This is a genomic window from Prosthecobacter sp. (genome assembly GCF_020439865.1).
In the GTDB taxonomy this organism is placed as follows: domain Bacteria; phylum Verrucomicrobiota; class Verrucomicrobiia; order Verrucomicrobiales; family Verrucomicrobiaceae; genus Prosthecobacter.
Window position 1 is genome coordinate 57,672 of the sequence record NZ_JAGRPF010000006.1, and the last position, 43,481, is coordinate 101,152.

Below are 43,481 nucleotides of genomic sequence, written 5' to 3' on the forward strand. Positions count from 1 at the left end.
CTACTTCAAGCTCATGGGGTTCAGTGACACAGTGGGCGGCATCTCCGACTACACGGCGAGCGGGGTCATCGAAAACACCGAGGGTGAAAACCTGCGGTCCGACAGCACGCTGACTCTCAACTCTGCGGCTGGGACGACGAACTTCTTCAACGGCTTCCTTCGTGACCGTGCCAACAACACCGGCTCCGGCGTTCTAAATCTGGTGATCGCCGGCTCCGGCACCCAGGTGCTGGCCCTCGGCAACATTTCCTACAGCGGTACCACCACGATCAACAGTGGCGCCAATCTTGTGCTGCAGAGCACCACCAACTTTGGCAACGGGGTCGGCAGCGCCGCCGCAGCCCAACTGGGCCCACGAACCATCTCCAACAGCGGCACGCTCACCATGCGCATCAACAATGGTGTCACTTGGAATTTCTCCAGGGCGGTGGCTGGCAGCGGTTCCTTCTTCCGCGACGGGGGCAACGGCACGCTCAATCTCAACTTTGCCTCGTCGGCGCTGAACTCGACCTACGCTTCTGGCAATACCACAGTGACCGTTGCAAGCACCGCAGGATTGGTTCCGGGCATGCTGGTGAGCGGTGCCAATATCCCGGCTGGAGCCTACGTCGTGCAGGTTTTGAGCGGCACGACCTACCAGATTTCCGCCGCACCTACCTCGAATGGGACCAATGCGAGCCTGACCTATCGTTCAGGCAATTTCGGAGGGAGTATCGCGATCAGCGAAGGTGGTGCCACGAATTTCAATTCTGCCACTGACGCCGCTGGTTCCTTCACGATCACCGGACGCACTGCGCTGACCACGGCAACTTGGAACCAGGCACTCAAGGTCGGCGGCGGCCTGTCGATAATCGGAACCGGGGACAACAACATCGACGGCGCTGTGCTGAACATCAATTCGGCGAGCACGGTCAATGGCGGTGCAATCAACATCAAGGAAGGGGACCTCAACCTTGCGGGGGGCAATGGATCGCTGCGGGCGTTTGCCGCGCCGATCAATGCCAGCACGGTGAACACCAGCACAACGGTCACCGTGGCAAGCACGGCCGGCATGTATGTGGGCATGGCATTGACCGGAAATGCCAACATCCCATCGGGCTCCAAGATCGTCAGCATCCTCAATGGAACCCAGATCGTGATCTCGGCCGCTGCTACAGCGACCGCAAACAATGTGGCCACCAGTTTTAACTCGGTGATCAATGTTTACGGCACCGGCAACGCCACCACCACAGGGACCAACCTTGTCGGTCTGAAACTGACCAACACTACCAGCGCCAACAATACAAACCGTCTGGATGATGGTGCTGTGATCAACCTGAACTCAGCCAGATTCCAGTTCACCGGCACCGGTTCGGGGGCGGACAATTTCACCGAGACCGTGGGGTCCCTGTCTTTGACTGGTGGTTCCAGCTACATCGGCAGCTTCAAGAACAATGCTTCCACCAACGTGCTGACCTTCTCGTCATTCGGCACTCGTGCGGCAGGTTCCACACTCGTCTTTGACAGCGTTTCTGGCACGACTGACACGGGTGGCACGATCAAAATTACCAGTGGGCTGACCAACAACAATGGCATCATCGGCGGTTGGGCGGTCCGCAACACCGTTGTGAGCAGTGTCTTGCTGCGTGAATGGGCCGTCGTCGGTGCAGGCGGTCAGATCGATGCCCTGGCCACCTACGATACCAGTGGGGCCAATGCCTGGACCACCACATCGAACGCCAAGTCCACCTCCAACCAGACCTTGAGCGTTAACAATACCATTCACTCGCTCAACATCCAGTCCACGGGCAGCACGACGTTGACGATCACACCCGGCGCGCTTCTCACCATCAACAGCGGGGGCATTCTTGCCACACGCAATACGCAGAACATCACCAACGGCAGCGTTACCGCCGGCACTCATGCAGGTTCGCTCAATCCCTATGAGTTGATCTTCCAACTGCCCACCAACACTCTGAACATGAACAGTGTTGTGGTGGACAATGTCGCTGCCACCCAGTCTGTCTCTTTGACCAAGACTGGAAACAGCACCTTGGTGCTCAATCCGAACATCGTCCGCTCCGGAACCGTTATTGCCGGCCAGACGACGGTCAGCATGAATGTGGCTGCCGGAGGTGTGAAAGACATGCAGGTGGGGGCTCCGGTGAGCGGACCGAGCATTCCGGCCGGCACCACCATTGTCGCCATCAACACCGTCAACAACACGATCGTGCTCTCCGATGCGCCAACCGGCAGTGCCACAGGCAACCTGACCGTGACTCTGAACAACCTGTACACTGGCAAGACTTTCATTGATGAAGGAACGCTGCAAATCAGTCACGAAGGGGCGCTTGGCACGGCTCCCAATTCGCTGGTGGCCGATCAGTTGACGTTCAATGGCGGCCGCCTGCTGGCCACGGCGGACTTTGCTCTGGATGATCCGAACCGGGGCATCACCATCAATGCAGGCGACGCCGTCTTCAGCGTCAGCAACAACCGGACTCTCACCATTGGCAGTTCAGCTCCGATCAATGGGGCTAACGGGCGTCTTATCTTTAACGCCGCAAATGGTACGTCCGGCGCCCTTGTGGTCGTTGGCAATCACAACCTCTCCGGTGGTGTTGAGACCTCGGGCGCTTTCTTCGGCACCTCGGGAAGCGTCAGTTCGACCTTTGTGAGCGGAAGCAATGTGGTTAAAGTGGCCACTACCGCCGGCCTGGAGGTAGGCACGGTGGTGACCGGCAACGACCTGAACGGCGACGGTGTGGCGGATGACATTCCTGCAGGGACAACAATTGTCCGCATCATCGATGCCACCACCTTCGAGATTTCCACAAACGCCATTGCCAACGCCACGCGCAATCTGGCCTACGACAGCTTCAACGCCTTGAAGCTGACTGGTGACAATACGATCGGTCTCATCAGGGTCATCGGCTCCAACCTCACTATCACGGGCAACAACACCATCACGGATGACATCCTGATTTCCACCGGGACGCTGAACATCGGCGGCATCAACACTTTCGGGGGCAAGGTTACTATCAACGGTGGCTTCCTTCGTCTGGGCAGTGACACAGCGCTCAGCACTCCGGCTGGGTATGAGTTGGCCCTCAACTCAGGCACGTTTGATCTCAGAGACCACAGCACGGAAGTTTCGCTGCTGAGCGGAACTGGCACGCTGACCAACAACGGCACCGCCACCGGCACCCTGGTGGTCAATCAAAATGCCTCCTCCATTTTCGGCGGAACCATTCGCGACGGCGCGGGTCTCATCGGTGTCACTTCCTTGGTAAAAACCGGCACGGGCACGCTGACGCTGTCCTCGACGCTCAGCAACTACTCCGGCCCCACGGTGATCAACGGCGGCATGATCAACGCGATCTCTCTTAATGTCGCAGGTTTCTCCAGCAGCATCGGTCGTGCATCCAACGCGGCTTCCAATCTGGTGCTCAATGGCGGCGGGCTGCGCTACATCGGCCCGATCAGGGCCTTCACAGACCGTTCCTTCACGCTGGGAACGGGCGAGGATGCGGGCATCCTCGTCGCCGACGGCACGTCCACCAATGACACGCTGCAGATCGGCTTCAGCGGACTGTCCCCGGCCGTGGCGTTCATCGGCGAGGGCTCCCGCACTCTGACGCTGGGTGGATCGAACCTTGGCGACAACAAGTTTAATCTGCAACTTGGGGATGGTGTGGGTGGTGCCACCTCACTCACCAAGATCGGCAATGGCACCTGGGTGCTGGGCCGGGCCAACAGCTATTCTGGAGAGACCTTGGTGCTCGCCGGCATTCTTGCCGCCACTGCAGATGGTGCCTTTGGCGAGCAGGGGGGCGCCGGAGTGGTGATTGGTGGCGGCACCAATGCAAGCAATACGCTCGGCTCCACAAACGCCTCGTTGGATCTCAGAAACGTCGCCTACAATCAAGTCGATCAAATGTTCCTTTCCGGCGGCACGCTTGCCACCACCACGGGCAACAGTTCCTGGGCCGGCTCGGTCTTTGTGACCGCCAACTCAGTCATCAATGTCGGCAAGGGAGCCACGCTCAATCTCAAGGGCTCGCTTGGTGGAGCCGGTGCGATTACTCAGTTCGGCGCTGGTACGCTGATTCTCAGTGGTCAGGCGGAGCCCACGACGCGCAATGTCCTCACCAGCACGGTCGCGCCCAACCACACCGTGCAGTCAGGCACCCTCAGGCTGGACTTCACAACCAGCGATCTCAGCAAGCTTTCCGACAGAGGCGTCCTGGTTCTGGGCGGCAGCCGCCTTGGGGGGGCTATTGAACTCGCAGGGAACGGGATTGTTGGTGTCTTTAACGGCGGCGGGGCCGGAGCGCCTGGCTACATTGCCCCTGAGCATATCGAAGAAGTCCTCAGCGTGACCTTGGGGGCTGGTGTCAACAACATCAGTCGCATCAGTGGCAACGCGATTCTGCGCATGAACGCCATCACCCCGCAGACGGGTGCCGTCATCAACTTTAGCGAAGATGACATTGCGAGCACGGACAGGACTAACAGCAATGGCATTCTCGGAGGCTGGGCCATCGTTGGCGGCACTTCGTGGGCCACCAAGAGCGCCATCAACGACACCAACGGTGCCGTTACCTCCAACCAGAACGGGCTGATCCGCGGTCTGGCATCCTCCTCCTACACCAAGAGCGGCGCGTTCAACACCACGCCGGCCAGTGACTGGACCACCAACGCCAACATGGACATCGTGGGAAACAGCACGCAGAACGGACGCACGACAAACACCATCCGCTTCAACAACACTTCCCCGGATGCAGATCACACGCCGGCGCTCAGCAACACGCCGTACAATGTCGTCCTGAGCGGCACCAATGTGATCCAGTCGGGGGGCATTCTCTTCACGTCCAACATGGCGTCTCACAGCGGCTTTATTTCCGGCCTTGGGACGCTGGCCACCGGAGCGGGAAGCGGCACGAATTTGTTGGTCATCCAGAACAACACTGGTGCCGGGCTGTTGAACATTTCCGCAGTCATCGCCAACGGTGCTGGATCCAACGGTCTCGACAAGCTCGGTGAGGGCTCTCTGGTTCTCTCGGGTCTCAACTCCTACACTGGCGTCACCACCGTCAATGCCGGGACGCTTACCATCAATTATGTCGCCATCGCCGGCAACACCGCCAACCTCGGGCTGAGCAGTCAGAATGTGTCCTTGGGACGTTCGGTCTCGGTGGCCAGCACGGACGGCCTTACCTTTGGTCAGAGTGTCAGCGGTCCGGGCTTCCTGGCGCCGGTTACCATCACCGCCATCAACAGCAACACCCAGTTCACCGTTTCCAATGGTGCAGTCATCACGGCCACCAACGATCTGACTTTTGGTTCAGTGGCTGCCCAATCCGGTTCCATCTCCTCCACCACCACCAATGGCAACGCCACCATCACTGTGGCTTCGACAGCGGGCCTCACTCCGGGGCAGACCGTCTCTGGCGCGAACATCGTGCCCGGTTCTGTCATTACCACGATCATTGACGGCACCCGGTTTACGATCTCACAGAACGCCCTTGGATCAGGCACCTTGAGTCTCACTTATGGTGCTTCGGGCATCACTACGGGCTCGCTTTCTGCAACCACTACAAGCGGCGCCCTTGTTCGTGTTGCCAGTACCTTGGGGTTGACGGTCGGTCAGACGATCAGCGGTGACGGCATCGTTGCCGGCAGCGTTGTTGTGAGCATTCTGGATGATCATCTGGTGGAGATTTCCAATCCGGTCACCAACACCAACACAGCCACCCGCACCTTTGGCCCGAGCGGAACCATCGGTGCCACACTCGCAGCCACCACGGTCAACGGCAGCACCGCGGTGACCGTCACATCCACCACCGGTTTGAGTGTTGGCGAGGCTGTCAGCGGAGTTGGCATTCCTGAAGGAGCGACCATCGCGGCGATCCTCAGCGGCACGGAGATCGTTCTCAGTGTTCCCGCTGTGGCCACGGGTGGCAGCACGCTCGTCTTTGCCAACAGCTTGAGCAATCTCGGGGCTCCGGCCAACATCGCCGCCAACCTCGTTTTCAACGGTGGCGTTCTGCAGTATAACGGGCTCTCCGCCCGGACTGACCGCGGTTATACCATCAACGAAGACGCCATCTGGGATGTGGGCAACGCCTTCACAAGACTGACCGTCGGGGGCACCTACCTGACTCCGAGCATCGAAGATACCTATGCCATCCGGAAGCTCGGCGCAGGCACACTGGAACTTCTTGGCACCAGTTCCGGCGGCTATGGCGTCGAAGTACTCAGCGTGGAAGATGGCACGCTTCGTCTCAAACCTGCTTTCAGCAATCAGTTTGTCCGCAGTGACACCGGTGCATTGGTGCTGGGCGGCGGAACTTTGGAACTCGTCGGCTCTGACAGAGTCAGCTTGGTGCAGAATTTGCCAGGCCAGTTTGTCGTTAATGAAGGTTCATCGGTGATTCGGGTCACCGCGACGAGCACCCTCAACAGCACTCTCAACCTTCACGACGCCAACGCACCGATGGCGGCGCAGTTCAACAAAGGTGGCACAGTACTCTTCTCGGAGAATTCGGTGTTCAATGGCGGGGCGGCGATCATCACCTTTGCCGGTCAGTTCAACGTTGATCAGCAGGTCATCATGCCCCGGGCCGTCTATCAGACTTCCATCGACATCCTGAATCCAGGGGTGAACTATTTTGCCTTCTCCTCGTACAATGGCATCACATTCGACATCGTCGCTTCTGACAACCCTGCCATCGGCGGCAGAACGGAACATTCCTTCCGTTCCGCCCCTTCCACTTGGGACTCCACCCTGCATGTCACGGACGGTGCCATCAGTGTGGATGCCTACTATGGTGCCACCACGGAGACCGCCTCGGTCAACACCATCCGGTTCTTCAACAGCAGCTCCTCCACCAGCGGGATCAGCGTTTTGGGCAGCAATGTCATCTCGGGCATCAATGTCACTCGTCTCGTGGTAGGCCAGGCTGTCCGCAGTGCGGTGCTTCCCGCAGGAACCACCATCACTGCTATTGATAGGCTGGCCGGCACCGTGACATTGAGCAATAATGCGACGCTAGATTCTTTCTCTGAGTTCTATGTGGACGCCCTGGCATCCAGCGTTGTCAATATTGGCGGCATCACCATTACAGGAAACAGCACGGCGAATGATGATGTGATCACCGGTGTGAATGTGACCGGTTTGGAGGTGAATCAAGTCATCCGCGGTTCTGGCATCCCCGATGGCACCACCATTGTCGCCGTGGACGCCGAAAATGGTTCCATCACCTTGAGCAACGCGGTTTCCATCACGGCGGTGGCCTCTTCGTTTGAAGTGATCACCAACAGCGGCACCCTGACTCTGGCCGGTGGCGCGATCCTGCAGACCACCCATGCCGGGAATCACTTCAATGCCATTCTGGGCGGGGTGCTTACCAGCGGCCTGCTCAATACAGATGGCACCAGCGCGGATCTCATCATCCACAACTGGAATCCGCTCAGGGCTCTGAGCATTGGCTCGATCATTGCAGACAATATTACCGCAGGCCGTGTCGTGAACCTTGTGCAGTCGGGGGATGGCACCACTGCGCTCTCTGGCAAGAATTCCTACACTGGTGACACTTTTGTTCAGGGAGGCGTGCTCCGGCTTGACTCTGCCGACGCATTGCCGACGGCCAGCCACCTGCGGTTGAATGGTGGCGTCCTGGGTCTGAATTCGGGCGACTTCACTCGTGCTCTTGGCACGGGGGCTGGCCAATTGGACTGGACCGGCAGCGGCGGCTTTGCCGCCTACACGCTCAACCGCTCGGTGACCATCAGCGGGGGCATGTTGACGTGGGGTTCGAATGGCTTTGTGCTGGACAATGACTCTCTGTTGCTCGGTGCTCCGGATTCGGACCGAACGATCACATTTGTCAACAGCATCGAACTGAGCGGCAAATCACGCATGGTTGAGGTTGCCAGCGGAAAAGGCACGGTGGCGGATGATGCGGTGTTCGCCGGGGTTCTCCAAGGCGAGGGCGGAACCCTCGTCAAAGCGGGGCATGGGGCGCTTCGTCTGGCCGGCAACAACACCTACACTGGCGGCACATCGCTGGCGGAAGGAACCCTCGTTGGAAGCACCAACTCGGCGTTCGGCACCGGAGTTGTTCAGGTCGGAGCCACCACGGACACGCGTTCACCGGGCGAGGCGCTGGTGTTGCAGTTCCTTGGCACCTCTCTCGCAAACAACCTTGAGTTCGGCAGTGTAAACCGCGAGGGCATTTCCGTCTTCCGCTCTTCCGCCAGCTCTGTTGCCGTCACCGGCCAGGTCAATATCAACCGGGGAGTGGAACGCAATGTGTTCTTCGACACCCCGTCCTCGACCACCGTCACCTACAGTGGTTCGATCGCCGGGCCCGGTGGCTTCACGCTTATTGGCGGAGGCACTGTCAATCTTACGGGCACCAACTCCTTTGGCAGCGGCACAGGCACCGCCGGCTCTGCCAGCAACGGTGGAATGGTCATTCGCAGCGGCACGGTGCAGCTGGGAAGCGCTTCTGCCATCAGCGGCAACCTTGCCACCATCGAGCTCGGGGACGTTACGCATGCGGTTGCCAACGTTGCCTATGTCACCAACGGTGCTTCGGTTCTCGGTGTGGAACGCACCATCGACTTTAACTCCGACAACCGCAATGCACTGGGCGGTGTCTTCGTGGGCAACGGCGACGGTACGATCGCTTCCGGCATTGCCAACGCCGGCACCGGCGCCTTCTACAGTGTCAGTGCGACCTTGGCCGGGCACACCTTCACCTCCGCAGACCTCAATGCCCGCATTCTGGTCAAGGACGAGGTGGAGAATCCGGAACGCAACGGCATCTACTACGTGGCCGGCTTTAATGCAGACGGCTCCATGAACCTCGGGCGTGTGACCGATTTCGACTCTGCGGGCGAGATGCTTTACGGCACGCGGGTCACTGTCACCGGCGGAGGAACTTATTTCATGGCTTCACCGAATGTCACCTCCGTGAGCGGGGTGGGCTCAGACCCTGTGGAGTGGCTCCAAGATACGGCGAATCCGAACGTAACACTGCAGATCACCACTGCGGCGGTGACGTCGGTTTCGCAGGCAATTGATGTCAATGCCAACGGCAGTGGCGTCACTTCGATCGTATCTGCGACGCCGGTGACATTCAGCGGCGCTGTCACGCTCCAGGATTCGAGCCCTGGAGTGCAGGAGACCAAAGCCCTTTATTTGAACTCAACCACCTCTTCGGGAAGTGGCATGGCCTTTACTGGTGTCATCAGCGAGGCTTCGGGCGGAGCAGGTGCCACGGATGACGTTCTGCAGTTGTTCAAGTCTGGAACTGGCGTGGTATCGTTGACTCAGGGCAACACCTACCACGGGGGAACCACTGTAACTGCGGGCACTCTCTTGGTGAGCAATTCTACCGGATCCGGCACGGGTTCGGGTGACGTGTTGGTTCAGTCGGGTGCCACCTTCGGCGGCACAGGGACAATTGCACCTGATGCTGGCAAGGACATTACGGTCAGCGCCGGCGCTTCGCTTCTGGTCGGTTCACCCGGCAGCACCTCTGCCCAGACACTCAACATCGCTCTGCAATCGACTGGCGCGACCGCCTCGACACAGAGTGTGTTCACGCTGGCAGGCACGCTCCAATTGGATCTGTTCAAAAACGTCGCAGGCATCACCGACGCGACCGAATCCGACCGCCTGGTGTTCAGCAACACGGGCACTTCCGTGATTTCGCTCACGGGCGCAGTCTTGAGTGTGGGGATCGGTGCCTCCAGTGGTTTGACCCCGGCCAGCTTCAATGTGGGTGACACCTGGAAACTCATTGACTGGGCGGGTCTCACTCCCACGGGCACATTCACCTTCACCAATCTCAACGGAAACTACACCTCAGATTTTGTGGATCTGCCAGATCTTGGTTCGGGCAAGTTCTGGGACATCAGTCAGCTGTACTCTGCAGGGACCATCATGGTGGCAGTGCCTGAGCCCAGCAGGTTTGTGCTGCTGATTCTTGGGTTCCTGGTTCTGGGGTGGCGCCGTCGGCGTAGCCGGGGTGCCTGAACCCTTTAGTCCCTCTCATCGTGATTCGCGGAGGATGGGCTCACCAAGTGAATCGTTCATGGGGTAGTTACATGATCAATACTCTTGTCAATGGGTGGCTAAAGTCATAGCATCGTCATAATTCAGTAAATCGTCTTATGTCGTTACAAATAGGCAAAGGATCACTGTATTGGAAACCAAGCTGAGCTTGTAATTACATAATAAATACTCTTGCTCTCTGGTGTCCAAACTCATAGCATGGTACTAATTCAGTAAAATTCAGCTCATACAGCTTATGAATACCACTCAACTCTCGCGGATCATCAAGACGCGGCGCAAGGGCATGGCGCTCATCATGGTCATTACCACAGTGGCCCTCATGGCCATCCTGATGGTGGCCATTTTCTCGATTACCCAGTCGGAATACAAATCCACCACCAGCTTTGTTTCTGGCCGTTCCGCCAAGCAGTTGGGGGATGAGGCAGTCGCCATCGTTCAGGCGCAGATCCAAAACGGACACTACGATCCCGTTGGGAATCCAAAGGAGTATACCGCCGCTGCAAAAGCGTTTCACGCCACCCAGCCAGGCATGGTGCGTGTTTACAACGCCGACGGCACCTTCCGCACGGCCTACAAATTGTTTTCCAGCTCGAAGATGAAGGCGAACGGGTCGGGAGCAGCTGGCGAGGCGGCTCTTCTGACAGAAGATCAGGCTCCCACGGACTGGAAGAACTACCCGGCGCGTTATGTTGACCTCAATGAACCGGTGGTGCGCATGGGGCTGCAGTCTGGCACTGCGGCCGTTTATTTCCCCGTCATTGATCCGCGTGCGAACTGGAATTATCAGGGATCACAAACCTCCCAAGGTGATCAGGTGGAAGGTTTCTCGTATAGCGAGAAGACAGAGGGTGGTGTCAGCTATGCCAGCGATGTGGTGCTGCCGTCGGAGGCCGCTGGAAATCCTGCGAGATTGCGCCTGCCCATGCCGGTGGAGTGGATGTATCTGTTGCAGGATGGATCGACTGGCACTTTGGACGCCAACAACACCTTCCAGGGAGCCGGGGGTGCGATTCCCTCGGTGGACAATCCCATCGTTGGCCGCATCGCCTTCTGGACGGACGACGAGTCTTGCAAAGTCAATATCAACACCGCTTCGGAGCCCACGTACATGGGGACTCCCTTCTACTACCATGATCGGGACCGTCATTGGGCGCATTACCCTGCCGCCAGTGGCGAGTATCAGCGTTATCCTGGCCATCCTGCCACGGTCGCTTTGAGCGCGGTGCTGGCTCCCAACATTGATCTGGATCCGTTCAGTACCGTTTCGAAAATGAGCCAGTCTGATGTCCTGGACATCAAAGAGTACATTTACGACATGGCCCCGAAACTCGCCCGTGGCGGTTCGCGCGCCGGTACGCTGCCGTTTGTCTTGGATGATTTTTCCAGCAGCTACGGCGAAAGCAACGTCTCGACCCTGGTCGACGCGAGCGCTGTTCGCACGGAACGGCTTTATGCCAGCGTTGATGAAATGATTTTCAAAGATCGTGATTTCTCCCAGCAGAATGGCCGTGCGCCCGCCAGATATCCGATGCCGGGGATGGCGAACCGCGACCTGTTCAGCCGCCAGACTCTCGAACGTTCCCGTTTCTTCCTCACCGCCCACAGTCGGGCGCCGGAGTTCACCATGTTCGGTCTGCCGCGTGTCTGCATGTGGCCGGTGGATGCTGATGAAAGTCCCAACAATCCCCGTCGCACGACTTTTGACAACATTATCGCGCTGTGTTCCTCCATGCGTGGTTCCACCGGCAGCAGCACGTCCGTGGCGAAGAGCTACATCTTCCGTCGCTCCCAGGCCCATCATCCTACTCACGATGTTAATGGTCAGGGAACCAGCAGCGATTCCAGCCTGCGCTTGGAGGATCCGCACGGCGGCCTGAAGCGAAACAGCAGGCTCCTCGAATATCTGGCTACCCAGATGTCGGAACTCACCTGGCCAAAGCTGGACTCGACAGGCGGAAATTCCACGAACTTCAGTGCCAAGTATGGCAGCGACAACGTTAACCAGCTGGCCATTCAGTTCTTTGACTACATTCGCTGCACCAACCTGTATGATGGTGTTCTGGCCCGCGGCAATGATGGCCGTGCCGGCTACAATGTGGCCAATGGCAACGCCTATGGCGGCACGCAGCGTTACGTTCTCCGCGATGGTGTCCGTAAGCAGTTCTATACTTACACCGAACCACGCCTCACGCCGCCCGCCCGTGCCATCCAAGGCAATCAAAACAACAGGGACATCAGTGACAATGCGGGGGTCATGCCGGGGCATGGCCAGGTGACTCCGGCTGTCTGGACTGCCAAAAATGGCAACACCTACCGTGGTTTTGGCCGCAGCTTTACCTTGTCAGAGGTCGGGCTCCAGTTCATCTGCACGGCGGATGGCTTGAACGACCAATTCGCCCTGGAGTTTGGTCCGGGCAAAGTCAAGAGCGGGGGTGGCTCCGCTCCTCGGGTGGACCCCTCCTTTGATATCATCAGCGGCAACATTGGCCAAGGACAGGAATCCAACTGGGTGGTCGCTTATCCTGGAATGACCCCGCCGCCCATCTACACCTCGCAGAATGGGGACAAGTCCGCACGCTGGTACTCCAACTTCCCCCCCTATCCCACCCCGGGTAGATATGGCGATGTGGTCGATTCAACTCACCCGGAGTGGCACCCGTCCAAGCATCCGGGTTACGACCCCGCCAACTGGAACATGACTTTGAAGCAGGACACCCCGCTTACAACATCACAAAAACGAGTTCAGGCCATCTTTCTCATGGAGGCTTTCTGCCCCAGCTTGGGCTGGACGAAGTTTTTCCCCGAGTGGACCATCCGCCTGAACGGAGCCTACATCAGCAACATTATGCTGGGAGGAGAGCGCCTGTTTGAAACCTCGGGCGATGTGATCCTCAAGTCCGATGGAAATATCTTCGAGGTTGGTAACGTCCACTCCGTGGGCGGGCACTCAGGTCCTGCTGGATTTGCCGGTGGCAGGCACGGCCGCGGTGAGGGGCTGCTCCTTGACGACACGGGGTACAGCAGCAACAACCCCTCAGGACACAACACGCTGAACACCTTCGGGCTGACGAGCAAGTTTTTCACAGTGGACCGCGCCCAGAACATGAAGGTGACCTTCCCCTCGGGGCCGCTGAAGATCGACCTCTACGACACCCACTTCTGGGAGAGTGTGAAGGACACTCCCGTTCAGACCTTCTATGTCAACTTGTCCACCGCCTCCACGACTTCGGTTCCTACCCCGGGGCTCGTGGGCGCCTACGACAATCCTGGAAGTGGAGTCTACCCCTACTTGAATATTTCCGAGGACAAATTTGGCCGGAAGACCTATACCCGTTCGCGCCAAGGGCCGCATTATTGGGTGTACAACAACCGCGGCTGCATTGGACAGATGGTCGGTGCCGTGAACCCGAATTATCCTGATGGCGGACTCTATCTTTTTGGCCCGAATCCAGTGGACGCCAACGGTCCGCAATCCCGACTCAGTCAGGCGCTGAAGGGCCGGTTGGACACCACCGCCGCGGCATTCCAAGAGCCGTTGGGCGCCGCTGAGCAACCTTTCGGGATCATTCCAGATGCAGTGAGTGATGTGACCCGCACATTCGTGCCCACCATGGGGGACTACCGGATCGTCGCGGTCGCGCCCAATAATGCGCCCACCACTTACTGGAATCCGCACCCCGGATGGACCACCGGCAGCACCAGCCTGCGGCAAATCCACAGCTTCACGAATTACGACGGACACACCGTGCCTGGGCAGCGGCTCGCTGTGCCACCGACGACCACGGGTAATTTTGGCACCGCGAACACGAGTCTTCAGCTGGTGCAGGGAGCGCTTTACAATGTGGACGCCAACAACAACACCATCCAGCCCACTTCCGGCAGCTACAACTTCAGACAACCCGACCTGCCGGGGGATACCAACTGGGCCAAGGCCGCACAAAGCTTTGGAGATTTCGACACCGGTCTCTCGAATGCCCGTGAGGGCCCCTACATCAACAAGCCGGATGAAGGCAACTACTATGCCGGCTACGATACTCGCTTCAGTACGACGAAATACTACCGGTCCGGTTACTTCTACAATACTTGGAGAAACACAGATGACTGGCGCAGCGGCGTGTACATGACGCCGAATCGCCTGATCAGTTCGCCGGTGCTCTTTGGCTCCATGCCGACGCAGGTCTGGAAGGGGGGCAATATCCCCGCCTCCGCCTCTCCTGCCACCACCGACTACAAGCCCTGGCAGACGCTGCTGTTCCGGCCGCACACAGACTATCCCTCGGTGACCAACAGCAAGTCCAAGCACCCAGGCGAGTACAATCCCAAAGATCACCTCCTGCTGGACATGTTTTTCATGCCGGTCGTGGAGCCCTACGCGATCAGCGAGCCCCTCTCCGTGGCTGGCCGTGTGAACATGAACTATCAGATCATGCCCTTCACCCACATCACCCGTGCCACCGGCATGCATGCCGTGATGAAAGGGGAGTTCATCACCGCCGTCCCGCTTCAGCACGTCACCAAGGCCAAGGCGTTCAAGCCTACCAACGGCGGTTCGGTCTGGGACAACTTCCTGAATGAGAAGGACGATGGCATCTACTGGCACAGGCCCATCGATGTGGAGGAAACGCTCCGTCAGTTCGATGAGAGGTTTGCCAGCAACAGCGGGGTCAACGTCAACTCCCGTGGTCTTTTCCGCACTCCGGGTCAGATATGCGAACTTTATCTGATCCCTGAATCCCGGACCGGTACGCTGACCGTCAACCCCACGAAACCCATGACCAGTCCGGCCACTCGTAAGACCCAGATGGCCAGCTTCTGGGAAAAGCATCGCGTTACGGGGGACAACGTCCGCGAGCGCCCCTATTCAAATCTCTACAGCCGGCTCACGACCCGCAGCAACACCTTCCGCGTCCATGTGCGCGCCCAGGTGCTGCGCAAGGCCCGGTCCACTTCACCAACGAAGTTCGATCCTGCCAAGGATGCTGTGCTCAGCGAGTATCGGGGTTCCACCCTGATTGAGCGGTATATCGACCCCAACGATACGGCCAGCATCCCTGATTACGCCCTGTCCGGCTCCCCGCTGAGTGAGACGCCGCTGGAGTCGTTCTACCGCTTCCGTGCCCTCGAAACCAAGCGCTTCAGTCCGTAACCTCCATGAATACCGGCATGAAATCCTCCCCCCCTGCTTCCGCCCCCGGGTTCTCTCTGGTGGAGGTCACATTGGCCGTGGCCATTGCGGCCCTGGCCATCATCACCTTTCTCGGCCTGCTGCCCCAAGGGCTCGAGATCTCAAGGAAGACGGCTCAGTTGACGTTGTACAGCAATGTCTTGGAGCAGATCGTGCGGGACATCGACAACGCCTCTTGGGACACTCTGCCCACGGGGAACAACGAGCGTCGTTTCTTTGATGACCAGGGGGTGGAGGTGACCTCGGCTTCGGACCGCATCTCAATCGTGGCGCAGATGGACTTTTCCCAGACCACCAGTCTCTCGTCCGCCAACGACCAGCAGCGTTTCCTCAAGAGGGTGGTGGTCAATCTGGCCACCACACCCAACGCCACCTATGAATTCACTCCGAGCGCAAAGAACTTCTCGTACTCCAGTTTTCATCACCTGGTTTCCAAGTCGCGCTCCGCAACCCCCTGACCGTCATGTGTCTGCCATTTGCTTCACGTTTGCCGCACCGGCTCAACAGCCGTAGGGCTTCTGCCTTCACGCTCATCGAGCTGTTGGTTTCCATGACCTTCCTCGTCATCCTCATGCTGGTGGTGACCCAGGTCATCGGGATCGTTCAGCGCACTTGGGTGCGCTCCAATTCGCGTGTTTCCCAGTTTCGTGAGGCCCGCACCTCCTTTGATGTGGTAACCCGCACTCTCACGCAGGCCACGTTGAACACTTACTGGATGAACGATTTCGACGTGCTGAGTTCGGATTCGATCGGGCAGAGTCGCTCCAAGGCAAAAAGCTATGTCAGGCAGTCCGAACTGCAGTTCATCTGCGGTCCTACGCCGACGGTGCTCACCCAGGCGGCGTCCAATAAATCAAATTATCCAGGCCATGCGGTGTTTTTCCAGGCGCCGCTGGGTGTCACCAAACTCGTGACGGTTTCGGCCACTTCCACGACTGAAGCGAGCACGGAGAACTTGGTCAATCTCATGTGCGGTCGTGGATATTTTGTGGAATGGGGCACGGACGCCTCCTTCCGTCCCGCGTTTTTGGATAGTTTGAACACCGTGCCGCTGCGCTCACGTTTGCGGCTCATGGAGTTCAGTCCCACGGCTGAGATGAACAAAATCTATGCCGAGGTCAATCGTCCGCTCGTGGACAACACCACCGGCACCAACAATGGGAAGAAATGGTACAACACCGAGGTGTTCAGCTCCAACAACATCATCTCTTCCAATGAAACGGCACAGAGCCGTGCGTTCACCCGTCCCGTCGCGGAGAACATTCTGGCCCTCATCATCTCTCCGCAGAATGAAAAGCAGCTCAAGACAAGCGGCGGAAGCACGACACCGCTCTATGCGATCGCACCCAACTATATCTGGGACTCGACCCTGACTTCGCAGCCAGGGAGCTCGGCCTCAACCTCCAATCCGCAGGGGACCCAGCACCTGCTGCCGCCGCAGCTCAAGGTCACCATGATCGCATTGGACCAGGCAAGTGGTGAGTATCTCGCGCGTGAGGAAAACAACGAGATGCGCGAGGCTCTCCTCAGTCAGGTTGCCGGTTTGTTTACAACTGCCAGCAAATTTCAGGCCGACCTCAGGGGGGACAATGACGACAAACTGGGAGGGCTGGAGGGGGCGCTGGTTGCCAACAAACTGAACTACCGTATCTTCACCACGACGATTTCCCTGAAGCAGTCGCGCTGGAGCCTCTAAGCTGCGTTTCGAAACCTCGCACACCTCTCCACCATGAATCCACTCGCTTTGTCTCACCGCCGTCAGGTGCGTGCTTCCGCGTTTACATTGATCGAGATGCTGGTCGTGATCACCATCATCGTGCTGCTTCTGGCCTTCTCGACCCCCGCCTTGATGCGCACCATGCAGGCATCCAAGCTGGCGTCCGCAGGTGATTCGCTGATGGGGGCGATTTCAGAGGCTCAGCAAATCGCCTTTGCGCAAAACCTCCCGGTCGAAATGCGCTTTTTCAAGTTTGCTGAGGGGATGGAAACGGAGAAGAATTTTCATTCCTACCAGTCGTTCAAGGTCACCGAGAATTTCAAAGCGGATGGAACCGTTGAGGAGAAGCTTGTTCCGGTGAACAACCTGGCTCGTCTGCCGGATAGCGTGATTGTGGTGCCTGATGTAAGCTTGTCCCCCATTCTTTCGAGCGGAGGGCAGGATTTCGAGGATGAACGTGATGGGACCAGCAACGGTTATTCGGGGGTGAACGGTGCTCGTTACAATGCGCTTCGCTTCATGCCCGACGGATCCTGTCGCTCTGTAGGCACCACCACGGGCGGCCTGGCGACCCTCAGCTTCAGCACTCTACCGCAAAGCTTTCTGACCGTCACCACAGAGAGTGGTCAGGCCGTCAAAGTCGAGAATCTCCCCAAGAATTTCTACACCATTCAGATCGACCCTTTTACGGGCAAGGCGCGGAGCTACAAGCCGGGATTTTAATTCCTTGCTTGCAGGGGCCGGTCGGGTTTTCACAATCGCCAAATTTCCGCATGACAGCCGCCTGATCGCCGCTTGAATGGCGCATGGGTGATCTGCCTTCTCTCGCATTAAGTTTCGACGACGTTCTTGTCCTTCCCGGACTGAGTCAGGTGTTGCCTGGCGACGTCAATGTTTCCACCAAACTGGCCTCCATTGGCCTGAATGTGCCGATTCTATCCTCGGCCATGGACACCGTGACGGAGTCCGAACTCGCCATCGCCCTTGCTCGCGAAGGCGGTCTCGGCGTCATTCACCGCAACTGCCCCATCGACCAGCAGGCGGAGCATGTGGCCCGTGTGAAGCGTTCGGAGAACACCGTCATTCAGCAGCCACACTGTGTGTCGCCTGAAACACGTCTCGGCGAAGTGCAGCGGCTCATGCACGAAAAGGGCGTCAGCGGTTTCCCTGTGGTGGACGCGCAGGGCAAACTCGCAGGCATGGTCACCAGCCGTGACATGTGGTACATCGAAGACGAATCCACTCCGGTCTCGGCCATCATGACGCCACGGGAAAGGCTCTCCACCGGCACACCGCAGACCAGTTTCGAGGACGCACTCAAGATTCTCTACACGCACCGCATTGAAAAGCTTCCGCTGGTGGACACCAACGGTCAGCTGGCTGGCTTGATCACCAAGCAGGACATCGTGAAGCGCCAGATGTTCACCAATGCCGCCAAAGACGCCAACGGTCAGCTCCGGATTGGGGCCGCTGTCGGTGTGGGTGAAGACTGCGTGGATCGTGGTCTCGCCATGCAGGCTGCGGGAGCGGATGCCGTCTTCATCGACGCCGCCACCGGGCACACCAGTCGTGTGATGCAGGTCATTGCCCGCTTGCGCGAGAACCTCGGCTCCAGCATCCCCATCGTCGCCGGCAACGTCGTCACCGCCGATGGTGCACGTGACTTGGTCAAGGCGGGAGCTTCAGCAATCAAAGTCGGTGTTGGCCCCGGTTCCATCTGCACCACGCGAATCATTTCCGGTGTCGGCATGCCGCAGTTCACAGCGGTGCAGGAAGTCGCTGAGGTTTGTCGAGCGGCCGGGGTCACCGTCATCGCCGATGGTGGAATCCGCTACTCTGGAGATATCGTCAAGGCACTCGCTGCAGGAGCTGATTTCGTCATGCTCGGCTCGTTGCTCGCCGGTACCGCCGAGAGTCCGGGCAATATGGTCAAATGGCAGGGGCGCACCTTCAAGGAATACCGTGGCATGGGCAGCCTCAAGGCCATGCGCAAGGGTGCGGGCGACCGTTATGGTCAGAACTCCTCTGGCAAACTGGTGCCCGAAGGCGTCGAAGCGCGTGTGCCTTACAAGGGACCGCTTGCGGACGTCGTCTTCCAGCTCATTGGCGGTCTTCGTTCCGGCATGGGTTACGTTGGTGCCAACACCCTTGAGGAACTCCGCACCAAGGCTCGTTTCGTTCGCATCACGGCCGGCGGCCTCAAAGAAAGCCATCCTCACGACGTCGTCATCACTGAGGAGCCGGTCAATTACGAGCCTCATTGATTCCGGCGTCGTTCGTCATTTCGCATTCGTCATTTCCTTCCATGACCCCTCAAGAAGTCGCCGTACTCGATTACGGTTCCCAATACAGCCAGCTCATCGTCCGTCGCGTCCGCGAGCTCGGATTCGTCTCGCATCTCTATCCGCCGGCCGAACTCGCGAATCTGCAGTCTCCCGGTGCCATCATTCTCTCCGGCGGGCCGCGCAGCACCTCGGATGTTGACGCACCTGACATCGACTACGCCAAGCTCATGTCCTTTGGCGTGCCTGTGCTCGGTGTGTGCTACGGCATGCAGCTTCTCAACATCAAGCACGGCGGCAGCGTCAAACCCGGTGTCACGCGCGAGTACGGCCCCGCGAAGCTGGTTGTCACCGACCATGAGGATCTCTTCAGCGGCATCTCGCACGAATCCCAGGTCTGGATGAGCCACAGCGACACCTGCGCGGATCTCGCCACCACGACCAAGGTGATCGCGACCAACGAGGACGCGGTTCCCGTTGCGTTGAAGTGGTCCGATCGTTGCTGGGGCATCCAGTTTCATCCGGAAGTCACGCACTCGCATGAAGGCACGGCCATCCTGAAAAACTTCCTCACGAAGAGCGGCGCCACACTGGCGAAATTCGACATCGAAGCCTTCAAGGCGCAGATGCTGGATCGCATCAAGGCCGAGGTCGGCAACCGCGAGGTCATCTGCGGTGTCTCCGGCGGCGTGGACAGCACCGTGCTCGCCGTGCTGCTCGCGAGGGCTGGCGTCAAAGTCCGTTGTATTTTCATCGACACCGGCATGATGCGCCTCAACGAGGCCGCCGAGGTGAAGGAACTCTTCGGCAAGGTCGGCGTCCCCATCGAGCAGATCGACGCCAGTGAGATTTTCCTCGGCGCGCTGAAGGGCGTCACCGATCCCGAACAAAAGCGTCGCATCATTGGAACGCTGTTCGTCGAAGAGTTCTGGAAGGTCGCTGACAATGTCGAATTGCTCGCCCAAGGCACGCTCTACCCCGACGTGATCGAAAGCGCCACCAGCGGATCCATCGCCAGCAAGATCAAGACGCACCACAATCGTGTCGATCGCATCATGGAGCTCAAGGAGCAGGGCAAGGTGCTCGAACCGCTCGCCGAACTTTTCAAAGACGAGGTCCGTGCCCTCGGTGCCAGCCTCGGTATTCCGCATCAGGCCCTCTGGCGTCATCCGTTCCCTGGGCCCGGCCTCGCCGTGCGCATTCCCGGTGAGATCACAGCCGAGCGCGTCGCCATCACCCAGCAGGCAGATGCCATCTTCATCGGCGAGCTTCGTCGCAGTGGTTGGTACGAGCAGACCTGGCAGGCCTACGCTGCGCTGCTTCCTGTCAAAACCGTCGGTGTCAAAGGCGACGAACGCAGCTACGAGCAGGCCATCTCATTGCGCGCCGTTATCAGCGAGGACGCGATGACCGCCGAATGGGTCCGGCTGCCCTATGAAGTGCTCAGCAGCACCTCCAACAAGATTCTTAACAGCGTCAAAGGGGTGAATCGCGTGCTCTACGATATCAGCACCAAGCCGCCTGCCAGCATTGAGTGGGAGTGATCTCATGAGCGCAGGATTTCTTCTTTCGTTCGAAGGCTCCGAAGGCTGCGGCAAATCCACGCAGATTCGTCTCCTGCGCGAGCGGCTCGAAAATTCCGGCCGCAAAGTTGAAGTCCTGCGCGAACCGGGCGGCACAGAGGTCGGCGAAAGTATTCGCCACCTCCTCCAGCATGCCAAGGAGGGCGCGTCGATGACCCCCGAGGCCGAACTGCTTCTCTTCGCCGCCAGCAGAGCTCAGATCGTCCGCGAAAAAATCCGCCCGCTGTTGGAAGCCGGGGTCTTCGTCATCCTCGACCGCTTCCTTGATTCCACGACGGTTTATCAAGGCCACGCCCGAGGTCTTCCGCTCGAAAGCGTGAACGCGATCAACCGCTTTGCCATCGGCGGAATGTTGCCGCAGCTCACAATCCTCCTCGATCTCGACACGAAGGCCGCTTGGCAGCGCATCCACGCCACCGGTCGCGAACTCGATCGCATGGAAAGCCAGCCGCCGGAGTTCTTCGAAAAAGTCCGCCAAGGCTACCTCGAAGTCGCACGTGCGGAACCGCATCGTGTGCAGGTCGTCGATGCCTCTGCATCGCCGGAGGCTGTGCACGAATTCATCTGGAAGCTCATCACCGCGCAGACCGATGCCGTTTAAAAGCGACCATGCTCTTGAGCTTATCGCCCGTGCCCGAGACAACGGTCGTCTCGGTCATGCCTACCTGATCACCGGCCCCAAGGAGGCGCAGCATGAGGCCTTCGCGGCCCGGATGCTCGATCTCATCGTTGGAACGAAGATGGGAACGCTGGAGGCGTGGGAAGGACAGGGGGCCATCGTCCTTCGGCCGCAGAGCAAGTCGCGTCGTATTACGATTGGCGACGACGGCGATGATCCGGGGACCGTTCGCTTCCTCGAAAAGATGATTCATCGCACCGCCGCGCCGAACGGCTGGAAGCTCGCCGTCATCGTCGATGCCGAGCGCATGAATCCCCAGGCGCAGAACGCCTTTCTCAAAACTCTCGAAGAGCCGCCGCCCAACACGCTGCTGTTGCTGCTGACCTCGCAGCCAGAGCAACTGCTGCCGACCATTCAGTCACGTGTTCTCGAAATTGCGCTTATGGCTCCCGACGGTGTGCGCATCTTCACCGAGCACGAGGGCAAGCTGCTCTATGTGCTCAAGCAGATGTCCTCCCGGCACAACGGCAGCATCTCCGCGGCGCTCTCGCTGAAGAAAGACTTTGAGGCGATTCTCGAAGATCTTCACGACTCGATCAAAAAGGAGCAGGAAGCCGACTTCGAACGCGAGCAGGACCACTACGCCAAGACGACGGATGGTGCATGGCTTAAGCAGCGCGAAGAACAGGTTGAGGCCCAGATCGAGGCCGACTACATCCAGCAGCGCACCTCTCTGATGGAGTTGCTCCTCTCATGGATGGGCGATGTCGCACGTCAGCAGGCGGGAGCGGAGCATCTCGACTTGCCAAAGTTTCAGGAGGCCACCGCCGCCCTCGCTGCGAAATGGGAATCGGGTGATGTGGCCAAACGCATCCGCGTTCTGCGCCAGCTCGAAAGCCACCTGCATACCAACGTCAACGAAGGTCTCGCGCTCGAAGTGTGCTTCATCGAGGCATTCGGCGTTTAGCAGGTCACACCGTTTCACCGCGTCGCAGATCCGGCATCAGGCGGACAGGATTCGTGCTGGTGTGTCCTGTTTGCACCAGTTCCATCACCAGACGGGACAACCGCTTCGCAAACTTGGCCGCATCAGCGGAGTAGCGCGTGACGCGTGGCACCACATGTTCGAGGAACGCATCGTCATCGCGGGACACGATGGCAAAGTCGCGTGGCAGCCGGTGGCCGCTGCGCAGGAGATGCGTGATCACCGTGAGCGCGTGGCTCGAGCGCGCCACCAGAAACGCCGTCGGCGCCGGTTTGCGTCGCAGCAGGGACTCCAACTGCTCCACGACCTGCTCCGCCTTTTCGTGATGTCGGATGACAACGCTGCCGTCGTCATCGTTGCTGCGCAGAGCCTCGCGGAAACCATGTTCGCTCTCCATGTCGCCGCCATGCGTCGAATCCGGCAGCAGCAGCGCGATCCGTCGGTGTCCTTTCTGTCTCAGCATGATGGTCGCATGGCGGCAGGTCGCCCGGTAGTCGATGTCCACCGATGGCAGTTCCACGTCTTCCGCACAGGATCCGGCGACGACGGCCGCCGACGCATGCTCCGCGAACCAGCGTTGCATCGTCGATGTCGAACGAAACAGCACCCATGCCGCCGCCTGCACCCGTTGCGTGAGCTTCTTCAATCCTCCGGATGGTTTCGTTGTATAGCAGTGCGGACTGGCATGCACCTCGAGTTGATAACCGGCTTCTGCCAGCAGTTCGCGCAGTGTATCCACCCAGAATAACACAAAAGGTGGCATGGCCTGCTGCGGCACCGGAGTGAGAAGAGCGACGACGCGCGATGAGACGGCACCACGACCGCTCATAGGCATGGCGAGAATCTGGCGTCGTTTGTTCTCCACGGCGCTGATCACGCCTTCACGTTCCAGTTGAGCCAGCACAGCCCGCAACGTGGGTCGGCTGATGCGCAAACGGGCACAAAGCGTGCGCTCCGAGGGCAGTTGTCCTGCCCAGTCACCGCGCATGAGGGCCTCACGCAGAAAGTCTGCGCTATGGGTGATAAGGGAAGGCCTGGCTGGGATGGCATGCATGCGATTGGCCAGCATTCTGGCCGTGGTCAGCCCGTTTGACCACGGAGAAATGAGATGCCGAAAACGTTTCATCGCTGCTCATTCGTCATTCCCATTATGCTTCCCCACTCCGACCTCCTTCAACTCAAGCGCTGGAACACGCCCACCATCTACAATGGCTGGGAGCAGATCACGAAGCGCGATCCCGCCGCTGATGCCTTCAATCTCGAAGAGACCCGCGACTTCATGCCGCAGATGGGGCCGATGGTTGGTTACGCCGTCACCGTGGTCATCGAGCCGAGCAACAAAGCGCATCGTGAGGCAAATCCCGACGGCTGGAACGAATACCGCCGCTACGTCGCCAGCATTCCCGGCCCGAAGATCGTCTGCTTGCAGGATCTCGACAAACCTCGCACCATTGGCTCCTTCTGGGGTGAGGTGAACAGCAACATGCACCGTGCCCTCGGCTGCGTCGGCACCATCGTCGATGGCGCGATCCGCGATGTCGATGAAATGACCAACGCGGGCTTCAAGGCTCTCGCACGTCGCCTTTGCGTCGGTCATGCCCATGTGCATCCCGTCCGCTGGAACTGCGAAGTGGAGGTCTTTGGCCGCAAGATCGCCTCAGGTGACCTCATTCACGCTGACAAGCACGGCTTCCTCGTCATCGCACCCGAGGAGCAGTCCAACATCCTCGAAGCTTCGCGTTTCATGGACGCCAACGAATGCCAGACCGTCATCCCTGCCGCACGCGGCAGCGCCGGACTAAGCAGCGAGCAGGTTCTCGCCAACCTCGCCGAAGCTGGCGCGCAGTTCGGCAAGAATGCTAAAGCCAAGTTTCAGCGAGAAGGGGAGTGGTAGGCGCGCCTCTCACTGCGTCTTGCCGGGAGCGGAGTTGGTGTACTCCATGATGCGGATCGCGCGTGGTGGCAGCGTAATCATGAGCGTCTGCCCCGCCGTTGCCGTCTTCGGCAATGAGCCAGCATCTGCGGCGAATGGTGTCGAGACAACATAGGATCTGCCTCCGCTCACGGCGGACTTCGGCAGGCCCAGCGTCCGGTCGAGCACGATAGGAAATTCACGCGTCTCGTCCGATGGATTGTGCAATGAGAGATAGCCTGCGGCTTCGTTCCAGCCGGTGTAGCCATAGACTTCCCCGTGTTTCGGGTCGCCGCCGATCATCCGCGCACGCTTGAAGGCCGGAAACACGCGGTGCACCCACTTCATGCCATCGGCCAGCACGTCCCAGTCGCTTTCGCTCAGCTCGAAGGTCTTGAGGTACAGCTCCACGAGACCCGTGCCACGGGAAAGGCTCATGAGCAGATAGCGGCGAAAAACCTCCGCGTCCTCGCCGGTCGTCGTCTTCTTCGGTTCATGATTGAAGAGCGAGTTCAGGGGGAATTGCGTGTTGTCGCCGGTGGTGGACGCGAGCTTGAAGTAGGCGGCATCGCGATAGACCAGCTCACCGGTGCGGTCCGCGCCTTTGGCGGCGTCTCCGGCATTGATCATCCACACAGCATCGACATGCTGCAGCCACCACGGACTGAGGAAGGCACCGTTGGAGATCACGATGTAGACATTCGGATTGGCCGCTCCCATTCGCTTGAAGATCTTCATCAGCCGCTCCGAGCCGAGTGAAAGGTAGCGTTCCTTCGCCTCATCGTATCGGGCGTCGTTCAGCTCCGCCTCGCTGCCTTTGAAGCCTTCGACGTCAAAGTTGCGGGTGTTGAGATGACCGAAAACGCCATCGAGTTTGAAGTAGGCGACTCCGCTCGCAGCCAGCTCGACCATTCGTTTTTCGAGAGCGTCCATGTAGGCGTCTCCTGTCATCGACATCCATGGGTCGAGCGTCCGCCAGCCCGCCTCGCGCATCTTGGGGATCGCAGGCTGGCCACCAAAGACGCAGCCGGGGCTCAGCCACAAGCCCAGGGCGCTTTTCGCCCGCGCCACCTCCTCTCGGGCCTGGGCAAAGTTGTTTTCAAATTTCGCATTCACCGGCCACACACCGGTCTTCGACCAGTCCTTGGTCGTGTCCTGCCAGCCATCATCGATCACGTAGGCGCGTAGAGGCGGCATTTCGCGACTCGTCACCAGCTCCTCGTTCAGCTTTCGCACGCTCGCGGTGAACTTCGCCGTGTCCACCGCCTTCCCGTAGTCAAACCAGCAGTTGTATTGCGTTTGCAGCCGCAGTGGACGCGCTCGAGTGGCGTCGATGTAGTCGAGGAAGGCATCTTTGATGAAGGTCGGGCTGTCTGAGACGCCGACCATCGATGGATGACTCTTCCACGTCTCGCCTGGCTTGAGCTCCACGCGGGTGAGGTAGCCGCAAATCAGCGTGCCGTCCTTCACCTCGTTGCGCGCCGCGGGGAACTCGATGCCCCACCACGTCCCGCTCGTCCGCGTGTAAACCGGCTGGCCCAGCGGCGGCCGCCATTGCGCGGCACCACGCGCGGTGAATTGGTCGGCTTGGTAGGGAGCGTAGCCATCGGCCACGCCGAGGTGCTCGACTTCAGCTTTGGTGATTTGCAATGGCTCGCGCGCAGTGACGATGAGCTGCTTGCGAATCCAGGGCTCGCCGGGCTTTGCGGAGTAGCGCACCACGACATCCAAGGGCGCGCCATGGCCAGCCAGTCGCACATCCACCGACGAGTCCTCCCGTCCGGGCAGGCTTCCGCTCACGGTGAAATCCGACGCCGTCAGCCTGTGCTCCGTTGTCGATCCTTCGGTGCGCATCGTGATGGCAAACTCGTCCCCTCCTCCGGCACGCACCTCGCTTTGACCAGCGCGATTGGCGATGCTGATGGTGCTGAGCCTGCCGCCAACCCACGAAACCTCTCGCTGGATGAACTCGTTGCCCACTGACGCGCTTTCCGCCGCTGCAAGCGACGACCACGCGAAGAGGACCGCGGCTGCCAAGGAGAGGGAAGATGGGAGGGAATTGGAATTGAGGATGATCATTCGAGCAACAAGCTAAGACGTTCGCATCCAAACGTGCCCATATGGGTCGAATATCGCGACCTTGGCTGAATGGGCGATCCGACATTAGGTGGGAACTAACGAATGGCTTGCTCGATGCTGCTTTTGCATTGAGGGCAAAACAGGGTGAGTGGCGTTGGTCACGTGGCTTGACCAGCAACATCGCAGGTGCTCACGCGTCATTCTACCGTCAATGACTGACATGAAGCCGACCCTCTTCTTTGCCTTGCTCGTCACATCTTCTCTGTGTGCCGCTGATTTCCGCGTCGAGAACAGCACGGTGCTCACCAGTTCGGGCCCGTATCATTGGTCGCAATCGCGGCCGACGGTGCTGCCGGGTGAGCGCGTGATCGTCACCACACAGGAGATCGAGAAGCGCGGTTCGCACGGCTATCGCGATATCTACATCACCGAGACGACCGACGGTGCCAAAACCTGGAGCACGCCGAAGCGCATCGATGCGCTCAATCGAAAGCGTTTTCCTGACGGCATCGAGCGCGTCATGGGCGACATCTGCCCGCAGTGGCACGCAATGTCCGGCAAGTTGCTCGTAACCGGCAAGTGCTTTGGCTTTCTTGCCAAAGCGAAGGACACCGCAGCCAAGGACGACCGCTCACAGGAACGCGTGGCCTACTGCGTGTATTCGCCGGACACGAACCAGTGGACGGAAATGAAGATCATGGCCATGCCGGAGAAGGATCACGCGGGCCATCCGATCATCGAGCCAAATGCGGGCTGCAATCAACGCTGGGACCTGCCGAATGGCGAAGTGCTGCTGCCGGTGCGCTATCGAGCCGACCCCCAGATGCGCGTTTACACGACAGTCGTGGCGCGCTGCACGTTCGATGGTGAGAAGCTGGCCTATGTCGAGCACGGCAGCGAACATACGATCAGCATTCCGCGAGGATTGTATGAGCCGTCCGTGTGCGGTTTCCAAGGTCGTTTCTTCCTCACCATGCGTGGTGAGCAGAACGGCCACGTTGCTCGCAGCGACGATGGTTTGAACTATACGCCGACCGTTGAGTGGAAGTTCGATGACGGCCAACCGCTGCTCAGCGCGAACACTCAGCAGCACTGGATCACGCATGGCGACGGCCTTTACCTCATCTACACCCGCAAAGGCGCGAACAACGACCACGTCTTTCGCAATCGCGCCCCGATCTTCATCGCGCGCGTCGATCCTGAGAAGTTGCACCTCATCCGCGTCACCGAGGAGGTGCTCATGCCCGAGACGGGCGTCGATCTCGGCGGCGGCTATGCGCCGGTCGATGTGAATGCGGGCGAGACCTGGGTCATCAGCAGCGAGATGGCTTTTCCAAAAGGTCGCGAAGACGAGTCCAACCGCGTGCTGCTCGCCAAGATCATTTGGAATCACCCATGAACGCCACTAAAACAGCCGTTGTTGGATTGATCCTGTGCCTGGGGATGGGAGCATTCGCCCAAGGGCCATCTTCACCGACGGCTGAAACGGCCTTCGGTCTCAAGGTTCTCGCACCCGGACCAGACGTCTATGCGGACGAGGTGCTGCAGGCCGCCATCGACAAAGTGGCGGCGGCAGGCGGTGGCGTGGTAATTCTCGGCGCGGGCGATTTCAAACTCTCGCGCAAGAGCGGGGATGAAACCGTGATCATCAAGAGCAACGTCACGTTGCGAGGGCAGGGGCATGCGACCCACATCTACCTCGATCCGAAGACGCCACCGAATGAGCTGCGCTACTTTCCCTTGCGCATCGGATCGGCCAAAGTGCCTGCGAACAACGTCGTGATCGAGAATCTGCGTTACACGGGCAATGACAAGGCGATCGGCGGCGGGTCCATCATGGGATTCAACGCGCGTTTGGACGAGCCGGAGTCAATGTTGCTGTCCTGCGACAACGTTACTGTTCGCAACTGCTGGATCTATGATGCGAAACAGGCCGCAGGCTGCACCAAACCGGCGGAAAGCATGTATCTGGCGAAGCATGTCATTCCTGCCGCAGAAGCTGAGGCGGCGAGCAGGAAGGGCGCGGGCGCGGAGGTTTACACCACGCCGGAGCGGATGGCGTCGCAGTTCAAGAACTGGCAGGTGCATCACAACTTCATCGACACCTGCGGCAACAAGGCGGTCGAACTGGCCGAATGCAACGGCGGCCTCATCACGGACAATTACATCATCAATTGTGAGGACGGTCCGCAGGTGATTTTTGGCTCACGCAATGTCCGCATCTGCGACAATCAGGTGTTCTTCATCCGCACCGGCATCAACATCACCGAGGGCTCCCATCACATCACCGTCTCCGGAAACGTCGTCGAGCCCGCGGTTGGGGTGAAATTGAACCGGTGGGGTGCTTGCCTGGTCTTCCGCACCGAACCGCTGCCGCTGGTCACCACCGTCTCCCACGTCAGTGTTACTGGGAATGTCTTCCGCAATCAGACGACGGAGTTCAAGCACACCCTGCGGTTCGAGACGCGCAAGGAATCACGCGGCTGCACTTATGAGGCTATCACCATGACGGGCAATGTCTTCGATGGTGATCTGCAGTTTCATGATCGCACGACGCCCGCGATGACCAAGATTCAGGACATCTTGCTGGCCGACAACGTGTGCGAAGGAAAGCTGCTGACCGTGCCTGCGGCTGACATGGTCTCACGCCGTATAACCGTGCGCGGCAACATGTTCCGCCACCCAGGCGATCAGGTGCTCAAGAGTAGTGCATGGATCTGGGCGGATAACACGCACACAGCCGGCACGATCGAGGTTGATGCCGCCGCCAAGGGAAACATCATTCGAAACAACGTGACGTCCGCGTCCATACGGGATCGTGGAGTCAAAACAATCCTCCAAGGAAACGAAGTCTTATCCGATCAGCCGTAGTTTGCTTTTGTCCCACACCCAACCATGAACCGCTGCCAACCATGAAACACTTCGCCTTTCTACTGCTGCTTTCGGGTTCCCTCTCTGCCGCCGACCGGTGGATGGACAAACAGGATCTCTTCACCGTCGGCGATAATGTCGCTTACAACCTCTACCACATCCCCGGAATCGTTGTGACCGCCAAAGGAACCGTTCTGACCTGGTGCGAGGCGCGGAAGCGGGCCGCGGGCGTCAGTGACTGGGATGACATTCGCATTCTGCTGCGTCGCAGCACGGACGAGGGCGTGACTTGGAGCGCGCCGAAGAGCATCGCCAACGTCGAAGGCCCGAAGCAGAAGAACCCCTTCGCGATGCGCATGAAGAACGTCGATCCCAACGACGTGACCTACAACAACCCCGTGCTTATCGCCGACAAGGACGGCACGGTGCACATGCTGTTCTGTCTCGAGTATATGCGCTGCTTCTACCAGCGCAGCGATGACGACGGTATCTCTTGGACTAAGCCGGTGGAAATCACGAACACCTTCGAGGCTTTCAAGAAGGACTACGACTGGAAGGTGCTCGCCACGGGGCCGAATCATAGCATCCAGCTCAAGAACGGTCGTCTGGTCGTGCCTGTGTGGCTTTCCACCGGCACAGGAGGCAATGCGCATCGCCCCAGCGTCACCGCGACAATCTACAGCGATAATCAGGGCAAAACCTGGAAGGCAGGCGACATCGCGGTGCCTTGCACAGAGGAATGGATCAATCCGAATGAAACCGTCGCCATCGAACTCAACGACGGTCGAGTGATGCTCAACGTGCGCAGCGAATCGAAGGCGCATCGCCGCCTCGTTACGATTAGTCCTGACGGCGTGACGAACTGGAGCACGCCGAAGTTTGATGACGCGCTGCTCGAACCCATCTGCATGGGCGGCATTGTGCGCTACAACCAGGACGGCGAGAGTCTCATTCTCTTTTCCAATCCCCACAACCTCGACAAAGAGAAGGGCAAGGCCGAGCCCGGCAAAAACCGCGACCGCAAAAACGTCAGCGTGAAACTCAGTCGCGACGAAGGCCAGACGTGGCCGGTGAACAAGCTCATCGAAGACGGGCCCAGCATGTATTCCGACATCGCCGTCACCCACAGCGGCACCATCCTCTGCTTCTACGGCCGTGCGGGCGATGGCAAAGGCACGGCGGCATTCGCCGGCGGTCGGCTCACCCTGGCTCGTTTTAATCTCGCCTGGCTCACTCAGTAGCTTCGATTGGCAATCGAAGCCTCTTCCCAATCCAACCACAATGTTCTCTCGACTCCTCCTCCCACTTTTTCTCTTCATTACGGGCCTTCACGCGGAGCCGCTGCTCGAAAAGACCGATGTCTTCCCCGCTGGCATGAACGGAGTCGCTCGTTACCGCATTCCCGGCATCGTTGTGACGGCCAAGGGAACCGTGCTGGCCTATTCCGAGGCGCGGAAGAACAACTCCTCTGACTGGGGCGAAATCGAGATTCACCTGCGCCGCTCCACGGACGGTGGGAAGACCTGGGAAGCGGGAAAACACATCGCCCACTTCGGCGATCGTCTCGAAGGCAATCCTCGGAAGAAAGAAGGTGGTGAGCACGAGCAAACGGTGAACAATCCCATCGCCATCGTCGATCACGAGACCGGCGCGATCGAGTTTCTCTACTGCATCAACTACGCCCGCTGCTACTCCATGCGCAGCACCGACGACGGCCTCACCTGGAGTGCGCCCGTGGACATCACGGCGACCTTTGAGCCGTTTCGGAAACACTACGACTGGAAAGTCATCGCCACAGGCCCTGGACACGGCATTCAGCTCAAAAGCGGTCGGCTCGTCGTGCCGATCTGGCTCGCGTATGGCGAGACGGGCGATCATTCTCCCTCCGCCGCCGCGACGATCTACAGCGATGACCATGGCAAGACCTGGAAGGCGGGCGATCTCGCCGTTCCGAACGAGGGCGAGTTCAAGAATCCGAACGAGACCATGCTCGCTACCTTAGCCGATGACAGCGTGATGCTCGTCACGCGCAGCGTCTCGAAGCCGAACCGCAAGATCATCACCATCAGCCCGAATGGCGCCACGGGTTGGAGCAAACCCGTCTTCCACGAGCAGCTCTGGGAACCCATCTGCATGGCCAGCATCGTGGCGCACCCGTCGAAGCCGGGAACGCTCGTCTTTTCGAATCCGCACAGCCTCGGTCTCGACAAGGATGGCAAGGAGATACCCGCAGGACGCGGCAAGCGCCAGAACCTCTCGATCAAGCTCAGCCGCGACGACGGCAAGACGTGGCCGGTCAACAAAACGCTCGATGCAGGTCCAAGCGCCTACTCGGATCTCGCCGTGCAGCCAGACGGAACGGTGCTCTGCCTCTACGAACAGGCCGACAACATCGCCTGCGCCCGTTTTAATCTGGATTGGATCACTGCGCCATGAAACATCTGCTTCTCTTTCTCACCTGCGTTGCGGTTTTGCATGCCGATGACATTGCCATGCCGGCACGCGGGCTCTGTGCGCATCGCGGTGCCATGAGCACGCATCCGGAGAATACAATTCCCGCATTCAACGAGGCGATTCGCCTCGGTGCGCAGATGATCGAGTTCGATGTGCAGCTCACGAAGGACGGCGCTTTGGTGCTCATGCACGATGCCACGGTGGATCGCACGACGAACGGCAAAGGCAAGGTGGCCGATCTGACGCTTGCGGAGCTCAAGGCGCTCGATGCAGGCAGCAAGCTGGACGCGAAGTTCGCTGGCACTCGCATTCCGACATTTGAAGAAGCACTGGCGGTGTTCCCGAAGAATGTCTGGCTCAACTGCCATCTGAAAGGCGGTGCCGATGTCGGCGCTGCGACAGCCAAAGTCATCGCACAGACCGAACGCACGCATCAGGCCTTCCTCGCGGCCACTGCGGATGCGGCGAAAGCTGCACGGACAGCCGTTCCTGACATCCTCATCTGCAACATGGAACGTCAGAGCAGTTCGATGGTCTACGCCGAGGAAACGATCGCGATGAAGGCGCAGTTCATCCAGTTGCTCGGCAAGGGCGAGGTGCCTGTCGATGCTGTGAAGCTCCTCAAGAAAGCCGGAGTTCGCGTGAACTACTACCACGATGAATCGCCCGAAGGTCTGCGGCGCCAGTGGAATGCGGGCGTGGATTTCCCGCTCGTGAATGATCTCGCGGCGGCGGTGCCGATTGCGCGTGAATTCGGCATCGAGCCAGTTAAGTAGTCGGGATGAAATCCCTGACCGCCGCGCTGCTCTTATACACTTCTGCATTCGCCATCGAGATCGATGTCGTCATCTACGGCGGCACGCCGGCTGGATTGAGCGCAGGCATCGTCGCGGCGCGCGAGGGCGCATCGGTGGTGGTGATCGAGCCGACGAAATGGATCGGCGGCATGGTCACGGGCGGGCTTTGCCGTTCAGACGTGGGCAAGGAGCAGACGATCGGCGGCTTTCCGCGTGAGTTTTTCACGCGTGCGGCAGCGGCGAAACCGGACACAACGATGTGGTATGCGGAGCCGGGTGTGAACATGGCCACGTTTCAGACGATGGTGAAGGAGGCGGGAGTGAAGGTTGTTACAGCACAGGCTTTGAAAAGCATCACGAAGGATGGCTCACGCATCACCAGCCTGACCACGGCCGATGGCACCACCTATGAAGGGAAGATGTTTATCGATGCCAGCTACGAGGGCGACCTCATGGCAGCGGCGAAGGTCAGCTACATCGTCGGACGGGAAAGCAGTGCGCAGTATGGCGAGCCGCTCGCCGGTTATCACCCGATGGAAATCCGACCGCGCACGGTCGAGGTCATGGAGAGCGACTGCCCGAGCATCGGCGGCACTGGGCCAAGCTACGTCCATGGCACGCCGGCGAGCATTTCCGGCCTTGGCAAAGATGGAAAGCCGATCTTCGGTGTCTATCCCGCTGCGGATTTGAAACCCGGCGATGCAGATCATCGCACGCAGGCCTACAACTTCCGCATCTGCGTGACCCAGCGCCCGGACATCCTCGTTCCGTTCCCGAAACCAGCGAACTACGATCCGTCGCGTTACGAGTTGCTGCTGCGATTGATTCAAACCTTCCCCGGCATCCGCTTCGGCCGCCTGTTTCACGTCGGTTCGACATCTCACGGAAAGTATGACCTCAATGCGCAGGGGCTTTTCTCAACCGACTATCCAGGGGCGAACTTCGACTATCCGGATGGCGATGCCGCCAAGCGTGCGCGCATCTGGCAGGATCACATCGACTTCACGCAGGGCATGCTGTGGTTCCTCGGTCACGACGAGCGCGTGCCGCAGTCACTGCGCGATCAAACGAACTCCTGGGGCCTGTGCAAAGACGAGTTCGCCGACAACAACCACTGGCCTTATGCACTCTACATTCGCGAAGGCCGTCGCATGATCGGCGAATACGTGATGGTGCAGAAGGATCTGCAGACCGACATCTTCAAAGACGATGGCATCGCGATGGGCTCCTTCGTCATCGATTGCCACATCGTGCAGCGCATCCTCGCCGATGACGGCACGGTGCGCGACGAAGGCAGCTTTCAGGACACGCCCGCGCTTCCGTATCAAATCGCCTATCGCAGTCTCACGCCGAAGCGTGCCGAGTGCGAAAACCTGCTCGTGCCCTTCTGCCTCTCCGCCAGCCACATCGCCTACTGCTCGATCCGCATGGAGCCCGTTTACATGGCGCTCGGGCAGGCTTCGGGGCTCGCCGCCGTGCAGGCGATCCATGCGAAACAAAGCGTGCAGGGCATCGACGTGCAGGCGCTTCGGAAGAAACTCCTCGAACAAAACGCCGTGCTCGAACTCGCCGAACTCGCAAACATGCCGCGCTCCGCCAAGCTGCCCGGCATTGTCATGGACGACCAGCAGGCCGAGAAAACCGGTCACTGGACCGGCAGCAGCTACGGAAATCCCGTCGACGGCGCGAGTGTGCACGATGCGAATGCGGAGAAGGGAGCCTTAAGCATTCGCTACACCCTCAAAGTGCCCGCGAGCGGACGCTACGAGGTCCGTGTGTCTTATGCGTCCGCGCCGAATCGTGCCAGCAACGTCCCCGTGCGGCTCCAGCACGCCGACGGCGAGGAGTTGATTCGCGTGAACCAGAAGAAAGCGCCACCCATCGACAAGCTCTTCCTCAGCCTGGGCGTGTTCCGCTTTGAGTCGAGCAAACCCGCCGTCATCACCATCACCAACGGCGACACCAATGGCATCGTGGGAGCCGATGCGGTGCAGTTGATTTCCCTGTAGCGCTTACGAATCGCAAGTTTGCCGTGCTCTTCGTCGGCGTTGAGTCGTTGCCCTCGGCTGAAACAAACCTTCGGACGTCTGCATCTACGGCGGCGCCAGCGGTGGTGTGATTGCCACGGTGGAAGTGGCACGCCACGGCAATAGGGCCGTGCTCATCAATTCCACGCATCGGCTCGGCGGCATGACCAGCGGCGGGCTTGGCATGACCGACGGTGGCTCCACGGAAACGATCAGAGGCCTGCGGCGTGAGTTCTATCAGCGCACCTTGGCGTGGTCTGTGATTTGACGTTCGCTGAGCAGTGGATCAGACACCGACACTTTCGCAAGATTCCGAAATGTGGGTATTCTGTGCAATGTCATCGACGGTATCCATTTGCAACAACCTGGCTGGTGAAAAGCACCCGCCTCGCGGGACCATACTCTCGCCAGACTTGCCGTCCTTCCAGCGTATTATCTGACCGTCAATGAATCGCTCCATTCTGTTCATCCTCACCCTGGTCATCACCGCGTCGCTCCATGCCGCACCGGTGAAGATCGAGTTCAATCGCGACGTGCGGCCGATTCTCTCGGAGAACTGCTTTGCCTGCCATGGATTCGACCCGAAGCATCGCGAGGCGGACCTGCGGCTGGACACCTTTGAAGGCGCGACGGAAGACCGCGACGGTTCGCGTGGCATCGTTCCGGGGGATCTGGCGAAATCGGATGTCTGGCAGCGCATCATCACCGAGGACAAGGACGATCTCATGCCGCCGGAGAAGTCGCACAAGCCGCCGCTCAATGCGAAGCAGCGTGAGATCTTGAAAGCGTGGATCGAGCAGGGCGCGACCTACCAGCGTCATTGGTCCTTTGAACCGTTGATGAAGAGCACCGCCCTGCATCCGCCTACCGCCAATCCCATAGATTACTACATCGCCAAGAAACTGGAGCAAAACGGCCTGAGTCCATCGACGGCCGCAGATGCCACGACGTTGATTCGTCGCGTCTCGCTCGATCTGACCGGTCTGCCACCGACACCGTCCGAAGTGGATGCCTTTGTGAAGGCTTCCGCAAAGAATGCCGACGCTGCATATCGCGCACTGGTGGATCGCTTGCTCAAAAGTCCGCACTACGGCGAGCGCTGGGGCCGCTGGTGGCTGGATCAGGCGCGCTACGCGGACTCGAACGGCTACTCCATCGACGCGCCGCGGCAGATTTGGAAATTCCGCGACTGGGTGGTCAACGCGCTGAACAAAAACATGCCGTTTGATGAGTTCACCATCGAGCAGCTCGCGGGCGACCTGCTGCCGAACGCGAAGGAGAGCCAGATCATCGCCACCGGCTTCCATCGCAACACGCAGATCAATCAGGAGGGCGGCATCGACAAGGAGCAGTTCCGCATCGACAGCGTTTTTGATCGCGTGGCAACGACCGGCAGCGTGTGGCTTGGACTCAGCATCGGCTGTGCGCAGTGCCACGATCACAAGTTCGACCCCATCGAACAGAAGGAATACTACCGCATGTTCGCCTTCCTGAACAACCAGGACGAGCCGGAGATGAAGGTCTTCGATCCGAAGGTGGATGTGAAGGCGCTCACCGCCGAGTTCAAAGACGTCACGAAGCGGCTAACCACGCTCATCACGGACCGCTACGCCGAGGAAACTGCGTGGGAGAAGGACATGGCACCGGATTTTCGCGCCAAACTCTCCGCCGAGGTGAAGAAAGCAGTCGCGAAGCCTGTGGCGAAGCGTTCGCTCGCCGACAATGTCGTGATCTTCTCCGTCTTCACCCAGCCCAGCGATCCGCTGCGCATCCTGAACGACCGCTACAAGGAACTCGACACGCTTTTGAACAAAGGCACGACAACGATGGTGCTCAAGGAGCTGCCGAAGCCGCGCAAGACGACGGTCTTCATCAAAGGCGACTTCACGCGTCCTGCGGATGAAGTGACGCCCGGCACACCGAAGGTTCTGCATGCGTTTGAGACGACCAATCCGCAGCCGAATCGCCTGGATCTCGCGAAATGGATCGTTAGCCCGCAGAATCCGCTGACAGCACGCGTGATCGTGAACCGCGTATGGCAGCAGTATTTCGGTCGCGGCATCGTGGAGACGGAAAACGATTTCGGATCACAAGGAACACTGCCTTCTCATCCCGAACTGCTCGACTGGCTGGCAAAGGAGTTCCTTGCGAAGAAGTGGAGCCTCAAGCAGCTGCATCGCCTCATCGTCACGTCGCACACCTATCGCCAAAGCTCCGCCAACCGGCCCGAATTGATTGAAAAGGATCCAAACAACTACCTGCTCGCCCGTCAGACACGCCTGCGCCTCGATGCGGAGATCGTGCGTGATGTGTGTCTCACTGCGAGCGGTCTGCTTTCGCCGAAAATCGGCGGCCCGCCGGTGTATCCGCCGATTCCTGATGGTGTGATGGGCCAGGGCCAGGTGAAGCGCGTATGGACTGTGAGCAAGGGCGAGGACAAATACCGCCGTGGTCTCTACACGTTCGTTTATCGTGCCTCACCGCCGCCGGAGCTGACGGTCTTCGACGCGCCTGAAGGTTTCAACAGCTGCACGCGCCGCATCCGCAGCAACACCCCGCTGCAAGCGCTCACCTTGATGAACGACCCCGGCTTCTACGAGTTCGCCGGCGCGTTGGAACAGATCATCAAGAAGGAAGGCCTCGCCGCCGCATTCAAACGATGCACGGCTCGCGCGCCCAAGCCCGAAGAGCTCGCAGTCTTGAAGAAACTCGATTCTCTGAACGCGGCCCGCACGCTGTTGAACCTCGACGAAACCGTTACCCGCGAATGAACGCCATGAATCCTCTTCTCCACCAAACTCGTCGTCACTTCTTCAGCCGCTGCGGAGTCGGTGTCGGCTCGATGGCGCTTTCGCAGCTCATGGCACGTGAGGATGCGCTGACGCCGAGGAAGCCGCATTTCCCGGCGAAGGCGAAGAACGTCATCTTCCTCTTCATGGCGGGCGGACCGTCACAGCTCGACATGTTCGTGCACAAGCCGGAACTGCAGAAGCGCAACGGTCAGCCGATCCCGGAGAGTTTTACCAAGGGCAAACGCTTTGCCTTCATGGACAGCAGCCATCGCACCAACTTGCTCGCCACAAGATTCGCCTTCCGTCAACACGGCCAGTCTGGCGCGTGGGTGAACGATCTGCTGCCACACACGGCGTCGATCGCTGATGAACTGGCCTTCGTCCACACCTGCAAGACGGACCTCTTCAATCATGCACCGGCGAAGTTCTACATGAACACGGGCAGCGGGCTGTTTGGTCGTCCCAGCATGGGCGCGTGGGTCACCTATGGTCTCGGCAGCGAGTGTGATGATCTTCCCGGCTTCGTCGTCCTGCAAAGCGGGCCGCGTGGACCGCGTGGCGGCGCTGTGTTATGGAGCAGCGGTGTCTTGCCAACGACCTATCAAGGCGTGCCGCTGCGCAACTCGGGCGATCCGATTGTCAATCTCTCCTCTCCCAAGGACATCGATGCGAAACAGCAGCGCCAGGTTGTGAATGCCGTGCGTGAGCTCAATTTGAAGCGTCTCGTCGAAACGGGTGACCAGGAGATATCCACACGGATCAACGCCTATGAGATGGCCTACCGCATGCAAACCAGCGCGCCGGAACTGATGGACATCCAGGGTGAGAGCAAGGCCACGCTCGATCTTTACGGCATCAAAGACTCGAAGGAGACCACCTTCGCACGCAACTGTCTGCTCGCACGCCGCCTCGTGGAGCGCGGTGTTCGCTTCGTGCAGCTTTACGACACCAATTGGGACCATCACGGCGGCGTCACGGAGAACTTGGAAAAACACATGCCGCTGAAGTGCGCCGACATCGACCGCTCCTGTGCCGCGCTGGTGCGCGACCTGAAGCAGCGCGGTCTCCTCGACGACACGATCGTCGTCTGGGGCGGCGAATTCGGCCGCACGCCGATGGGCGAGGTGCGCGAGTCCACAGGCCGCAATCACCACATCGACGCATTCACCATGTGGTTCGCCGGCGGCGGCTTCAAACCGGGCGTGCAATATGGCGAGACCGATGAGTTTGGCTTTGGTGCCGTTGAGAACCAGGCCCATGTCCACGACATCCATGCCACGCTCCTGCATCAGCTCGGCATTGACCATGAGAAGCTCACCTTCCGTTCCCAAGGTCTCGACTTCCGGCTCACCGGCGTCGATCCGGCGAAGGTGTTGAAGGACATTCTGGCGTGATGACCGCCGCGCAACCTGGCGGTTTGCTCACGGTTGATGCGGCAAAATGATTCTTGCCGTTGCCTATGCCAATCGATTGAAGGCCGGAGACAGCGCGCTGGAAGGCTTGGGTGTCGAAGGCGCGGATGGGAAGCTCACTTGGGCGAAGGCAGAGATCGAAGCTGATCGTGTCATTCTGTGGCATGGCAAGTATTCGAACCCAAGGAGGCGTGCTACGACTGGGCTGCGAATCACAAGGGGAGTCTCGTCAACGGAGATGGTATGACTGCGTCGTGGTTCACGATGGAATGACATCGAATCTGCGACACAATCCGGGCCGTGCCACGTTCACAACCGTCATGCGACATGCGCTTCTCGTCCTCTCTGCCCTCTGCTCTTCGCTCTTTGCTGCGAACAAGCCGGACGTGCTCGTCCTGATCGCCGACCAGTGGAATCCGCGCTATGTCGGCTGGGATAACAAGGATGTGCGGACGCCGCATCTCGATCAGATCGCGAAGGAGGGGATGATCTTTGATTCGTGTTACACCACGTCGCCGGTATGCATGCCGGCGCGGGTGTCGCTGCTTACGGGACTGTATCCGCACAATGCGGGACACGAGATCTGGGGCAATGCGTCAGGCTATTTTCCGAAGTCGGAGGATGCGACGATGTTTCAAGATATCCAACGTGCGGGCCTCACGACGGCGCAGATCGGCAAGACACACTGGACTGCAGGGCCGTCGTGGCACGAGGATTTCAAGAACAGCGGTGCATTTTTCAAAGCGCTCGGCCTGGATCACGTGGAGGACATTTCCGGTCCTCCCGACTCAGCAAAGGGCCGCGATGCCTACTCGCAGCATCTGCGCGACATCGGACAATTGGAGGCGGTGGCGAATGACCTGCACGATCGCTATGTGAAAGGCGAGTTCGAACCGCGGGCGAGCATGGCGAAGACGGAGGATTACCATGACTGGTTCACCACCGGACTGGCGGTCGAGTTCATTCACAAGCAGTCGAAGGAAAAGCCGATGTGCCTGGTGGTCAGTCTGCATTCGCCGCATCCTCCGCTCGATGCGCCGGGCGATTACGCGACGATGTTCGACCCGGAAACTCTCACGCTCCCTGAGAGCGTGCCAGAGCATTATTTGCGCGACGGCCACGCGCTCGATCACGCGAAGACCAAACGCATGCTGGCGAACTACCTCGGCAAGATGGCGCTGGTCGACGATTGCGTCGGGCGTCTGGTCGAAGCGATGAAAGCGCGAGGCACGTGGGAGAACACGCTGGTCATTTTCACCTCCGACCACGGCGAGATGATGGGTGCGCACGGCTATCTGACGAAGGGCCGCTTCTATGAGGAGTCCGCGCGTGTGCCGCTGCTCGTGCGCTGGCCCGGTCACGTGAAAACCGGTCGCAGCAAGGCACCCGTGCAGATGATGGACGTGTATCCCACCATCGTGGAAGCAGTCGAGGGTGAGCTCACGCCGGGACGTTTTGCCAAATCGCTACTTCCGATCGCTACAGGACAGCGACAACTCATTCGCCCCATCGCGGTCAGTGAAATCGGTGACAAGGCACCGCTGCGCATGATGGCGTGTGATGGGCATTTCAAATACTGGGCAGACGAGGAACGCGAATACCTCTTCGATCTCGAAAACGATCCGCTGGAGCAGCATGACCTCGCTGAAGTGCCTGAGCATCGAGATACGCTGAACCAGATGCGTGAAAAGCTGCTCACTCATCTGCGCTCCACGCAGGTGAACCTCTCCGCTGGGTACAAACCGAAAGTCCAACGGCTGCGTGAGGCCGAAGCCAAAAAGAAATCCCGATGATCCCATGCTCCGTTTTCTGCTGACACTTTCCGCTGCTGCGTTCTCGCTTTCGATTTCGTCGTTTGCAGCGCCGCTGAATGTTCTCTTCATCGCCGTCGATGATCTACGCCCAGAGTTGGGTTGTTATGGTGCGAAGCATATCCAGTCGCCCAATATCGACAAACTCGCGGCGAGCGGTCTTTTGTTTGAGCGCGCCTATTGTCAGGTCGCTGTTTGCAATCCTTCGCGTAACAGCCTGCTCAGCGGATGCCGGCCGGATACGACGGGCGTGTTCGACAACCAGCACTTCCTCCGACCAAACATGCCGGATGTCGTCACGCTGCCGCAGCATTTCAAAAACAACGGCTACACCACCCTATCGCTCGGCAAGATTTTCCATCACAGCGAGCGTGAACCGGGTGACGATCCGCAATCATGGAGCGAACCGGCGTGGTATCACGGCGAACCCTACAAGCACTGGCTCACCAAGGAATCGCTGGACTACGTGAAGAAGCTCAAGGCGCTGCCGAAGAACAAGCAGCCGAAACAGTTGCGCGCAGCTCCCTTCGAGGCAGCCAACGAACCCGATGATGTTTATCCCGACGGTCAGACCGCTGTGAAGGCCATCAAAACGCTGCAGCGTCTCAAAACCGATGGGAAGCCGTTCTTCCTTGGGGTCGGCTTTGTGAAGCCGCATCTGCCTTTCACCTGTCCGCAGAAATACTGGGACTTCTATCCGGCGGACACGATCAAGCTGCCGGTCAACTACTACCCGCCGAAGAACGTGCCCGAACCTGCGCTACATAACTGGTATGAACTGCGCAGCTACGGCACCGTGCCGCCAAAGGGCGGCATCCCGGATGAGATGGCGCTGAATCTGATCCGTGGCTATCGCGCCTGTGTGAGCTTCATGGATGCGCAGGTGGGTCGTGTGCTCGACGAACTCGACCGCCTCGGTCTGCGCGAAAACACGATCATCATCCTGTGGGGCGATCACGGCTACCATCTCGGCGAGAACGGCATCTTCACGAAGATGACGAATTTCGAACTCGGCACTCACGCGCCATTGATCGTCTGCCGGCCGCAGCAGAAATCTGCCGGACGGCGCAGCCGGGCGCTGGTGGAGTTCGTGGACATCTATCCGACGCTCGCAGAGCTATGCGGCCTTTCGCTGCCGAAGCAACTCGAGGGAACCAGCTTTGCGCCGTTGACCGACAAACCGGATCAGCCGTGGAAGGAGGCGGTCTTCAGCCAGTATCTGCGCACCGGCAAGCCGCCCTACATGGGCCGCAGCATCCGCACGGACCGCTGGCGCTACACCGAGTGGCATGATTTGAAGCAGCAGCCCGCCGGGATCGAGCTCTATGATGAAATGAACGATCCTCACGAGAATACAAACATCGCCAGCGATCCCGCGCATGCGGAGACAGTGAAACAGCTCGCCGAGCAGCTCAAAGCGGGATGGAAAGCCGCGCTTCCATGAACCGGCGTCAATTCATTCAAGCTGCGTCCGTAGCGGCCGCGTTGCCACTCGGTGCGGCTGACCCGCGACCCAAAGCGCCCTTTCGCGTCATCTACAGCAACGATCTCACGAACATCACTTCCTGCGTGAGTCCGTTTCACGCCGCACGGGAGCCGTTTCGGCCGGAAATGCTCGATGCGTCGATTGATGAGGTCGCGGGCTTGGTGGACGCACATTTTCTCCAGCCTGGACTCGGCGTGGTTCCGCTGTGGCCGAGCAAGGTGATCGATTTGAAGGAGCACTTTGCATGGATCAAACAGCGCTACGGGCAGAAGCCGGATTCGTTCAGCCAGTTCGTGCTCAATGGCGGCGACATCGTGCATCGCTTCATCGACCGCTGTCGTGCGAAGGGTGAGGCGGCCTTCATCTCGCTGCGCATGAACGACGCGCATCACAAAGAGTTCGTCGATCCCAAACCCGGCGACAAACCGGGCAGCAGCATCGGCATGAGCGTCACGCGCTGGTATGCCGAGCACCCCGAGCACCGCATCAAACGTGGCTCGCTACGCGGTGCCGATCTCGTTTTGAACTGGGCGGAGCCCGAAGTGCGTGCGCAGAAGCTCGACATGCTCCGCGAACTCATCAACAACTACGACCTCGACGGCCTCGAACTCGATTTCCTGCGCTTCTACAGCTACTTCCGACCTGAAACGCCCATCGAGCAACGCCGCGTCATCATGACAAACTTCGTCCAAGACGTGCGCAAGCTCCTCGGGCCGAAAAAGTGGCTCTGCGCCCGTGTGCCGTGCTACTTGACCGCCTTGGATGAACTCGGCCTCGACTTGAAAGCGCTCGTCGCCGCCGGTCTCGATATGGTGAACGCCTCCGCACATTACTTCACCACCCAGCAGCATGATCTCGCCACGATTCGCAAGCAGGCCCAGGGCGCGACGCTCTACTTTGAGCTCTGTCACACGCTGTGGAAAGGAGACAAGGTGCAGGCGGGCTACGATGTCTTTCCGTTTCGTCGCGCAACTCGCGAACATCTGCACACGAGCGCGCATCTCGCTTATGCGCGAGGTGCGGATGGTGTCAGTCTCTTCAACTTCGCCTACTATCGCCAGCATGGCCAAGGCGAAGGTCGTGGCGAATTCGGTGAGCCGCCGTTTGAGGCGCTCAAGGCTTTGCGTGACCCGAAGGAGCTCGCAAGCGAGCCGCAGCACTGGTTCATCGCCTCCGGCTGGCGTTCTCCTGGCGCCAAGCCGTTGCCCGTGCCGAGGAAAATCGAGCTGAACAAGCTGGCGAAGTTCAACTTCGACCTTGCCGCACCCACAGGTGGATGGAAGAGCGACGCGCGTATCCGTATTCAAACCGATAAGAGCCTTATTGGAACTGAATGGACGGCCACCTTCAATGGCGAGGCGATTGAGGCAACCCACGACATTTCCGAACCCTACGCGGTG

24 protein-coding genes (1 of these 24 only partly in view) are annotated in these 43,481 nt (G+C 59.3%); 22 read left to right on the plus strand and 2 right to left on the minus strand.

Annotation, left to right across the window (positions count from 1 at the left end):
- The 9 genes from KDL09_RS00395 to KDL09_RS00435 all read left to right on the plus strand — a co-directional run.
- Positions 1-10,030, plus strand: partial view of an autotransporter-associated beta strand repeat-containing protein gene (locus tag KDL09_RS00395; RefSeq protein ID WP_294380180.1) — the final stretch only. The gene continues 21,323 nt to the left of window position 1, outside the view; 10,030 of the gene's 31,353 nt are visible here — the last part of the coding sequence; its start codon lies beyond the left edge, outside the window; it ends in the stop codon at positions 10,028-10,030.
- A gap of 274 nt (positions 10,031-10,304) precedes the next feature.
- Complete coding sequence (gene vccA / locus KDL09_RS00400) at positions 10,305-15,215, plus strand: Verru_Chthon cassette protein A (RefSeq protein ID WP_294380182.1); 4,911 nt, start codon at positions 10,305-10,307, stop codon at positions 15,213-15,215.
- 17 nt (positions 15,216-15,232) lie between these two features.
- Complete coding sequence (gene vccB, locus KDL09_RS00405; RefSeq protein WP_294380184.1) at positions 15,233-15,712, plus strand: Verru_Chthon cassette protein B; 480 nt, start codon at positions 15,233-15,235, stop codon at positions 15,710-15,712.
- A 5-nt stretch (positions 15,713-15,717) separates the two neighbouring features.
- Entirely contained in the window at positions 15,718-16,950 is a 1,233-nt protein-coding gene (gene vccC / locus KDL09_RS00410) for a Verru_Chthon cassette protein C (RefSeq protein WP_294380186.1), read from the plus strand.
- Between the two features lie 33 nt (positions 16,951-16,983).
- Complete coding sequence (gene vccD / locus KDL09_RS00415; protein WP_294380188.1) at positions 16,984-17,694, plus strand: Verru_Chthon cassette protein D; 711 nt, start codon at positions 16,984-16,986, stop codon at positions 17,692-17,694.
- A gap of 83 nt (positions 17,695-17,777) precedes the next feature.
- Positions 17,778-19,235, plus strand: coding sequence for an IMP dehydrogenase (gene guaB / locus KDL09_RS00420; RefSeq protein WP_294380190.1), 1,458 nt, complete (start codon positions 17,778-17,780; stop codon positions 19,233-19,235).
- Positions 19,236-19,276: 41 nt separating this feature from the next.
- On the plus strand, positions 19,277-20,797 hold the full coding sequence (gene guaA / locus KDL09_RS00425) for a glutamine-hydrolyzing GMP synthase (RefSeq protein WP_294380192.1): 1,521 nt from the start codon (positions 19,277-19,279) through the stop codon (positions 20,795-20,797).
- 4 nt (positions 20,798-20,801) lie between these two features.
- Entirely contained in the window at positions 20,802-21,437 is a 636-nt protein-coding gene (gene tmk / locus KDL09_RS00430; protein WP_294380193.1) for a dTMP kinase, read from the plus strand.
- A complete protein-coding gene (locus KDL09_RS00435; protein WP_294380194.1) occupies positions 21,427-22,422 on the plus strand; it encodes a hypothetical protein in 996 nt (331 codons plus the stop codon). Before tmk ends, KDL09_RS00435 begins: the two co-directional genes overlap by 11 nt.
- 4 nt (positions 22,423-22,426) lie before the next feature.
- Here the strand turns inward: KDL09_RS00435 and KDL09_RS00440 are convergent, their stop codons facing one another.
- Positions 22,427-23,494, minus strand: coding sequence for a substrate-binding domain-containing protein (locus tag KDL09_RS00440; RefSeq protein ID WP_294380195.1), 1,068 nt, complete (start codon positions 23,492-23,494; stop codon positions 22,427-22,429).
- A gap of 96 nt (positions 23,495-23,590) precedes the next feature.
- Between KDL09_RS00440 and KDL09_RS00445 the strand changes: the two genes are divergently transcribed.
- The gene (locus tag KDL09_RS00445) at positions 23,591-24,334 is read left to right on the plus strand and encodes an RraA family protein (protein ID WP_294380197.1); all 744 of its coding nucleotides are present in this window, start codon (positions 23,591-23,593) and stop codon (positions 24,332-24,334) included.
- A gap of 9 nt (positions 24,335-24,343) precedes the next feature.
- On the opposite strand, the gene KDL09_RS00450 is transcribed toward KDL09_RS00445, so the two are convergent.
- A complete protein-coding gene (locus KDL09_RS00450; protein WP_294380198.1) occupies positions 24,344-26,389 on the minus strand; it encodes a hypothetical protein in 2,046 nt (681 codons plus the stop codon).
- 262 nt (positions 26,390-26,651) lie between these two features.
- On the opposite strand from KDL09_RS00450, the gene KDL09_RS00455 reads away from it, so the two are divergent.
- From KDL09_RS00455 to KDL09_RS00510, 12 genes are all read left to right on the plus strand, one after another.
- Positions 26,652-27,830 (plus strand): hypothetical protein, encoded by a 1,179-nt coding sequence (locus KDL09_RS00455; protein ID WP_294380200.1) that lies wholly within the window; start codon positions 26,652-26,654, stop codon positions 27,828-27,830.
- Positions 27,827-29,302 carry a right-handed parallel beta-helix repeat-containing protein gene (locus KDL09_RS00460; protein WP_294380202.1) on the plus strand — a complete coding sequence of 492 codons (1,476 nt, stop codon included), beginning with the start codon at positions 27,827-27,829 and terminating at the stop codon, positions 29,300-29,302. Before KDL09_RS00455 ends, KDL09_RS00460 begins: the two co-directional genes overlap by 4 nt.
- A 41-nt stretch (positions 29,303-29,343) precedes the next feature.
- A complete protein-coding gene (locus KDL09_RS00465) occupies positions 29,344-30,543 on the plus strand; it encodes a sialidase family protein (RefSeq protein ID WP_294380204.1) in 1,200 nt (399 codons plus the stop codon).
- A gap of 40 nt (positions 30,544-30,583) precedes the next feature.
- Entirely contained in the window at positions 30,584-31,738 is a 1,155-nt protein-coding gene (locus KDL09_RS00470) for a sialidase family protein (RefSeq protein WP_294380207.1), read from the plus strand.
- Positions 31,735-32,532 (plus strand): glycerophosphodiester phosphodiesterase family protein, encoded by a 798-nt coding sequence (locus tag KDL09_RS00475; protein ID WP_294380209.1) that lies wholly within the window; start codon positions 31,735-31,737, stop codon positions 32,530-32,532. Before KDL09_RS00470 ends, KDL09_RS00475 begins: the two co-directional genes overlap by 4 nt.
- A gap of 5 nt (positions 32,533-32,537) precedes the next feature.
- Complete coding sequence (locus KDL09_RS00480; RefSeq protein WP_294380212.1) at positions 32,538-34,562, plus strand: FAD-dependent oxidoreductase; 2,025 nt, start codon at positions 32,538-32,540, stop codon at positions 34,560-34,562.
- 82 nt (positions 34,563-34,644) lie between these two features.
- A complete protein-coding gene (locus tag KDL09_RS00485; RefSeq protein ID WP_294380221.1) occupies positions 34,645-34,848 on the plus strand; it encodes an FAD-dependent oxidoreductase in 204 nt (67 codons plus the stop codon).
- Between the two features lie 178 nt (positions 34,849-35,026).
- Positions 35,027-37,351: a PSD1 and planctomycete cytochrome C domain-containing protein gene (locus KDL09_RS00490; protein WP_294380213.1), complete on the plus strand. Its 2,325-nt coding sequence runs from the start codon at positions 35,027-35,029 to the stop codon at positions 37,349-37,351.
- Entirely contained in the window at positions 37,348-38,766 is a 1,419-nt protein-coding gene (locus KDL09_RS00495; RefSeq protein WP_345781057.1) for a DUF1501 domain-containing protein, read from the plus strand. Before KDL09_RS00490 ends, KDL09_RS00495 begins: the two co-directional genes overlap by 4 nt.
- Positions 38,767-39,104: 338 nt before the next feature.
- A complete protein-coding gene (locus KDL09_RS00500; RefSeq protein ID WP_294380216.1) occupies positions 39,105-40,577 on the plus strand; it encodes a sulfatase-like hydrolase/transferase in 1,473 nt (490 codons plus the stop codon).
- A gap of 4 nt (positions 40,578-40,581) precedes the next feature.
- The gene (locus KDL09_RS00505; RefSeq protein ID WP_294380218.1) at positions 40,582-42,039 is read left to right on the plus strand and encodes a sulfatase; all 1,458 of its coding nucleotides are present in this window, start codon (positions 40,582-40,584) and stop codon (positions 42,037-42,039) included.
- Positions 42,036-43,481, plus strand: a 1,446-nt coding sequence (locus tag KDL09_RS00510) for a hypothetical protein (RefSeq protein ID WP_294380219.1), incomplete at its 3' end; no start/stop codon positions are given. The genes KDL09_RS00505 and KDL09_RS00510, both read left to right, overlap by 4 nt.

What these genes read in the sequence shown, in the direction of transcription:
- vccA (WP_294380182.1), top strand. Translation starts at nt 10,305, where the DNA reads ATGAATACCACTCAACTCTCGCGGATCATCAAGACGCGGCGCAAGGGC.
- vccB (WP_294380184.1), top strand. Translation starts at nt 15,233, where the DNA reads ATGAAATCCTCCCCCCCTGCTTCCGCCCCCGGGTTCTCTCTGGTGGAG.
- vccC (WP_294380186.1), top strand. Translation starts at nt 15,718, where the DNA reads ATGTGTCTGCCATTTGCTTCACGTTTGCCGCACCGGCTCAACAGCCGT.
- vccD (WP_294380188.1), top strand. Translation starts at nt 16,984, where the DNA reads ATGAATCCACTCGCTTTGTCTCACCGCCGTCAGGTGCGTGCTTCCGCG.
- guaB (WP_294380190.1), top strand. Translation starts at nt 17,778, where the DNA reads ATGGGTGATCTGCCTTCTCTCGCATTAAGTTTCGACGACGTTCTTGTC.
- guaA (WP_294380192.1), top strand. Translation starts at nt 19,277, where the DNA reads ATGACCCCTCAAGAAGTCGCCGTACTCGATTACGGTTCCCAATACAGC.
- tmk (WP_294380193.1), top strand. Translation starts at nt 20,802, where the DNA reads ATGAGCGCAGGATTTCTTCTTTCGTTCGAAGGCTCCGAAGGCTGCGGC.
- KDL09_RS00435 (WP_294380194.1), top strand. Translation starts at nt 21,427, where the DNA reads ATGCCGTTTAAAAGCGACCATGCTCTTGAGCTTATCGCCCGTGCCCGA.
- KDL09_RS00440 (WP_294380195.1), bottom strand. Translation starts at nt 23,494, where the DNA reads ATGCATGCCATCCCAGCCAGGCCTTCCCTTATCACCCATAGCGCAGAC.
- KDL09_RS00445 (WP_294380197.1), top strand. Translation starts at nt 23,591, where the DNA reads ATGCTTCCCCACTCCGACCTCCTTCAACTCAAGCGCTGGAACACGCCC.
- KDL09_RS00455 (WP_294380200.1), top strand. Translation starts at nt 26,652, where the DNA reads ATGAAGCCGACCCTCTTCTTTGCCTTGCTCGTCACATCTTCTCTGTGT.
- KDL09_RS00460 (WP_294380202.1), top strand. Translation starts at nt 27,827, where the DNA reads ATGAACGCCACTAAAACAGCCGTTGTTGGATTGATCCTGTGCCTGGGG.
- KDL09_RS00465 (WP_294380204.1), top strand. Translation starts at nt 29,344, where the DNA reads ATGAAACACTTCGCCTTTCTACTGCTGCTTTCGGGTTCCCTCTCTGCC.
- KDL09_RS00470 (WP_294380207.1), top strand. Translation starts at nt 30,584, where the DNA reads ATGTTCTCTCGACTCCTCCTCCCACTTTTTCTCTTCATTACGGGCCTT.
- KDL09_RS00475 (WP_294380209.1), top strand. Translation starts at nt 31,735, where the DNA reads ATGAAACATCTGCTTCTCTTTCTCACCTGCGTTGCGGTTTTGCATGCC.
- KDL09_RS00480 (WP_294380212.1), top strand. Translation starts at nt 32,538, where the DNA reads ATGAAATCCCTGACCGCCGCGCTGCTCTTATACACTTCTGCATTCGCC.
- KDL09_RS00490 (WP_294380213.1), top strand. Translation starts at nt 35,027, where the DNA reads ATGAATCGCTCCATTCTGTTCATCCTCACCCTGGTCATCACCGCGTCG.
- KDL09_RS00495 (WP_345781057.1), top strand. Translation starts at nt 37,348, where the DNA reads ATGAACGCCATGAATCCTCTTCTCCACCAAACTCGTCGTCACTTCTTC.
- KDL09_RS00500 (WP_294380216.1), top strand. Translation starts at nt 39,105, where the DNA reads ATGCGACATGCGCTTCTCGTCCTCTCTGCCCTCTGCTCTTCGCTCTTT.
- KDL09_RS00505 (WP_294380218.1), top strand. Translation starts at nt 40,582, where the DNA reads ATGCTCCGTTTTCTGCTGACACTTTCCGCTGCTGCGTTCTCGCTTTCG.